Origin of the sequence: Nonomuraea sp. NPDC026600, assembly GCF_040638335.1 — a bacterium.
Lineage (GTDB): Bacteria > Actinomycetota > Actinomycetes > Streptosporangiales > Streptosporangiaceae > Nonomuraea.
On the sequence record NZ_JBEZYD010000019.1, the window covers coordinates 112,431 to 170,101 of the forward strand.

General features: G+C 67.4%; 46 protein-coding genes (2 of these 46 cut by a window edge). 18 read left to right on the top strand and 28 right to left on the bottom strand.

Annotation, left to right across the window (positions count from 1 at the left end):
• Both AB0F17_RS36095 and AB0F17_RS36100 read left to right on the top strand, forming a co-directional pair.
• Positions 1-1,130, top strand: partial view of a DUF4012 domain-containing protein gene (locus tag AB0F17_RS36095; RefSeq protein WP_358032047.1) — the 3' portion only. The gene continues 685 nt to the left of window position 1, outside the view; 1,130 of the gene's 1,815 nt are visible here — the last part of the coding sequence; the start codon falls outside the window, past its left edge; its stop codon occupies positions 1,128-1,130.
• Positions 1,131-1,183: 53 nt separating this feature from the next.
• Entirely contained in the window at positions 1,184-1,756 is a 573-nt protein-coding gene (locus AB0F17_RS36100) for a hypothetical protein (protein ID WP_358032050.1), read from the top strand.
• Here the strand turns inward: AB0F17_RS36100 and AB0F17_RS36105 are convergent.
• The 4 genes from AB0F17_RS36105 to AB0F17_RS36120 are packed head-to-tail and all read right to left on the bottom strand — an operon-like array spanning position 1,734 to position 6,534.
• Positions 1,734-3,116 carry a polysaccharide biosynthesis tyrosine autokinase gene (locus tag AB0F17_RS36105; RefSeq protein ID WP_358032053.1) on the bottom strand — a complete coding sequence of 461 codons (1,383 nt, stop codon included), beginning with the start codon at positions 3,114-3,116 and terminating at the stop codon, positions 1,734-1,736. The two genes, AB0F17_RS36100 and AB0F17_RS36105, sit on opposite strands and share 23 nt — an antisense overlap.
• A 4-nt stretch (positions 3,117-3,120) precedes the next feature.
• On the bottom strand, positions 3,121-4,164 hold the full coding sequence (locus AB0F17_RS36110) for an MraY family glycosyltransferase (protein ID WP_358032055.1): 1,044 nt from the start codon (positions 4,162-4,164) through the stop codon (positions 3,121-3,123).
• Positions 4,161-5,141: a GDP-mannose 4,6-dehydratase gene (locus AB0F17_RS36115; RefSeq protein ID WP_358032058.1), complete on the bottom strand. Its 981-nt coding sequence runs from the start codon at positions 5,139-5,141 to the stop codon at positions 4,161-4,163. The genes AB0F17_RS36110 and AB0F17_RS36115 overlap by 4 nt, the downstream gene beginning before the upstream one ends.
• 4 nt (positions 5,142-5,145) lie before the next feature.
• The gene (locus tag AB0F17_RS36120; protein ID WP_358032061.1) at positions 5,146-6,534 is read right to left on the bottom strand and encodes a glycosyltransferase; all 1,389 of its coding nucleotides are present in this window, start codon (positions 6,532-6,534) and stop codon (positions 5,146-5,148) included.
• 54 nt (positions 6,535-6,588) lie between these two features.
• Here AB0F17_RS36120 and AB0F17_RS36125 point away from each other — a divergent pair, with 54 nt between their 5' ends.
• Positions 6,589-7,821: a hypothetical protein gene (locus AB0F17_RS36125; RefSeq protein WP_358032064.1), complete on the top strand. Its 1,233-nt coding sequence runs from the start codon at positions 6,589-6,591 to the stop codon at positions 7,819-7,821.
• On the opposite strand, the gene AB0F17_RS36130 is transcribed toward AB0F17_RS36125, so the two are convergent.
• The 3 genes from AB0F17_RS36130 to asnB all read right to left on the bottom strand — a co-directional run bounded on the left by AB0F17_RS36130 (position 7,818) and on the right by asnB (position 12,455).
• Positions 7,818-9,107 (bottom strand): glycosyltransferase, encoded by a 1,290-nt coding sequence (locus tag AB0F17_RS36130; RefSeq protein WP_358032068.1) that lies wholly within the window; start codon positions 9,105-9,107, stop codon positions 7,818-7,820. The genes AB0F17_RS36125 and AB0F17_RS36130 overlap by 4 nt on opposite strands.
• A gap of 21 nt (positions 9,108-9,128) precedes the next feature.
• On the bottom strand, positions 9,129-10,262 hold the full coding sequence (locus tag AB0F17_RS36135) for a polysaccharide biosynthesis C-terminal domain-containing protein (protein WP_358032071.1): 1,134 nt from the start codon (positions 10,260-10,262) through the stop codon (positions 9,129-9,131).
• Between the two features lie 279 nt (positions 10,263-10,541).
• Positions 10,542-12,455 carry an asparagine synthase (glutamine-hydrolyzing) gene (gene asnB, locus AB0F17_RS36140; protein ID WP_358032074.1) on the bottom strand — a complete coding sequence of 638 codons (1,914 nt, stop codon included), beginning with the start codon at positions 12,453-12,455 and terminating at the stop codon, positions 10,542-10,544.
• A 489-nt stretch (positions 12,456-12,944) separates the two neighbouring features.
• Between asnB and AB0F17_RS36145 the strand changes: the two genes are divergently transcribed.
• Positions 12,945-13,934 (top strand): NAD-dependent epimerase/dehydratase family protein, encoded by a 990-nt coding sequence (locus tag AB0F17_RS36145; RefSeq protein WP_358032077.1) that lies wholly within the window; start codon positions 12,945-12,947, stop codon positions 13,932-13,934.
• Between the two features lie 49 nt (positions 13,935-13,983).
• Here the strand turns inward: AB0F17_RS36145 and AB0F17_RS36150 are convergent, their stop codons facing one another.
• The 4 genes from AB0F17_RS36150 to AB0F17_RS36165 form a co-directional block, all read right to left on the bottom strand.
• A complete protein-coding gene (locus tag AB0F17_RS36150; RefSeq protein ID WP_358032080.1) occupies positions 13,984-15,114 on the bottom strand; it encodes a glycosyltransferase in 1,131 nt (376 codons plus the stop codon).
• A gap of 215 nt (positions 15,115-15,329) precedes the next feature.
• On the bottom strand, positions 15,330-16,658 hold the full coding sequence (locus tag AB0F17_RS36155; RefSeq protein WP_358032082.1) for a UDP-glucose/GDP-mannose dehydrogenase family protein: 1,329 nt from the start codon (positions 16,656-16,658) through the stop codon (positions 15,330-15,332).
• A 627-nt stretch (positions 16,659-17,285) separates the two neighbouring features.
• Positions 17,286-19,655 (bottom strand): hypothetical protein, encoded by a 2,370-nt coding sequence (locus AB0F17_RS36160; protein WP_358032085.1) that lies wholly within the window; start codon positions 19,653-19,655, stop codon positions 17,286-17,288.
• Between the two features lie 159 nt (positions 19,656-19,814).
• Positions 19,815-22,919: a N,N-dimethylformamidase beta subunit family domain-containing protein gene (locus AB0F17_RS36165; protein ID WP_358032087.1), complete on the bottom strand. Its 3,105-nt coding sequence runs from the start codon at positions 22,917-22,919 to the stop codon at positions 19,815-19,817.
• A gap of 298 nt (positions 22,920-23,217) precedes the next feature.
• Here AB0F17_RS36165 and AB0F17_RS36170 point away from each other — a divergent pair, with 298 nt between their 5' ends.
• The 3 genes from AB0F17_RS36170 to AB0F17_RS36180 all read left to right on the top strand — a co-directional run bounded on the left by AB0F17_RS36170 (position 23,218) and on the right by AB0F17_RS36180 (position 27,590).
• Positions 23,218-25,557 (top strand): hypothetical protein, encoded by a 2,340-nt coding sequence (locus AB0F17_RS36170; protein ID WP_358032090.1) that lies wholly within the window; start codon positions 23,218-23,220, stop codon positions 25,555-25,557.
• Positions 25,558-25,644: 87 nt separating this feature from the next.
• Complete coding sequence (gene rffA, locus AB0F17_RS36175) at positions 25,645-26,799, top strand: dTDP-4-amino-4,6-dideoxygalactose transaminase (protein WP_358032092.1); 1,155 nt, start codon at positions 25,645-25,647, stop codon at positions 26,797-26,799.
• Positions 26,799-27,590, top strand: coding sequence for a GNAT family N-acetyltransferase (locus AB0F17_RS36180; RefSeq protein ID WP_358032095.1), 792 nt, complete (start codon positions 26,799-26,801; stop codon positions 27,588-27,590). The genes rffA and AB0F17_RS36180 overlap by 1 nt, the downstream gene beginning before the upstream one ends.
• On the opposite strand, the gene AB0F17_RS36185 is transcribed toward AB0F17_RS36180, so the two are convergent.
• A complete protein-coding gene (locus tag AB0F17_RS36185; protein ID WP_358032097.1) occupies positions 27,541-28,581 on the bottom strand; it encodes a glycosyltransferase family 2 protein in 1,041 nt (346 codons plus the stop codon). The two genes, AB0F17_RS36180 and AB0F17_RS36185, sit on opposite strands and share 50 nt — an antisense overlap.
• A 38-nt stretch (positions 28,582-28,619) precedes the next feature.
• On the opposite strand from AB0F17_RS36185, the gene AB0F17_RS36190 reads away from it, so the two are divergent.
• The 3 genes from AB0F17_RS36190 to rfbB all read left to right on the top strand — a co-directional run bounded on the left by AB0F17_RS36190 (position 28,620) and on the right by rfbB (position 31,282).
• On the top strand, positions 28,620-29,084 hold the full coding sequence (locus AB0F17_RS36190) for a GtrA family protein (RefSeq protein ID WP_358032099.1): 465 nt from the start codon (positions 28,620-28,622) through the stop codon (positions 29,082-29,084).
• A gap of 135 nt (positions 29,085-29,219) precedes the next feature.
• Complete coding sequence (locus AB0F17_RS36195) at positions 29,220-30,287, top strand: glucose-1-phosphate thymidylyltransferase (protein WP_358032101.1); 1,068 nt, start codon at positions 29,220-29,222, stop codon at positions 30,285-30,287.
• The gene (gene rfbB, locus AB0F17_RS36200; RefSeq protein WP_358032104.1) at positions 30,284-31,282 is read left to right on the top strand and encodes a dTDP-glucose 4,6-dehydratase; all 999 of its coding nucleotides are present in this window, start codon (positions 30,284-30,286) and stop codon (positions 31,280-31,282) included. Before AB0F17_RS36195 ends, rfbB begins: the two co-directional genes overlap by 4 nt.
• Positions 31,283-31,581: 299 nt before the next feature.
• Here rfbB and AB0F17_RS36205 read toward each other — a convergent pair whose 3' ends face one another.
• The gene (locus AB0F17_RS36205; protein ID WP_358032107.1) at positions 31,582-32,649 is read right to left on the bottom strand and encodes an ice-binding family protein; all 1,068 of its coding nucleotides are present in this window, start codon (positions 32,647-32,649) and stop codon (positions 31,582-31,584) included.
• A gap of 259 nt (positions 32,650-32,908) precedes the next feature.
• A complete protein-coding gene (locus AB0F17_RS36210; protein ID WP_358032110.1) occupies positions 32,909-34,996 on the bottom strand; it encodes a DUF4082 domain-containing protein in 2,088 nt (695 codons plus the stop codon).
• Positions 34,997-35,611: 615 nt separating this feature from the next.
• On the opposite strand from AB0F17_RS36210, the gene AB0F17_RS36215 reads away from it, so the two are divergent.
• Positions 35,612-36,871 (top strand): nucleotide sugar dehydrogenase, encoded by a 1,260-nt coding sequence (locus AB0F17_RS36215; protein WP_358032112.1) that lies wholly within the window; start codon positions 35,612-35,614, stop codon positions 36,869-36,871.
• Positions 36,872-36,920: 49 nt separating this feature from the next.
• Here the strand turns inward: AB0F17_RS36215 and AB0F17_RS36220 are convergent, their stop codons facing one another.
• Complete coding sequence (locus AB0F17_RS36220; protein ID WP_358032114.1) at positions 36,921-37,793, bottom strand: SDR family oxidoreductase; 873 nt, start codon at positions 37,791-37,793, stop codon at positions 36,921-36,923.
• A gap of 180 nt (positions 37,794-37,973) precedes the next feature.
• Between AB0F17_RS36220 and AB0F17_RS36225 the strand changes: the two genes are divergently transcribed.
• Positions 37,974-39,032, top strand: a complete 1,059-nt coding sequence (locus tag AB0F17_RS36225; protein ID WP_358032116.1) for a dihydrodipicolinate reductase — start codon at positions 37,974-37,976, stop codon at positions 39,030-39,032.
• 477 nt (positions 39,033-39,509) lie between these two features.
• Here AB0F17_RS36225 and AB0F17_RS36230 read toward each other — a convergent pair whose 3' ends face one another.
• The 9 genes from AB0F17_RS36230 to AB0F17_RS36270 form a co-directional block, all read right to left on the bottom strand.
• Positions 39,510-39,998 (bottom strand): flavin reductase family protein, encoded by a 489-nt coding sequence (locus AB0F17_RS36230; RefSeq protein ID WP_358032119.1) that lies wholly within the window; start codon positions 39,996-39,998, stop codon positions 39,510-39,512.
• Positions 39,995-40,519, bottom strand: coding sequence for an NAD(P)H-dependent oxidoreductase (locus tag AB0F17_RS36235; protein WP_358032122.1), 525 nt, complete (start codon positions 40,517-40,519; stop codon positions 39,995-39,997). Before AB0F17_RS36235 ends, AB0F17_RS36230 begins: the two co-directional genes overlap by 4 nt.
• Complete coding sequence (locus tag AB0F17_RS36240) at positions 40,516-41,823, bottom strand: LLM class flavin-dependent oxidoreductase (protein ID WP_358032329.1); 1,308 nt, start codon at positions 41,821-41,823, stop codon at positions 40,516-40,518. Before AB0F17_RS36240 ends, AB0F17_RS36235 begins: the two co-directional genes overlap by 4 nt.
• 2 nt (positions 41,824-41,825) lie before the next feature.
• A complete protein-coding gene (locus AB0F17_RS36245) occupies positions 41,826-42,614 on the bottom strand; it encodes an ABC transporter permease (protein ID WP_358032124.1) in 789 nt (262 codons plus the stop codon).
• Positions 42,615-42,669: 55 nt separating this feature from the next.
• The gene (locus tag AB0F17_RS36250; protein ID WP_358032127.1) at positions 42,670-43,482 is read right to left on the bottom strand and encodes an ABC transporter ATP-binding protein; all 813 of its coding nucleotides are present in this window, start codon (positions 43,480-43,482) and stop codon (positions 42,670-42,672) included.
• A complete protein-coding gene (locus AB0F17_RS36255; protein WP_358032130.1) occupies positions 43,479-44,483 on the bottom strand; it encodes an ABC transporter substrate-binding protein in 1,005 nt (334 codons plus the stop codon). Before AB0F17_RS36255 ends, AB0F17_RS36250 begins: the two co-directional genes overlap by 4 nt.
• A 186-nt stretch (positions 44,484-44,669) precedes the next feature.
• Entirely contained in the window at positions 44,670-45,734 is a 1,065-nt protein-coding gene (locus tag AB0F17_RS36260; RefSeq protein WP_358032132.1) for an MBL fold metallo-hydrolase, read from the bottom strand.
• Between the two features lie 37 nt (positions 45,735-45,771).
• Positions 45,772-46,521: a hypothetical protein gene (locus tag AB0F17_RS36265; protein WP_358032134.1), complete on the bottom strand. Its 750-nt coding sequence runs from the start codon at positions 46,519-46,521 to the stop codon at positions 45,772-45,774.
• Positions 46,508-47,023: a SigE family RNA polymerase sigma factor gene (locus AB0F17_RS36270; protein WP_358032137.1), complete on the bottom strand. Its 516-nt coding sequence runs from the start codon at positions 47,021-47,023 to the stop codon at positions 46,508-46,510. The genes AB0F17_RS36265 and AB0F17_RS36270 overlap by 14 nt, the downstream gene beginning before the upstream one ends.
• Positions 47,024-47,165: 142 nt before the next feature.
• Between AB0F17_RS36270 and AB0F17_RS36275 the strand changes: the two genes are divergently transcribed.
• Positions 47,166-48,098 carry a CU044_5270 family protein gene (locus AB0F17_RS36275; protein ID WP_358032139.1) on the top strand — a complete coding sequence of 311 codons (933 nt, stop codon included), beginning with the start codon at positions 47,166-47,168 and terminating at the stop codon, positions 48,096-48,098.
• A gap of 26 nt (positions 48,099-48,124) precedes the next feature.
• Here the strand turns inward: AB0F17_RS36275 and AB0F17_RS36280 are convergent, their stop codons facing one another.
• On the bottom strand, positions 48,125-49,552 hold the full coding sequence (locus tag AB0F17_RS36280; protein WP_358032142.1) for an MFS transporter: 1,428 nt from the start codon (positions 49,550-49,552) through the stop codon (positions 48,125-48,127).
• On the bottom strand, positions 49,549-50,124 hold the full coding sequence (locus tag AB0F17_RS36285) for a helix-turn-helix domain-containing protein (RefSeq protein WP_358032144.1): 576 nt from the start codon (positions 50,122-50,124) through the stop codon (positions 49,549-49,551). Before AB0F17_RS36285 ends, AB0F17_RS36280 begins: the two co-directional genes overlap by 4 nt.
• A gap of 75 nt (positions 50,125-50,199) precedes the next feature.
• On the opposite strand from AB0F17_RS36285, the gene AB0F17_RS36290 reads away from it, so the two are divergent.
• The 5 genes from AB0F17_RS36290 (at position 50,200) to AB0F17_RS36310 (ending at position 56,715) form a co-directional block, all read left to right on the top strand.
• On the top strand, positions 50,200-50,844 hold the full coding sequence (locus tag AB0F17_RS36290) for a phenylalanine--tRNA ligase beta subunit-related protein (RefSeq protein WP_358032147.1): 645 nt from the start codon (positions 50,200-50,202) through the stop codon (positions 50,842-50,844).
• 204 nt (positions 50,845-51,048) lie between these two features.
• Positions 51,049-54,699: a multifunctional oxoglutarate decarboxylase/oxoglutarate dehydrogenase thiamine pyrophosphate-binding subunit/dihydrolipoyllysine-residue succinyltransferase subunit gene (locus tag AB0F17_RS36295; protein WP_358032149.1), complete on the top strand. Its 3,651-nt coding sequence runs from the start codon at positions 51,049-51,051 to the stop codon at positions 54,697-54,699.
• A 200-nt stretch (positions 54,700-54,899) separates the two neighbouring features.
• Positions 54,900-55,076, top strand: coding sequence for a DUF6104 family protein (locus AB0F17_RS36300; protein ID WP_181308704.1), 177 nt, complete (start codon positions 54,900-54,902; stop codon positions 55,074-55,076).
• A gap of 71 nt (positions 55,077-55,147) precedes the next feature.
• On the top strand, positions 55,148-55,978 hold the full coding sequence (locus AB0F17_RS36305) for a DUF4097 family beta strand repeat-containing protein (RefSeq protein ID WP_358032152.1): 831 nt from the start codon (positions 55,148-55,150) through the stop codon (positions 55,976-55,978).
• Entirely contained in the window at positions 55,975-56,715 is a 741-nt protein-coding gene (locus AB0F17_RS36310; RefSeq protein WP_358032155.1) for a helix-turn-helix transcriptional regulator, read from the top strand. Before AB0F17_RS36305 ends, AB0F17_RS36310 begins: the two co-directional genes overlap by 4 nt.
• Before the next feature lie 17 nt (positions 56,716-56,732).
• On the opposite strand, the gene AB0F17_RS36315 is transcribed toward AB0F17_RS36310, so the two are convergent.
• Both AB0F17_RS36315 and AB0F17_RS36320 read right to left on the bottom strand, forming a co-directional pair.
• On the bottom strand, positions 56,733-57,590 hold the full coding sequence (locus tag AB0F17_RS36315) for an oxygenase MpaB family protein (RefSeq protein ID WP_358032157.1): 858 nt from the start codon (positions 57,588-57,590) through the stop codon (positions 56,733-56,735).
• Between the two features lie 76 nt (positions 57,591-57,666).
• Positions 57,667-57,671 carry the 3' portion of a zinc-binding dehydrogenase gene (locus AB0F17_RS36320; protein WP_358032160.1) on the bottom strand. The gene runs 952 nt beyond the window's last position, so 5 of the gene's 957 nt are visible here — the last part of the coding sequence; the start codon falls outside the window, past its right edge — the gene reads right to left on this strand; it ends in the stop codon at positions 57,667-57,669.

Sequence of the window (57,671 nt, forward strand, 5' to 3'; positions counted from 1 at the left end):
ATGCCGAAGCGCGGGGAACCGGCGGTCTGGTGGGCGCCTTCGGCATTCTGAAAGCCGGGCGCGGCGAGCTCGGCATAGAGCGGCTCTCCGCCAACAATCGCCTCTCCCCGAGTTCCACTCCGGTCGCCGGCTACGGGCCGGCATTTCGCGCGCGTTATGGGCCGAGTGCGCTTTCCCTGCTCTCCAATTCTAATCTTTCGCCACATTTCCCGTACGCCGCACATACCTGGACCGCGCTGTGGGAACGGCAGACCGGCCGGCAGTTGGACGGCGCCCTCGCGACCGACCCGGTCGGTCTCTCCTACCTGCTGCGGCTCATCGGGCCGGTCACGCTCCCGGGTGGCGAGACTGTGACCGCCCAGAACGTCATCGACCTCACCGAGCGGGAAGCCTATGTCCGGTACCCGAACCCGGACGAGCGTAAGAAGTTCCTCATCACGATCGCCGGCGCCGTCAGCGAGGCGCTGGCCCGATCCCGTCCGGATCCCCTCACCTTGATCTCCACCTTGTCGCAGTTGGTGGAGGAGCGGCGGATCCAGGTCTGGAGCCGCCGGGACACCGAGCAGCAACGTCTGGAGACGACGCCGCTGAGCGGCGTGCTGCCGGACAAGCCGGGACCGTTCGCCGGTCTGGTCATCAACAACTCCGGCGGCAACAAGCTCGACTACTACCTCAAGCGCTCGCTCCAGTACGACCTGGGCTCCTGCCGCGCCGACGGGCAGCGCGTCACGAAGGTGCGGGTCCGTCTCACCAACGATGTGCCGCACCGGAAACTGCCCGCGTATGTCACCAGCCGCCTCGACCACCCCGACCGCCCGCGTGCCGTCGGGTCCAACCTGCTCTGGGTGTCGCTGTACACCGGAGCCGGAGCGCAGAACGGTGGCGTACGGATCGCCGGCAAGCGGGTGAAGGTCATCAAAGAGGTCGAACGATCCCATCCCGTCTACTCCACCATGCTGGAGCTCGCTCCCGGACAGTCGAAGACGCTGGAGTTCCTCCTGCTGGAGCCCGCCTCGGCCGCGCCGCCACTGGTTCCGGTGCAGCCGCTGGCTCATCCCCAGCAGACCCGGATCACCCAGGACCGCACCGGCTGCGGTCCGGAGTCCCAAAGGATCGATAGCGCGGGTTAAAGACCGGCGAGCCGCCCACGGCTGCCTGACCAGGGCGGTCTACCGTCGCGCTCATGGAAGGTACGGGGGATTTCCACATCCTGTTCGTGTGTACGGGCAACATCTGCCGCTCTCCTCTGGCGGAGCGGCTGGCCCGTTCGGCCCTCGGACCGTCGTTCCAGGTGACCAGCGCGGGCACCCACGCCGAGCCGGGCTTGGAGATGCACGAACGCACGAGGCGGACGCTGCTCCGCCTCGGCGGTGATCCCAGCGGCTTCGTCTCCCGGGCGCTCACCACCGAGGTGCTGGCCGCGGCCGACCTCGTGCTGACGGCCGCCTCCGCACACCGCGCCGAATCGGTGTCGATGCACCTCCCGGCGGCCGGGCGTACCTTCACCATCGTCGAGTTCGGCACCCTGGCCCGAGCCGTCGCGCCCACGGCGATCACGTGTCACCACGATGCCGTACGGCGGGCTCACGCGCTGGTCGACGAGGTGCGGATGCTGCGCGGCCTGGTCCCCGTGGACCGGCCCGACATCCTCGATCCCATCGGTGGCTCCCTGTGGCACCACCGGGTGGCGGGACGGCGGATCGCCAGATCGCTCGCCGTCCCGCTTCAACTCCTCAAACAGCCGGCGATATCTTGACCTCTGCCTTGGCATCCGTCTCGTACCCGTAGCCATAGCCGTAGCCGTCGTATCGGCTGGCCTTGGCCGGGACGAAGTTCATGACCGTACCCACGATGCGTGCGTTGATCGACGACAGCAGTTCCGTGCCCCGCAGGATGTGCTCCTGCCGAGTCTTGCCGTACCGGGCGACGAGCAGCACTCCGTCGCAGATCGCCGAGAGTGTCGCGGCGTCGGTGACCGGCAGCAGCGGCGGCGCGTCGATGATCACGATGTCGTAGTCGGCCGTCACCTGGTCGAGCACATTGCGCATCCCCCGGGAGCCGAGCAGCTCACTCGGGTTCGGCGGGATCCGGCCGCTCGGCAACACGAACAGGCGCGGCTCTCCCCAAGGCTGGATCACCTGGTCCAGCCGCGCCTTGCCGATCAGCACGTCCGTCAGGCCGACCGCGCCCTCGATGCCGAGGTAGGTCGGGATACGCGGACGACGAAGGTCGCCGTCGACCAGGAGCACCCGCCAGCCTGCCTGGGCCAGGGTGATCGCCAGGTTGGAGGAGGTGGAGGACTTGCCCTCGTTCGGCAGGCAACTGGTGATCACCAGTGATTTGGGCTGCCGGTCCACGCCGATGAACTGCAGGTTCGTCCGCAGCGAGCGGAACGACTCCGACCTGCTCGATCGACCTCTGGGACGGACGATCAGCGGGTGACGCCGCGCGTCCCTCTCGTACCCGATGATGCCGAGAGTCGAGCTCTTCGAGGTCCGCTGCAGCGTGTCGGAGGACTTGATGGTCGTGTCCAGGCGGTCGCGGAGCACCAGCGTGGCGACGGCGATGAGCAGCGCGATCAGTACGCCGAGCGCCAGGTTGACCATCGGCTTGGGGCTGACCGGCGCCTGAGGGGTCTCCGCCTGGTCCACCACCGTGATCTTGATCGTGGGGCGGCTGCCAGGAGCGGGCCGTTCGATCTGGTCGATCAGCTGGGTGAACCGCGTTCCCAGGGCGTTGGCCAGCTGTGCGGCGCGGGAAGGGTCGTTGTCGGTGACGGTCGCACGGAGCAGGACCGTACCGGGGACCACTTCCGCCGCGATGTTCCCCTGCAGGCGCCGGATGTCATCGGGCGTGGTGATCTGGCTGACCACCCGGCGACTGGACAGCAGGGTGGCATAGGACTGCACCCGCTGCGCCGACAGCATTCCCGCCTGGTACGCGGTGGACAGGCTGCCTTCCCTGTCGTGGCCGGAGACCAGCATGGAGATCGTCGCGACATACTGCGGCGGCGTGTTCGCGGTGACCACCACCGCCGTGCCTACCCCGATCCCCACAGAGAGGAGGAGGAGCAGCCAGTTCCTGCGCAGGAGCCGCAGGTAGTAGAGCAGATCCACTGGATCAACGCCGCCTTTCACGGATTCTTGGAGGAGCATTCAGGTCTTCGATCGGCGCGTAGACGTGCACACCCTGCAGCAGGACGATGAGAACGACCGCGGTTCCGCCCACGACCATCGTCGTGACCAGGGGCGATATCAGGCGCAGGGCCATCATCAGACAGCAGCAGCCGGCCACGGCCGCGATCGCGCCGAGCGTCGCGGCGACCGCCCGGGTGGAGAGACCCATCCGGCGGAGCCGGTGTGACACATGGTCGGTACCACCCGTCAGCGGCGAGCGACCCGCCCGCATCCGCGAGATGAACACGACACCGGTGTCGACGGTGGCGACGAAGGTCGGGAGGAGCAACCCGGCGAGCACCCTGCCGGGGCTCTGCCCCATCACCAGGAGGACCGCCGAGCAGGTGAGCACGAACCCGATGAACAGGGATCCGGAGTCACCCATGAATATCCGCGCGGGCGCCCAGTTGTGCGGCAGGAATCCCAGGCTGGTGCCGGCGAGCGCGATCAGGAGCAGCCCCAACGCCGGCTGGCCGGTCACGAAGGCCGTTACACCGAGGAAGGCGGCCGTGACGGTGGTGACGGCGCCCAGCGCGCCGTCCATGTTGTCCAGCAGGTTGAAGGAGTTGAGCATCACGACGATCCACACGACCGTGAGCAGTCCGTCCAGCCATCCGTCGGCCGGCGTGGTGAAGTGGACCCCGGAGAGCACGACCCCGCTCGCCGCCCCGGCCTCCACGACCAGCCTGGTGACCGGGCGCAGCGGGCCGACGTCGTCGATCAGGCCGACCAGTGACACCGCGGTGCCCGCCAGGAGGATCGCCAGGATCCGGAGATCGGCGAAGCCGATCACCGCGATCACGGGCACGACCGTGCCGAACGTGATCGCGATGCCACCGAGGTAAGGCGTCGGGCGGGCGTGGGCCTTCTGCTCACTGGGGCGATCGGTCAGTTCCCAGGCCAGCGCCAGGCGCTTCAACGGCACGATCGCCATACAGCTGATCAGGAACGCGGCCACGCCTGTGGCAAGGGCGATCGTCTCGTTCACCGGATGGACGCCGGAAGCTCTTCGCGAACCTGCTTGACGACCTCGACGAGGATCTCGTCGAGAGTGCGCCGTGGAACCCAGCCGGTGAGCTCGCGAATCCTGGTGGTGTCGGGGACCCGGCGGGTCATGTCCTCGAAACCCTGCCGGTAGGCCTCGTGATACGGGATGAGGTCGATCCCGGACATGGACCCGGTGTGATCGATGATCAGCTTGGCCAGCTCCAGGATGCTCACCTCGTTCGCGGAGCCGATGTTGAAGGTCCGCCCGACCGCCGCCTCGAGGTCGAGGAGCCGGAGCAGCGCGTCGATGACGTCCGCGACGTGCGCGAAGCAGCGGGTCTGGCTTCCGTCACCGAAGACCGTGAGGGGCGCACCGCTGACCGCCTGGTGGACGAGGCGCGGGATGACCATTCCGTAGGCCGGGCTCTGCCGGGGCCCCACGGTGTTGAACAGCCTGACGACGATCGTCGGCAGGCCGCGTTCCTGGTGATAGGCGTTGGCGAGGATCTCGTCGACGGCCTTCGCCGTGCTGTAGGCCCATCTCACCACGGACGGGCTGCCGAGAATGCGGTCGGCGTCCTCCTTCAGCGGTCCGGCCGAATTCTTGCCGTAGATCTCGCTCGAACTGGTGATCAGGATCTTTTTCCGGTATCGATGCGCGGCCTCGATGACGACCTCCGAGCCGCGGATGTTGGTCGTCAGGCACCGAAGCGGCTGCTCGACTATCAGCTTGACGCCGACCGCGGCCGCGAGATGGATGACGACGTCGCACTGGTGAACCAGCTCGTCCACCATGAGTTCGTCCAGTACGGATCCCTGGACGAACTGCAGGTGGGGATGGTCGGCGGAGAGCGCGAGGTTCGCGAGTCGTCCCGTCGACAGGTTGTCCACGATCACGACGGAGTCGCCGCGGGCCAGCAGCGCGTCGGTGAGATGGGACCCGATGAACCCGGCCCCGCCCGTAATCAGAAATCGCATCTGGTCACCTCACGCTTCCCGCTGAAGCGCGGTTCGCCCGGCGCTCTTCATACAGCGATCGATACATGGCCTCGGTGTCGGCCACCAGGCGCTCCACCCCGAATGAGGAGGTGGTCCAGTGGCGGGCGGCCGCACCCATCTGGTGTCTGAGTTCGGGGTCGCGCAGCAGTCGTACGGTGTGTTCCACCAGCTCGCCGACGTCGGCGGAGCTCACGAAACCGGTGTGCTCATGCCGGATCACCTCGGCGACACTTCCCACCCGGGTGGAGACGGAGGGCCTTCCCGCCATCCCGGCCTCGATGAGCGCGACCGGCATCCCCTCATTGTCGGAGGTGAGCAGGACCATGTCGGCGGCCGAGTAGACCGTCGCCACGTCGTTTCTCCATCCGAGCAGATGGAAGGAATCGCGCATGGGAGCGATGGCCTGTTCCATCTCCTCACGGAGCTCGCCGTCCCCGCAGACGACGAAGCGGCAGCCGGGCACGCTCCGGAGCACGGCGGTCGCCGCGGCGACGAACCTGTCGGGCCGCTTCACCTGGGTGAGCCGGCCGACGAAGGCGACGACGGGCGCGTCCAGCGGGAGCCCCAGAGACAGGCGGGCATCTTCGCGGCTGGGGATCGCGCCGAGCCCGACGCCTGGTGGGGTGACGATGTACTGCTCCAGACGGCCGATTCCGGCCGCCAGCAATTCGTCGCGGACGCGGGCTCCGACCGTCACCAGACGATCGGACATCGACGCGAGAAGTCGCTCCGTCCGCACGTAGACAAATCGCTTGGGCGGGGAGAAGTGCCCATAAAGAAGATGCCCGTGAAACACGTGGGCCAGGGCCGGGTTGATGCCCGAAAGGCGGGCGGCCACGCGACCCAGCAATCCAGCCTTCGTGGTACGCGTGTGCACGATATGCGGCCGGAACGCGCGGATCGCCTTGATCAGGTGCATGACGGCCCGGACGTCGTCAGCAGGCTTGATCGAGCGGCCGAGCCCAGGAACCCGATGAACCGGCATCGCCGGGTTCCGGAGCAGGAAATGGTCCCCTTCGTCACCACCGACGTCACCCGTGTAGAGGCGATGGTCGAACTTGTCATGGTTCAACTGCGCGCACAACCCCGTCAGCTGAGTAGCCGGGCCGCCGATGTTCATCCGGGCGATGACATCCATGACTCTTATGCGGCCGTCCGGCTTCGCACAAGCTCCTGCGGAATGGGTCTTCATGCCGCAGAAGCTAGCTTGGGTCTTGACTCGCGCAATGGTCCGAGTCGCGGTGCCGACGGAATATTTGCATATCTTGTCCCCGCAGGTTATGGAATCGCATCGGATGAGGTGACAGGCCGACGTCTTTCCTACTGACTTGCAGCGGTTCGGAGTGCCATGTCGATCTCGGCGGCCGATCATCGTATTGTTCAGCGTGCCGTCCGGCCATCACCCGATGAGCGTTGAGGAGTTTGGGTGGAGTACCTTATAGTCGCCGCCACCGTGATCACACTGGTCGTTCTTGTTTCGGTAAGTTTTGACAAACAGACGGCGTGGCGGGTGCTCCCGGTGCTGCTCGCCGCCTTCGCCGTCCGGCTTGTCGTGCACCTCGCGGTGGTGCGGCCCGATGCCGTCGGGTACGGCGGTGACCACCTCGGATACGAGGCCATGTCGCTGGAGACCGCCGCGTTCTGGCAGCGCGAAGGCTTTCAGTTCGCCACCTCCGTGCCGGCCGAGCGCTTCGACTCCGTGGCTCTACCGTGTTATGTCTTCGCCATCGTCATATATCTGTGCGGCGGACCGGCCGCGCTCGCCTGTACGGCGGTCGTGGCGTTGATAGCGTGCGCGTTGTGCATCGTCATGTACAGGTTCGCGCGGGTGGTGGGCGCCGACGAACGGGCGGCATTCATCCTGCTCGTCGTCACCGCTTTTTCTCCCATGTTTCTCCTGTGCACGTCTGATATGTTCAAGGATGGATTCAACGCGTTCCTCGTTGTGAGCTGTCTTTACCTTGCCGTCTCGACTGCGCGACGATTCGACCTACGCAAACCGCTCATGACGCTGTCACTCCTCTGGGCTCTGTTGAACGTGCGTGCGTACATGGTGTTCATGTGCGGGGTCCCGGCGCTGCTCGGGGTCATGGGTTCAAGGGGCGCCGCGCTCACTCGTGTTCTGGTCGTCTCCGCCGGATTGCTGGCGTCGGGCCTGTTCTTCTTCGGCTACGTCGACGGCGGCGGGGCCATGGAGACGGCACTGGGCCAGTTGGAGTTCGGTCAGTCGGAGGCGGCTCGCCGCTCGTACGCCAGCCAAGGTTCGGGCGTGCTGTTCGACGACAGCGGCAGCGCGTGGGGCTCGCTGATCCCGAAGTTGCTCTACACGCTGCTGGCCCCCTTCCCCTGGGCCGAGGGCAGCGCGACGCTGCAACTGGGGAAGATCGAGATGCTGGTCTGGTACTACATGCTCTACAGCGCGGTGCGCGGGGCGCGCCTGCTATGGCGTCATGACCGGCGAGTGCTCTTGATCCTGCTGCTGTTCGTCGTGCCGAGCACGATCGCCTACGCGACGACGGTGGCCAACGTCGGACTGATCTTCCGGCAGCGCATTCCCATCGTCATGGTCACGAGTCTGCTGTCCGCTGTGGCCTGGAGCAGGATCCGGCCGTCGTCGGACACGGAAGAAGCCGCACCTCGGCCACTGACCCGCGCTTAGGACTTACTCGTCCAGTCCTTCTGGATCCGGGCGAGCCGCTGGTAGAGATCGACGTGCTGATCGATCATCACGTCCACGTCAAGATGCTCGCGGGCCCAGGCGCGGGCGGCGCGGCCGAGCGAAGCCGCGAGGTCCGGGTCGTCGAGCACCCGGACGATGCCGTCGGCCAAGGCTTCCGCGTCGGACACGGGGACCAGGACGCCCCGGCCCGCCAGCAATTCGGGTGTACCGCCTATCGCGGTGGCGACGATCGGCCGCCCCGCGGCCATCGCCTCCATGACCGCGTTGCTCAGGCCTTCCCACAGCGAGGGCAGAACCACCACATCGGCATTGGCCAGGAGCGCGTTGACGTCAGTGCGGTCACCGAGGAAACGAACATCCACCCCCAGCTCGCGGACCAGCTCTTCCAGACGGTGCCGTTCCCTGCCTTCGCCGGCGAGCAGGAACGTGCACGGCCGGCCTCGCCGGAGAAGCCGCGAAGCGGCGTCGAGCAGAATGGTGTGCCCTTTCTGCGGCGCCAGGCGGGCCACGCACAGCACAACAGGGAGTTCGGTGTCGATGCTCGCCGGTTCGGCCTGCTCGAACGCGGAAGCCCGTAGACCGTTGTAGATCACGGTCAGTTTGCGGGCCGGTATCTTGACGATGGTGCGGGCTTCCTCGGCCACGGCGATCGCGTTCGCGACGACGTGATCGGTGAGCCGGGTCATCGCTCGTTCGAGAACGAGCACCCGGCGGTGCCGCTGTTCCGGCTCACCCGCATTGCGCCGACCGGCCACCATGACGGGGACGCCCGCCAATCGCGCGGCGGGCGCTCCCAGCATGCGGCCCTCGAAAAGATAGGCGTGCAGCACGTCAGGCCGAATACGCCGCAACGAGGTGATGAGCCGTACGTAACCCCGCAGGCACCGCACCAGGTCAGGTGCTCCCGACGGTTTGCGGCCGAACCCGAGATGGTGCACCGCTATTCCAGCGTCTCGGAGAACCGCTTCGTGCGGCCCGCTTTTCGAGATCAGGAACATGTGAACCTCGATGCCCCTGTTGGACAGGCCCTGCGCGAGCAGAGATATCTGCGCCTCGGCGCCCCCCCGCCCCAGGTGCCCGATAAGAAATGCGACACGGCGGAGGGCGGACCGGTCTCTTTTCCGCATGGCAAAGCCTTTCGTCCTGTCGCGGCGAAAGTCCGGGCGCGGACATGGCATGCGAACGGCCGCACCTCGGACCCCGGAAATTACCGTCCATCCACGGTATTGCCGCCCGGTTGTGACCCGGCCGTGGCGCAGCGCCAAATGGCCGAAACAATACCTGCTCTACTTCGCTGAAGACGCGCGTGCCCGGAGGAACCACGTGACCCCGATGACCGCCAGCAGGCCGTAGGCGATCGAGGATGACAGCGCGGCTCCCACCGCCCCCATGCGGGGGATCAGCAGCAGGTCGAGCGCGATGTTCACCGCGAGTGCCCCGATGGTGATCCCGGACATCGAGAGGGGGCGGTCGAGCCGGATCAGGTACTGCCCCGTCAGGCGCACGACGGCGTACGCGGCGACCCCCGGGGCCAGGACGACCAGCGGTGGGACGCTTCCCTCATATGAGGGACCGAACACCCAGGGGATCAGCAGCGGGGAGGCGGCGGCGAGAAGGAGCGCGCAGCCCGATGAACAGAGCGACGAGAGCCGGAGCGCTCGCGCGGTCGCCGCCGCGGACTCGGTCATGTCACCGCCGGCCTGCTGTGGCAGGACGACCTGAACAACGGCCTCCGCGGGCACCCTGGCTATCGTGGTCACGACCACCGCCACGCTGTAGAGACCGGCCTCGGACGCGGACACCAGCGTGTTGAGCAGCATGATGTCCGCCACCGAATACAGCAGGAGATACTGGGCGATGTTGCCGACGTAGTAGCGCCCCGCGAGGCCGAGTTGGCGCACGGCGAGTTCCCGGGTGGCGTGGCCGAGGTTCGGGCGCAGCGCCCGCAGGTACAACGGGAGCGGCAGCGCGGCGGAGACGGCCCACATGATGATGACCGTGAAGATCGTGAAGTGGCCCAGCACCGCCAGCAGGACCAGGGACACGCAGTTGACCAGGCCGGAGATGAGGATACTGCGGTTGACCAGGTCCACCCTGGCCTGGAGCGTCAGGATGCCCCGCAGGTTGATGATCGCCGCCATGGCGGGCACCGCCGACAGAGCCACCGCCAGGATCAGGGCCGGCCGGTTCGGAAACACCAGCGGTGATACGGCGAAGGCGCCCAGGGCGGCCACCGCGCCCAGCCCCACCCCGAGCAGGAGACCGTTGGCGATCAGCGCACGGCTGAGAGCGCCGTCCTTCCAGAACGCGATCTGGGAATTGACGATGGTGAAATGCCCAAGAATGACCGACGCGCTGACCAAGCTGACGATCATCGCGTACAGACCCCTGCCCTCCGGCTGCAGGTAGCGTGCGATCAAGATGCTGGTGAATGTGGCCAGCAGAAGGCGGAGCCCCTGGCTCACCACCGTCTGTACGATCTTGGCCGTATTCGAGTTGCCGGAAAAGAGCAAGGCCCGAAGGAGCGGAACTCCAGAGGGGGGCCCATCGCTGACGGCGGTGCTCGACGCTCCGCGTCGCAAGGAGCTCGGCCTTCTTGCCTCGTGCTGGCTACGCATCACTCGAGTGATCTTCCTTGTCGTGGTGAGCGCGATCCCGTGGCCCGCGATCACAGGGACGGCGTTCGGCGAAGCACGCGCTCACGTCAAGGGGTCACAACCGGTCTCGGGCCTCGCGAGATCGTCGGCGGTTACGTGAGCTCGATACCAGAGTTCGAACTGCAGGAGAGCCCAGAGCTGGACACTGTGGTCGGCTCCTTCGACATGCCGCTGGAGGAGGTCCCGGACGGCCTGTGGCCGGAACATGCCCCGGCTGCGGGCGGTGGCGTCGGTGAGCAGGTCGAAGGCCGGCTCACGTAGCTCACCCCGGAGCCACGCCGCCAGCGGCACGTCGAATCCCTGCTTGGGGAAGCCCAGGATCTCCTTGGGCAGCCAAGGGGCGACGGCACGCTTGAGCAGGACCTTCGTCTCACCGTTGCGCACCTTCAGCGCGATGGGCAGGCCGGCCGCCCATTCCATCAGGTGGTGATCCAGGAGCGGGGAGCGGGCCTCCAGCGAGTTGGCCATGGTGGAGATATCCACCTTGACCAGGAGATCGTCCGGTAGATAGCTCGCGATGTCGACGTCCAGAATGCGGCCGAGACAGGTCGCCGCCGATGATCGCTCGAACGCCTCGTCGAGCAGCCGGTGACTGTCCACCCCCGCCAGCAGCTCGCGAAGCTCGTCACTGTAGAGGGCGAACTTCTGCCGGTGGGTGAACTGGGACATGAGGCGGGCGTAGCGGCGTGCCGGGGGCGCCGCGGCGATCTGCATCAGCCGGGCGAGCCGCCGTGGCCAAGATCCGCTGACGGTCCGATCCGCGATCAGGTCGCCGAGGCGGCCGGTCGGCATCGCCAGGGTGTGGGGCATGACCGGAATCCGCTCGGCCTGCCCCATCCGAACGTAGCGCTGATATCCCCCGAAACTCTCGTCGCCACCGTCACCGTTGAGCACCACGGTGACGTGCTTCCGGCTCAGCTGCGCGACGTAGAAACTGGGGATGGCCGAGGCGTCGGCGAACGGCTCATCGAAGTGCCAGGCAATGTGCGGCAGGACGTCCAGCAGGTTGGACGTGACGACGAGCTCATGATGCTCCGTGCCATATCGCTCCGCCACCATCCGGGCCTTGTGCCGCTCGTCATAATCGCTGTCCTCGAAACCGATGCAGAACGTACGCACCTGTTCGTGGCTCTGCATGGCCATGGCCGCCACCACCGCGGACGAGTCGACCCCGCCCGACAGGAACGCCCCGATAGGGCGCTCACTCACCATGCGGATGCGGGTGGCTTCCAGGAGCAGCTCACGCAGTCGCTCCTCTTCCGCCTCCTCATCCAGCACCGGCCGGGGCGAACTGTCCAGACTCCAGTAGCGGTCCACGGAGACGTTCCCTCGTTCCCAGACCAGGAGATGGCCGGGCGGGAGTTTGTGCACGTCCTGGTAGATGGACCACGGTGCCGGGACGTACTTGTAGGTCAGATAGTGATCCAATGCCACCGGATCGACTTCGCGGCGCAGGCGCGGATCCTGCGCCAGGGACTTCAGCTCCGACCCGAACACCAGCGAAGTGCCGTCCGAACGCCAGTAAAGGGGCTTCTTCCCCACGCGGTCACGCGCGAGGACCAATCGTTCGCGGGCACGATCCCAGATGGCGAAGGCGAACATTCCCCTGAGCCGGTGGACCATCTCGGTGCCGTGCTCCTCGTAGAGGTGGACCAGGCACTCGGAATCCCCTGTCCCGCGCAGCCGATGCCCTCGTCTGGACAGGTCCCGCCGCAGCTCGGCGAAGTTGTAGATCTCACCGTTGAAGACGGCCACGACCTCGCCGTCCTCGCTGTAGACGGGCTGGCCGCCCGAGGCCAGGTCGATGATCGCCAGTCGTCGCATGCCGAGCGCCGCGTGCTCGTCACTATAAAATCCGGCACCGTCCGGACCACGGTGCTCGATCACCTCGCACATGCGACGCACGAGCGCCGGGTCGGGACGTGTCGTCGATACGATCCCGGCTATCCCGCACATCAGTCCTCCATCAGTTGGCGCAAGAAATGGCGTTCCTCGGCCGGGCGATCAATAGCGCGCCAGCAGAACCGACAAATTCAGGAACGCGTCGACCCGGAAAGCCGTTACGCTCTCCCGATGCAATCTTTAGGGCGATTTTCCCGTTGAGCTGTTCGTAGTCCTGGCATCCTTGCTGGAAATGGATCCTAGACCACCATGGGCCACACACCACGACATCCCCACCAAGGTGGGCGTGGCTCCATGTGAAGGCGCGGACCTGCGGCATCTCGCGTTTCGCAACACGCCTTCCGGCGATAAGTGCTCGCCCGATCATTCTCGGTATCATGGCCCGCAGAACATATCGGCGGGACGGTCGAGACCGTCCCGGATTTCCTGTCCCGCACACCTCGATGCCGCCGGCGTGACGCCGAAGGGCAAGAGGATGCAAAGGGTTTCCATTTCTCGCGGTGCCATCAAATTCCGCAGTGCTCAGATAAGGAGAACCGATCGATGAAACCCATGGAGGCCGCCCCGGCAGGGCAGCGTATCGTCGTGACGGGAGTCGCCGGGTTCATCGGTTCCCACATCGCGAGGTCACTGCTCGACGACGGCCACGAGGTCGTCGGCATCGACCATTGCCTGGGCCATCCCCAGGAGGTCACCGAGCGGAACCTTCGGCTGAACGAGGTCAGCGACCGCTTCACACTGATTCGTGGCGATCTAGCCGAGATACCCCTCGAACCTCAGCTCGAAGGTGCGGACACGGTATTTCATATCGCCGCCCGGCCCGGCGTCCGCCCTTCATGGGGAGCCGAGTTCACCAGCTACGCGAGGAGCAACATCGTCGCCACCCATCTCCTGATGGAGGCGGCCGCCCATACCTCTGTCCGCCGTGTCGTGGTGTCATCCTCGTCCAGCGTGTACGGCGGCGCGCCGAACGGACCGGTAACCGAAGAAGACCTCCCCGCCCCGCTCTCGCCCTACGGGGTGACGAAGCTCGCCGCGGAGCAGTTGGCCCTCGCTCACGCGCGGCGCGCACGATCCCGGCCAACGGTCGTGGCGCTGCGCTACTTCACGGTCTACGGCCCGAGGCAACGCCGTGACATGCTGATCAGCAAGTTGATCGAATCGGCGCTGACCGGAAAGGCCGTCACGATTCTGGGCGACGGCAAGCAACGAAGGGACTTCACTTTCATCGCCGACGCCGTGCGGGCCAATCTGATGGCCATGACCGCGGAGGCCGAAGCGGAAGCCCTGAACATCGGCACCGGGGTCACGACCTCGGTGCTCGACGTGGCCGACCTCGTCGGCACCATCGTCGGGCGGCCGGTCGTCCTCGAATTCGGGCGAGGCCAGGCCGGCGATGTGCGGGATACGCATGCCGATGTCTCCCGGGCGAAAGACGTGATCGGCTTTCAGCCCACGATCGATCTGCGCACCGGATTGACGACGCAGGTGGAGTGGACCCTTCAGCACGAAGTCGTCCCCGCCTCGGAATAGCCGGCGATGGCCGGATCTCGTGTGCCGACAGCGAGATCCGGCCCGGCCGTCAAAGCCTGCCCGCCTTCCGCCGACGCGGCACCTCACCGCCATCGGTGACGACTTCGTCGTAGAGCCGTTCGAACCACTCCGCCGTCTGGCCTATGTCCACCGGGTCGGCGCCGTTCCGTATCCCGTCGCGAAGCTGTGCGTGAACGTCGGGCCGCATTGCCCGAAGAATGGCCTCAGCGAGCGCATCGGGGTCTCCAGGCCTGGTCAGGAGGCCGTTCCGGCCGTTGTCGATCAGGTCCGGCACCCCTCCGACGGCCGTGGACACCACCGGCACGCCGGCCGCCAGGGCCTCCATGATGACGACGGGCAGCCCTTCGTGCGCGGAGCTGAGCACGAGCAGATCGGCCGAAGCGATCAGCCGGGCGGCGTCCGGCACATGTCCGAGCAGCCGCACGCCGTCCGACTGGAGCTCGGCGACGCGGCGAGCCGTCTCGTCATGCAAGGGACCGGTGCCGGCCAGCAGGAAGACAGCCCGCGGATCGCGGTCGACCACCTTGGCCGCCGCCTCGATGAGCACACCGTGCTGCTTCTGCGGACGGAAGTTGCCGACGTGCGCGATGAGGAAGACGGACTCGGGAACATCCCACTCCTGTCTGGTCCGCGCGGCCTCCCCCGCCCGGCGGCGCTGCTCCGCGACGTTGATGCCGTGGATCCTGGTTGACAGGTTGCGCGCGCCCCGGCTGACGATGGCCCGCGCGACCTGCGGAGAGACGGCCACGGTCCGGTCGTCCAGCCATCCCGTCGCCCGGTCTAGCAGCATCGTCGGCAGGCGGTAGCGGACGTTGTGCACGGTCGAGACCAGCGCGGGCCTCGGCCTGGACAGCCGCGCCGTCAGCCGGAGCAGCGACGCGGGCACGGGCGAATGGAGGTTGAGCACGTGCGGGCGCAGGCGTCTGACCTCCACCGCCAGACGGGCCAGGCGGAGCGGCCGCGGCCAGGCGGCGAGATTGATCACCTCTATATCCGCCTGCCGCAATCGCTGGACGAGCTCGTCGGTCGCCGCGCTCTGGCAGAGGACCGTGTAGCGCATGCCCGTGGGTGGCGCGGCCAGCAATCGCTCGACGAGCAGCATCTCCGCGCCGCCGACCCCCAGGTCCTTGATGACTTCGCAGACGTGCAGTCTCCTCATGACGCGCCCCCCGATCGTTGCTCACGTGCCTAAAGGATCACTCTTCGCACAGGTGGGAGCGTCGGCGGCATCACCGTACGGCGTAAGAATTGGGAAGACATGTCCTGGACATTGCCGGACTGATCAGGCCATCAGAACTCGCGCCGCACGAGGTCGAACAAGGGGTGGACCTGCGCGAGTCGCACGTCCACCCCTTGTCGGAAACGAGAGTTCGGTCAAGCGCGGTAGGTCCAACCGGCCACGCGCCAGCGTTCCGGCGTCAGCGCGTTGCGCCCGTCCAGCACGTTCCGGCTTCGGACGACGCTGCTGAGCAGTGCGGGATCCATGTCCTGGAACTCGGTCCAGTCGGTCAGCAGCATGACGAGGTCGGCCTCCCGCGCGGCCGTGACAATCGTCTCGGCGTACTCGATCTCCGGATGGACCAGCCAGGCACTGTTCATCGCGACGGGATCGTGCATGGTGACCCGCGCGCCCGCGCGATGGGCGGCGACCGCCACCGCCAGCGCGGGGGAATCCCGGACGTCATCGGTGTTCGGCTTGAACGCGGCGCCGAGGACGCAGACCCGCTTTCCCTCGTACGTGCCTCCCAGGAGGTCCCGGCCGAGCGTGAGGGCGCGGTCCCTGCGACTCAGGTTGATGGTGTCGATCTGCCTGATGAACGTGGCGACCTCGTCCAGGCCGAGCTCCGTCGCGCAGGCGTACAGGGCACGAACGTCTTTGGGCAGGCAGCCGCCACCGAAGCCGAGTCCGGGGCCCAGGAAGCGCCGGCCGATTCTCTCGTCGTAGCCGAGTGCCTCGGCGAGCGGCAGCACGGCGCCGCCGGTGGCCTCACATATCTGCGCCACGGAGTTGATGAAGGAGATCTTCATCGCGAGAAACGCGTTGGCCGAGACCTTGACGAGCTCGGCAGTGGCGAAGTCGGTCACCACGAGAGGACAGCCGTCCTCGATGATCGGCTGGTAGACGGCCCGCAGCAGTTGCTCCGCCCACCGCGACTCCACCCCGAAAATGAGCCGATCGGGCTGGAGCGTGTCCTGAACCGCGTGTCCTTCGCGAAGGAACTCCGGATTCCACGCCACCTCCACCCGGCTGCCGCTGGTCTGGTGGCGGACGACATCGGCCATGCGCCGTGCGGTACCCACCGGCACCGTGGATTTCCCCACGATGATCGCCGGCCCGACCACCCGCCGCGCCAGCTCGGCGAAGGCCGTCTCGACCCACCGCAGATCCGCGTTGAAGGAGCCGGGCAGCTGTGGTGTGCCCACGCAGACGAAATGGACGTCCGCCTCGGCGACATCGTCGTACGCCGCGGTGAAGCGGAGCCGGCCCGCCTCCACACTCTTACGCAGCAACTCGCCGAGGCCGGGCTCGAAGAAGGGCAGCTCGCACGCGGACAGCCTCGCGATCTTCTCCTTGTCGATGTCCATGGCGATGACATCGTGGCCGAGCTGGGCCATGCCCACCGCGTGGGCGGTGCCCAGATATCCGGCGCCGATCACGCTTATTCGGAGGCGTTCGGACGACTCAATGGATTGCGGCTGCAAAAGTTTCTCCTTTGCTCGGTAATCGAATGTGCCGGTGCGACGATGTCGTCCCCGCCCACGTCGCCCGAGACCAACCAGATCACATTACTTTCTAACTCGGCGACGCCTGTGACGCGGCAGTCAACGACTGAAAGACATGGCAGAGCTTCCGTCAAATCTGGTTATATGCGGTGGACAGCGCGGCCGTTGGCGGAGTTGAAATCCTTGGAGGCTGCGGGCACGTCGATATACGTGCCACGCGTTGATGTCCTCGATCAGCCACGTCTTGTCGACGCCGTTACCCGGTCAGTCGAGAATGATTTCCCTGTTTTGCTGCTGATCCAGCGTCCGCGACGCGCTCCTCGGAACGACATGGCCGTGACGTCGCTGAAAGCGGCTCCCGGGGTCTCCGACCTCAGCGGGCGCACCTGGATGCGGGGAGCGGCCTGTTCTAGGCCGCGCACCGTTTGGGGGCAAAACTCGTTCGACTTCGATGCGAATTCCGTCGCGCATCAGCGAAACTAAGCAGCACGTTTGCGCCGAACGGACTCGCGGCGCCAGTTCATCCGCGCCTTCAGCGCATATTTCGGCGTTTCGGCGCCCTATCCGGCGGTCACGTGAAAGGGATCTCACGCCTCGGCGGCACCGTCACAGGCCCGTCGCGGGCAACCGGTAGACGGCGTAGTCGCCGGCACGGAGCTGAAGGTCCGCGAAGGCGCCGAGGTTGGCGCCGGGATTCATCCGGCGCTCGTCCACGAAGAGCCACCGAACCCCGTACTCATCCCGCAGACGCCGGACCGCCTCCGCCGAGGGGGCCAGGAACACCGTGTCGTTGGCCTGGAGCCGGTCGCGATCCCAGAACGGCCGGGTCTCCACCACCTCACCGGGGCGCCAGCTGTCCATGTTGGTCACCGTGTAGGCCCAGCCTTCGACCAGCATCCGCCGCTCGCTCAGCGCGGTCGCCCAGAACGCACGGCTGTCACAGGGGTTTTCGAAGCCCATACGGCAGTGCACGTTCGTCGCGACGAGATCGTCGACAGCCGAGTGGGCACGCAGCCACCGCCCGACGGTGAAGGCCCCCTCGGGAATCGCCTGCGGCGGCACGGCCGCGTTGTGGCCGGCGGCCACCCCGTACGGGTTCTGGACGGCGGTCACGGGGCTTCTGAACGTGCCGGGCATGACCCGGGCGAACCAGGCGGCGGGCGTGCCGGCGGCCGTGACCATGCAGATCACCAGGGCACAGGTACGCAGCCCGCTCTGCCGTGCGGCGCGCAGCACGACGACGGCCAGCAGGATCACACCCAGCAGCGCGAGGTACGGCAGGAACAGGATGATGTCGTCCTGGCCCGGGTCCAGCGGGATCCTGACGCCGCAGAGCGTCCGGATGGCGTAGACGGCCACCACCCCCACCCCGGCCGCGCCCGCCACCGCTCCGAACCGCACGCGCGCCTTCCGCACGATGAGCACGAGCCCGTAGACCGCGACCATCGCCAGGTAGGGATAGGACGCCTGGAGGAAATAGCTCTGGGACTGATGCGGATGGCCGAGTACGAGCGCCGCCGCGAGACCGGCCGCGCTCATGCTGAGCACCAGGACCACCACGGGCCGCACGAGCAGGTGCGGCCGGCCCACGAGCCCGAAGATCCCGCACCACGTGATGATCCCGCACAGGACGCACAGCAGGGCGGCGCCGATCGTGACGGCCGGCGAGAACTCGGCCCCGATCTCCAAGCCGGTCATGCTCCTCAAGGTCAGGCGCGTGATCGACAACGGATCGATCAGGATGCCCTGCCGCGCGCCGCCGAACAGCACGCACTGCGCGAAGAGCAGGCACGCCGCGGTGAGGCCGAGCGCGACGAGCGGTCGCCGGGGCAGGGCGAACCACCTGACCGCCTCGACCAGCGCGACCGCCATGAGCCCCGCCATGAGCAGCGGCAGATAGCTGGCCTTCGCCCCCATGACCGCCGCGAGCAAGATCCCCAGGAGGACCCACCTGCCCCGTGGCTGTGGCTTGCGGCCGAGCAGGTCGATGAGGAGCAGGACGATCGGGGCGAAGAACAGGGCGCCGAAGGTCTGGGTCGGGCTCGACCACGACTGCACGGTCTTCCAGGTGAACACCCCGGTGGCCTCGCCCAGGTACAGGCTCGGCGCCGTGATGAGGACCGTGCTCGCGAGGCCGGCCAGCGCTCCCGCGTACGAGTGCGTGATGCGACGGCCGACCATCCCGAGGACGACGATGAGGGCGGCGAGCATCGGCAGGATGGAGAGGCGGAAGAGCAGGACCAGCGGTTCCACCCCGGTGACCCAGCTCGCGGCCGCGACATGCGCGTAGACGAACCAGTGGTAGACGAGGGGTTCACCGGCGACCGTCGGCACCATGGGCGGCATGTGGTGCTTCAACTCACCGGCCAGGGCCAGGTGAAAGGGCATGTCGATGAACGACGTCCCGATCGCCGGCCAGGTGAGGGCCTGGGTCCTGAAGACGTTGACGGCGGACCACACGATCAGATAGATCATGATCAGCGCGGTGCACCATGACCACCACAGCGGCGTCCTGTCCGCGTCGGGGGCGCTCCTCCAGTGTCCGCGCAGCCGAGGGACGGCGAGAAAGAGCACATAGGTGCTGATCGGCCAGGCCAGCACCAGCAGCGGCACGCCGAGCGCGCGGGCCGGTATGTAGGTGAGGACTTCCAGCGCGTAGCCGAGCGTCACGCCGAGCGCGAGCCCCTCCATCAGCGTGGGCGTACCCCGGTACAGCGCTCGGACCCACAACAGGCCCGGCAGCGCGACACCCAGGGCGATGTAGAGGCTGAAGAAGGCCAAATCGGCGGCGGAGACGCCGTAGAACCCCAGCGCGACCCCGACACAGGCGACCACGGCCGTCGCCGGAAGCCAGGTCGAACAGCGCTTCAGCAGTGATGCGCGCTTTCCCCCGGGCGGTGATCCGGCCACGCCGGGCTCCGACGTGGGTGCGAAGGGAAGCAGCGCGGAGCGCAGAAAGGGCGGAGCGTCGGCCATGCACGCAAGCTTGACCACACCGGCGCCCCGGACAGGCGCCAACGCCCGAGCACGGCGATGTTCTTGCCAGCCCTTTGTGGGTTTTTAAGGATGGCGGAATGACCCGGCCCGAGGCTCAGCCTCGGGCCGGGTCATTTCCGTGTGACGGCGCGCAGCACGCTAACTCGCCGCGGCGTCGAACAGCACATCGACCCAGTAATTGGTGACCTGGTAGGTATTGTTGGGGAACGTGGTCGGCGTCCCGTACTTGTACACCCCGTTACTTCCCGCCACCTCGGTACCGGCCGGTGCGTAGAGCGGACCGCGGCCATATCCCGTCGTGAAGTACGGCCTGGTCATCGAGTAATTTCCCTGGGGCATGTAATAGGAAGCCACGTACGTGGTGTTCGCGGTAAGCGGGACCGGTGTCGCGAAGTTCACCTGCTGCCACCCGGATGGAGTCTCGTTGGTGAACGTCGCGCTCGCGAGCAACTGGCCGCCTTGCGTCCACAGCGTCCCGACGTGGGTTCCCGTGTTCTGCGGAGACTTGTAGAACCGGACTCCGGTGGCGACCCCGTTCGAGGTGGGGCTGAACTTCACCCCGACGACGACCGCCTTGGTGTCGCCGCTGGAATCGAGCGCCGGTTGCGCCGTCTCGTCCCACAGCGTGCTCGACGGCGAGAACACCACGTCCACCCAGTAGTTCGTGGACTGGTAGGTACTGGTGGGAAAGGTGGGCGTCGGACTGTACGCATAGACGCCGTTGCCCGGGGTGACGGCGCTGTTCGCCAGCCCGATGAGCAGCCCGGACGAATACTGCTGGGTGAAATACGGCCGGGTTACCGAATACCTCCCGGATGGCGCGTAATACGAGGCGACATAGGTGGTGTTGGCGCTCACCGGGACGGACGTCGAAAAGTTCACCTGCTGCCAGCCGGTCGCCGTTTCACTGGTGAACGTCGCTCTGGCCAGGAGCTGACCCGTGGAGGTCCAGAGGCTACCCGTGTGCGTTCCCGTGTTGAGCGCCCCCTTGTAAAATCTGATACCGCTGATGTGGCCCGGGCTGGTGGGCTGGAATTTCACGCCCACCTCCGTCCCGGCGGAATCATTTTGCGAAGCGGTGGCGGGCGTCGCGGACGGCGGCCACGTGGTGCAGGGGCATGGTGTGGTCACGGTGACGGGCCTCTGGGTCGGCGTCGTCTGGAGGTTTCCGCTGTCGTCGACCGCTCGCGCCAATATCGTCACCGGCCCGGCCGAGCCGGTCGTCCAGCTGAACTGCCAGTCCGCGAGCCCCTTCGCCTGGAACCACCTGTTGCCGCCGTCCGGGGAGACTTCGACGCCCCCCAGCTGTCCGCCCCCGAGGTCGATCGCCGTCCCCCGGATGGAGACCGTGGTGCCACTCGGCACGCTGGCGCCGCTGGACGGACTCGTGATCGTCGTCGTCGGAGGCAAGGTGTCCGGTGACGGGGCCGCCGGAACCAGGCCCGGCTGCAGGCTCGCCGGCTGCAGGCTCATGTCGGCGAAGAGATTGACGGTCGCCTGCTGCATCCGGACGTCCGTAGGTGTACCAGGCCGGTAGTGAACGGCGTCAAGCCCCCACGCCCACTGCACGGTGCCCGCGCCGAAGACGCGCGCACCGCTGGAGTGCCGGTAGAGGATCAGGTTGTGGGTCGCGACCCCGGCGCCGTATCCGCCGCCGAAGTTGAGCAGGATCTTGTCCATCCGGCCCATCGTCATGCTGGAGAACTTCACCGAGCCCGCGGGGGTCGTCAGGTTGTCAGGCGCGGAGTCCCATTCATAGCCCAGCACGCCGGCCGGAAAGATCGCCGTCTGTCCGGGCAGGAGATTCGCCACGGACGTGTTGCGCCACAGCCGCAGGCTCCGGTAGGCGAAAGGAACAGCCACCGAGTCGGAGACGGTGCCGTTGACCGCGAACATCGTGCCGGTCACGGCGTTCTCCGGCCGGCCGCCGTTCGACGGCGGCGAGAAACGCGGGTCACGCCAGGTGCCGGTCCATTGCGGGCTGGGGTCGATCTTGGCGTTCGCCAGCGTCTCCTTGTAGCAGACCATGGTCCGGAACGGCGTGACCGCGCCGTCGATGCTCGGCTCCCACCTGGTCTTCCAGAACATCTCGTTGCCTGAGAAGAAGGCCAGGTTGACGGCGCTGGCCCGGGCGGCCTCGACGTTGTCCCGCATGTCCAGGGACCAGTACTCGTCGTGGCCGGACGACAGGAATGCGCGATGTTCAAGCAGCTCTGCCCCCGACCTGGCGGTGTCGACGTTCGTGGCGTAGCTCACGTCATAGGCGTTCGCCTCAAGCCATCTGACCATCGGGTATTCGGAGTTGTAGAAGAAGGACTCCGCCGCGCCGCTGACTTCGCCGCTCCGGTTGTTGAACGGGCGGTTGTAGCTGACCTTGAAGGCACGCCCCGCCGGGCTTCCGGTGTACAGGCTGTTTCCGCCGTAGTTGTTGTACGCCGTCCACGTCGCGTCAGAGGTCTGGACCAGGAGGTCCGCGCCGCGCGTGTCATCTCGGACGACGAAGGTGATCTGGCTCTCGCCGAAGGTGCCGTCCTCGCGGACCAGCTTCGCGATATAGACGCCGGAGACGGCGGTGCCCGGCACCGCCCAGGACGCGGAGACCGTCCAGTTCCCGCAGTCGACCAGTCCGGTGGTCGTATCACTGACACACGTGGGCTGCACCTGAGGCAAGGTGGCGGACGGCTGCACCGTGGCGATCTTTCGCGCCCCCATGCCGCTGTAGTAGCCGATGCGATAGATGTCCAACCGGTAGTCGGTGGCGAATGTGTCCACCTTGAAATCTACGGTCGTCCCTTTGTTGATGCTGATATCCGTCGCAAATCCCTGGATATTGGCGCTGCCCGCCCCCACCACGTCCCACTCGCTCGGCGGATTGCCGGGAAGGGCGTTCTCCAGGCAGATGACCGAGGTCGGCGGGCAGGGATCCGCCGCCATCACGGCATGCCGCCTCCTGGGCGGTCCCGGCGGGCGACCGTGGGCGGCCTTGATCGCTGCCAGGCCCTTGCGCGCGGCCTCGCTGATACGAGGGACTGCGGCGCCGGGCTCCGACGTGAGGCTCACCGTCGCGCCCTGGCCCGGGTGGGAGATGGCATTCACGGTGACGCCGATCACACTGCTCTCACCGACCGGCACCTGGGCGGCGCCGAGGGCGCCCAGCGCGGCCACGATGCCCGCGCCCAGAACAACCGGCGGGCTGCGAAATATCCGCCACCACAAACCGGTCTTTTTCTCACTTACGGGCATGATGCACCCCCTAGATCACACTGATTTCAGTGAACTTCTCAGCCGTCACGGGGGGCCATGAGCAAATGAATACAACGATGCCCGGCTCTTGCGTTAATCGGGTGAGGGCAGGGCGATTTCCCGGCAGGACGGACTTGGGTGTTGATTCTCCGCTAACAACTCATTCGCCGCAGAGATCGGCATATCTCCGGAGAACCCAAGCCATAACCCTTTGGCCCGGACAAAGAACCGGAAAGAAACAACCGCGAGCAGGGGGCCCGGCCCGATCGAAGCCCTCGCCGCACTCAAGCTTGCGACCATGGACAAGATCTCGCCTGTCGACACTTCCGCGCTGAGCCGGCGGAGCACTCTGGAGGCAGAACGTCCGGTCCGCCCCGCACGCGGCGACCGGCGCCCGGCCCGCTGGTGGCCCACACTGTCAGGCTGGCTCGCGGCCGCCTTCGTGACGGCTTTCACCGCTGCCGTACTGATCCGCTATGGAGTGTCCGGCAGGGACCTGGCGCTGTTCGCCGTCTATGTCGTCTTGGGACTGGCGCTGCCCGGAGTCCTGGCGATCAGGGCCCTGTACCGCGATCCGCGCACATGGGCGGAGGAGATCGCACTGGGCCTGGCGTTCGGTTACGCCGTGGAGATCCTGGTCTACATTGGCGCTCGCGCCGTCGGGATGCCACTGCTTGTCGCGGTGTGGCCGTTGACCACGTACGCGCTCTTCCTCGCGGTCCCGTCCCTGCGCAGGCACTGGCGGGCCGGATCCCGCCCGCCGACTCCCCTGTGGTGGCCATGGGCCCTCGCCCTCGCCCTTACCTTCCTGGTCGGCTGCAGCGCCCTCAAGTTCTTCGGCACCCACGCCATCACCTGGCCCGGTCTCGGGGCGTCGGCTCCCGACATGCCGTTTCACCTGGCGCTGATCGGCGAGCTGAAGCACCATGTGCCGCCCTCGGTGCCGATGGTCGCGGGTGAGCCTCTGGCGTACCACTGGTTCGTCTACGCGCATCTCGCGGCGGCGAGCTGGCTGTCCGGAATAGAACCTCTTGTCCTGCTGTACCGCCTGGGGATGCTGCCCATGCTGGCCGCGTTCGTCGTCCTGGCCGACATGACCGGGCGCCGTGTCACGGGCTCATGGATCGGCGGGGTCGTCGCCCTCGTGGGCGCGGTCTTCGTGGGCGCGCCGAGCCTGTACCTGGGCACGAACGGGGTGTTCACCTGGGGAGGGGTTCCGGACACCGCGTGGATCAGCCCCACGCAGACGCTGGGCGCGCTGCTGTTCGCTCCCCTCGTCCTCATCCTCGTGGACCTTCTCGAGTACCGGTGGGGCGACGTCGGCACCTGGCTGCTGGCCGGGCTCTTCCTGGTGGTCCTGACCGGCGCCAAGGCGACCTATCTGCCCCTGCTCGGCGCTGGACTGCTGCTCGTGGCCGCGGTCGACGTGATAAGGCGACGCCGGCCGTACACGCCCGTACTCGTCCTGCTGGGAATGACCGCGGCATGCGTGCTCTTCGCGCAGTTCGTCCTGTTCGGCCGGGAGCGGCAAGGGCTGGTCATGGACCCGCTGTCCTTCATGCGCGGCACCTGGAGCAGACTCACCGGCCTGACCACGCCCTCGCCGGGCTCGACGCTGGGTATCACCTTGGTGTACCTGCTCTGCTGGGCCGTGACCTGGTCCGGCATCCTCGGGCTGCTGAGCATGCCACGACTGCTCATGCGGCCACGGGTGAGCCTCATGCTCGGCATGGGCGCGGCCGGGCTCGGCGCGGTGCTGCTGCTCGGGCACCCGGGCCAGAGCCAGCTCTTCTTTCTCTGGGGGGCCTACCCTTATCTGGCGGCCGTCGCAGCCTATGGGATCCTCATGCTCCTGCGGCTGGCACGGGTGTCGCCCAAGGCGGTGGTGTGCTCGACGGGCGCGGGACTCCTCGCCGCGTACCTGATCCCCATCCTCTGTGGCGTCAAGATTCCGCTGGGCCCCGGCCAGGAGGACGGGATCCTGTACCGGCCCTATCTCGCCTTGGTGGCCCTGACCGTACTGGCGGGCCTGCTCCTGGCTTTCCTGAAGGGACGCGCCTGCGCCTCGGCCCTCGTGCTCGTCGCGTTCGCGGCCATCGGCCTGCCCGCGTACTGGCACGCACGCGTTCTTTCCGCCATCGACAACGTCACCGGGGAGGATCCCCATCCCATGGTCAGACCGGTGGAGAACCGGGTGATCCCCCAGGGGGCTCTGACCGCCGGACGGTGGTTGCGCGACCATTCCGAACCGGACGATCTGGTGGCCACGAACACGCACTGCCGCCCGGGGTACGAGAATCCGTGCGACACCCGATACCCGTGGGTGGCCGCGTTGTCCGAACGGCACGTGCTGGTAGAGGGCTGGGCCTACACGGCCACGAACCTGAGCCACTGGCGTCCGGGACTGCTGCCGGAGGGCCTGCCGTTCTGGGACACCGAACTGATCAAGATGAACGACACGGCCTTCCAGTCGCCGAGCCGGACCGCCATGTCGCGCCTGCGCGAGCGTTACGGGGTGCGCTGGCTCTTCGTCGACGAGCTCCGGGCGAATCCCAGCCCGCGAATCGGCGATTTCGCGGAATTCCAGTTCCGGTCCGGCGATTACGCCGTCTATCGGCTGCGGGACAGCTTGATGTGAGGTGGTGAGGTAAGGCTTGCGTAATGCCTCATCCAGCCACAAGGCACCATGCGTGTCGGCCGGGCCGGCCCGTTGTTCACTGCGTTCGTGAACGCAACCGGCCTGACGGCGATCCCCTTCAACGTGCCGCACATCTCGGAGAACGAGCTCGACTACCTGGCGGAGGCCGTGCTCCGGCGGTTCACCCGCGGGGACGGCCCCTTCACCGAGCGGGCCACCCGTCTCCTCACGGAGATCACCGGGGCCCGCCGGGCGCTGCTGACCACCTCGTGCACGCACGCCCTGGAGATGTCGGCGCTCCTGCTCGATCTGCGGCCCGGCGACGAAGTGATCATGCCGTCGTTCACCTTCATGTCGACGGCCAACGCCTACGCGCTGCGCGGGGCCGTCCCGGTGTTCGCCGACTGCCGGCCGGACACGCTGAACCTGGATGAACGACAGCTCGAAGCCGCCATCACCGACCGCACCCGGGCCATCGTGGTCGTCCACTACGCGGGGGTCGGGTGCGCGATGGAGGAGATCGGCGAGCTCGCGCGACGGCACGGCCTCGCGGTCATCGAGGACAACGCCCATGGACTGGGCGGGTTCTACCAGGACCGTCCGCTCGGGTCGTTCGGCTGCATGACCGCCCAGAGCTTCCACGAGACGAAGAACGTGCAGTGCGGAGAGGGCGGCGCGCTGCTCCTGAACGACGCCGGCCTCGTCGAGCGCGCGGAGATCGTCAGGGAGAAGGGCACCGACCGGAGCCGGTTCTTCCGCGGCCAGGTGGACAAGTACCGGTGGGTCGACATCGGGTCCAGCTACCTGCCGTCGGACGTGCTCGCCGCGCAGCTCACCTCGCAGCTCGAATCGTTCGACAAGATCCAGTTCCGGCGCCAATCCGCGTGGCACAGGTATCACGAGGAACTGGCGGACTGGGCCGCGGAGAACGGGGTCGCCCAGCCGACGATCCCGGACGGGTGCACGCATCCGGCGCACCTGTACTACCTGCTGCTCCCCGACCTGGCGAACCGCCAGGCCTTCATCGGTCACCTCGCCGACCGTGGCGCGCAGGCGGCCTTCCACTACCAGCCGCTCCATGACTCACCGGCGGGTGAGCGGTACGGGCGGACGGCCCCGGGCGGCTGCCCGGTCACCGAGGAGGTCGCCGACCGTCTCGTACGGCTGCCGCTGTTCGCCGACCTGGACGACGCCGACCTGTCACGCGTGATCGACGCGGTCCGAGCCTACGAGGTGCGCTGATGGCCTGGCATGACGTGATCGAGGCGGAGGCCGTACAGGCGCGGGAGTCTCCGCTCGAGTCCGCGCGGTTCGGCTGCTCGGTGGAGCGGCTCACCGTCCCCACCGGGTCCGGATCGTCACTCTCGGCGGTCCGCGAGGCCGTCGTACGATCCGCCGCGGACGTGATCGTCCTTCGCTACCCGGCCGAGTGCATCGGCTGGTACGCCCAGTTGACCGCTCCGGGCCGGACGGCCATCTTCGCGGACTCCCTGGTGTACTGGCGGCTGCGCGCTGGAGCGGGCCGGGCGCCCGAGGCGTCGCCAGAGCTGCGCGCGACGGAGCTGACCGGAACGGCCGCGATCGAGGAGCTGGTGTCCGACATCTTCCTCGCGTACGGAAACCACTACCTGGCCAATCCCCTGTTCGACGCCGCCGACGTGATCGCCGGCTACCAGGACTGGGCACTGCGGTCGGCCGCCGAAGGCGGCTGCCTGGCGCTGCTGGACCGGCGCGCGGCCGGGACGGAATCGCCCGTCCTCGCGCTGGCCACCCTGGAGGAGGACGAAGCCCGGACGGAGATCCTGCTCGCCGGCGTGGTCTCCGCGCGGCAGGGGCGCGGCCTGTACGCTCACCTGCTCAAGGCGGTCGAGGACCGCACGCTGGCGCGCGGCGCGGGCGAGGTCGTCATCTCCACCCAGGGGCACAACACGCGCGTGCAGCGGGCATGGGCCCGATACGGGTTCGAGCCCGTGGGGACGGTTCTCACGGTTCATCTGGTCCGGAGCGCGCTCCTGCCTGGACGGGAACGCTAGAACCGCCGGGACGCGCCTCGGCGGAGGCGGTCGGTCCGACGCGCTCACGCACGACGTAGGTCGGCCGGCCCATGCCGCTGCCATGAATGCGGCCGATGTACTCCCCGAGGACCCCGATGGAGATGAGCTGCGCGGAGGAGAAGAGCGCGACCATCGAGGCGATGGTCGTGAAGCCGGCCACCGTGGTCTCTCCCGTGGCGAACCGCCACAGGACGGCCCCGCCCAGCAGCAGGCCGACGATGCCGACGAGAAATCCGAGATAGCTCGCCGCCCGCAGGGGCGCCGTGCTGTAGCCGAGCAGCATGTTCACCGCGTGCCGGATCAGCAGCCGCGCCGAGTAGTTGGAGCGCCCGTGATCGCGTTCGTTCATGCGCACACTGACCGACCCCACCTGGGAGGTGGCCCACGACAGGGCCACATCGACCGAGGCATGCGGCCCCGACAGCTCTTCGAACCCGTCGCGCAGACGCGTGCGAAAGGCGCGGAAGGCGCTGATCGCCCGGGCGGAGCGGATGCCCAGCGCGCTGGACATCCCGGCCTTCACCGATCGGGAGGCGAAGCTCCGGAGAACCCCGTGCTCCTCGCGGTAGGAGACGCCGTAGACCAGGTCGAGCCGATCGCCCTCAAGGGCGGCCAGCAGGAGCGGAATCTGCTCAGGCGGATGTTGCAGGTCGTCGTCCAACGTGACGACGACCTCGAAGGCCGCCTCCCTGATGCCGGCGATCAGCGCGTTGTGCTGGCCGTAGTTGCGGGACAGGTGGATCGCCCGTACGGCCTCGTTGCGACGGGCCAGGCCGGCGGCCGTCGCCCAGGTGTCGTCCGGACTGCCGTCGACGACGAGGATCACCTCGTGACGGACGGATGCCTCGCTCATGGTCGACAGGATCCTGGCCACCAGCGCTGGAAGAGTGCGCGCGGATCGGTAACACGGAATTACCACCGACACCGACATTGATCCCCCGATCATCCAGTGTGAGCCGGTTACAATCATGCTGCCCCCACCACGCGACGATCTGGAGTGCGGGCGACATGGTTGACGTGAAAAGCCACGCCAAAAGCGACAAGAAGCCGCATTTCTGGTGGCGGGCTCTGATCTGCGCTTTTGCTGGAAACCGCATCACATATCTAATGGCCGGCGCCATGACGGCAGTTGTCTATTACTGTCTCCTTGGCCTAGCATTGCTCGCCGCCGAGGATGCCGTTCCCTATCTTGTCCTGGTCGTGACCAGCCACTTCGTCACCGTGGTGATCGTGTACCCGTGGTATCGGCTGGTGGTGTTCCGGGTCTCCGGCGAGTCCTGGTTGCAGGGGTACCTGCGATTCTATGTGGTCGGCCTGAGCTTCCTCGGGGCGTCCCTCATCAGCCTGCCGATCCTCGTGAGCGTCATCGGAATTCCCATCATGATCGCGCAGGGCATGGTAATAGCCATAAGTCCACCACTGAGCTATCTGATACACCGAACATGGACTTTTCGCGATCGCGGAACCATCTAGTCTCGGCAACGTGCCGGGTTTTCTTCGACAAGAGCGCTGAACCGCGAAGTTCCCCTGGTCGCGGCTCGGCATAAACTCCAGCGGACAGGCGGCCGTTGCGGCCACGTCCTCTTCGCGGAAGGACTCAGGAAGCGGATGAAGGCGCTCGTTCTAGCGGGTGGCAAGGGGACGAGGCTGCGCCCGCTCACCCATACCTCGGCGAAACAACTGGTCCCCGTGGCCAACAAACCGGTCCTCTTCTACGGACTCGAAGCGCTGCGAGACGCGGGCATCACCAGCGTGGGCATCATCGTCGGCGACACGGCCCACGAGGTGCGCGAGGCCGTCGGGGACGGCTCCGCGTTCGGCCTCGACATCACCTACATCCCCCAGCAGGCCCCCTTGGGCCTGGCTCACTGCGTCCTGATCGCCAGAGAGTTCCTCGCCGACGAGCCCTTCGTGATGTACCTGGGCGACAACTTCCTGGTGGGCGGCATCACCACCCTGGTCGACGCGTTCCGCGGGGCCGACCATGACGCGCAGATCCTGCTCACCAAGGTCGCCGAACCACAGTTCTACGGCGTGGCCGAGCTCGGACCGGAAGGCGAGATCCTCGGGCTTGAGGAGAAGCCGGAGCACCCGCGCAGCGATCTCGCGATCGTCGGGGTCTACATCTTCTCCCCCGTCATCCACGAGGCCGTACGGAGCATCACACCGTCCGCGCGCGGCGAGCTGGAGATCACGGACGCCATCACCTGGCTGATCGACAGGGGCTACCGCGTCCACTCCCACTTCGTCAGCGGCTACTGGAAGGACACCGGGCGGCTCCAGGACATGCTGGAATGCAACCGGATCATCCTCGAACAGATCGAGCCCGACATCAGCGGCACCGTGGACGGCCGGAGTGAGATCACCGGGCGAGTCGTCGTCGAGCGGGGCGCGGTGGTGGAGAACTCCGTCCTGCGCGGGCCCGTCGTGATCGGCGCCGACTCCAAGATCATCTCTTCCTATGTCGGCCCCTTCACCTCGATCGGGGAGAGGTGCGAGCTGGCGAACACCGAGATCGAGTACTCCATCGTGCTCGACAGCTCATCCATCCGCGGCGTCTCGCGCATCGGACACTCCCTGATCGGCCGCAACGTCGAAGTGAACCGTGCGGAAGGCATGCCGAACACCCACGAGCTCATGGTGGGCGATCACAGCAAGATACAGGTGCGCTCATGAGGATTCTGGTCACCGGCGGTGCCGGGTTCATCGGCTCCCACTATGTACGTTCGCTGCTACTGGGCTCGTATCCGGGCTACGAGGCCGTGAACATCACCGTTCTCGACAAGCTCACCTATGCCGGAAATCTCGGCAATCTTGCGCCTGTCGACGGACATCCCGGCTACACATTCATTCGCGGAGACATCACCGACCTGCAGCTTCTCGCGGAGATCGTGCCCGAGTGCGAGGTGATCGTGAACTTCGCGGCCGAGACGCACGTCGACCGGTCCATCACGGGCGCCGGTGACTTCGTGACGACGAACGTGCTGGGCACCCAGCGACTGCTGCAGGCGGCGCTGGAGGCCGGCGTCCGGACGGTGGTGCACGTCTCCACCGACGAGGTGTACGGGTCGATCGCGGAAGGGTCCTGGTCCGAGGACGAGCCCCTGCTCCCGAACTCACCGTACTCGGCGGCCAAAGCCGGCAGTGACCTGCTCTGCCGGGCCTACCACCAGACGTACGGCCTCGATGTCCGGGTGACCCGCTGTTCCAACAACTACGGCCCTTACCAGCACCCGGAGAAGCTCATCCCGCTCTTCGTCACCAACCTCCTCGACCGCGAGCGGGTCCCCCTCTACGGCGACGGGCTGAACGTACGGGACTGGCTGCACGTCGACGACCACTGCCGGGGCATTCACCTGGTGCTGGAGAAGGGCTCGCCGGGAGAGACGTACAACATCGGCGGCGGCACCGAACTCACCAACCGGGAGCTCACCGGGTTGCTGCTGACCACGCTCGGGACGGGATGGGAGATGGTCAGGCAGGTGCCGGACCGGCTCGGGCACGACCGTCGCTATTCCGTCGACTACGGCAAGCTCCAAGCCCTGGGCTACGAACCGCTGACGGGGTTCGCGGACGGCCTGGCGGCGACGGTGCGCTGGTACGAGGACAACCAGCGATGGTGGCGACCCCTGAAAGCCGCCGCCACCGAGGCCACAGATCTGATCGGGTAAGCACACCGACGTTCGGCACCTCGACCCACCAACCCCGAACCGGAAAACCCGACCTCTGGGACCTCGGGGGCTCGGGGCCTTGGAATCCGCCGGGGCCCTGGGGCCTTGGGGGGAGGCTCCGGGTGATGGAGGGAACGTAGACGGTGACCGTGCGCACGTCGCGGTGGGGTGGCGGCGCGGCCGGTGAGCGTGACCCTGGAATGCCGGTGACCCAGGGCGGCGGGTGGGTCTTCCCGTGCTGTGCCGTACAGAATGAGCTGGGTTGTGCTTTTGACAGGGTGGGGGATGCCCCGTCAGACCTAGCCGTTGACGATCTGCAATATCGGGTCCGACTTGCTCGGGGCGTGGTGGATCTGCGCCTCGTGGTCGAAGGTGTCGCCACCCAGATAGACGGCGACGATCCGATGCTGCCCCCGGTCGAGGCTGGAGGTCGTGAACACCGCACGGCCGGTGCGGTTGAGGAACACCGACCCGAGAACGGTCGAGCCGTCCTTGAAGACCACTTCGCCGGCCGGGATCAGCTTGCCGCTGACCGCGACCACAGTGGCGGTGAACGTGACCGGCTGTCCCTTCATGGACGGGTTGCGGGAGCTGGTCAAAGTGGTGGCGGTGGGCGGGTCGTTCGGGATGGCGATGCGAGTGGCCGGGATGCTGTCGGTGCCGGTGGTGGTGACGGAGCCGTTCAGGGAGAAGATCCGGCCGTCGACGCTGGCGCCGAAGTTCACGGCGACGGCGTGCTGGGCCAGCACGTTGCCACGGAAGGTGCTGTAGATCCCCAGCGCCGCGGTGTCGCTGATCTGCCAGAAGACGTTGTCGGCCTGCGCGCCGCGCGCCAGGGCGATGTTGCTGACCCTGGCGGTGGTCAGGGTGTCCGCCCGGAAGGCGAAGACGGCGTCCGGGTCCCCCTGCGCGTCGAGGGTGAGCGTGCCGTTGATCGCGAAGCCGCCGCCGTCGGAGTCGTACAGGCCGGGCCCCTTGGTCGTACCGCCCAGTTGCGCCGCCACCGTGGCATCGGCGGTCCGCCCGGCGATGTCGTTGTAAGCGGCGACCACATCGGCCTTGACCGCCGCCGCGGTCGCGTTGCCCAGCTGCCGGTCACCGTTGATGGTGCCGGGCGGGAAGCCGGTCAGCGTCCTGGCGGGGCTGATCCCCAGATCTCCGGAGATCGTGGTCAGGTTCGTGTTGTTGACCGACACCCCGGCCACGACCCCGTACGGCTCCGCGGCGCCGATGTCCACCGACCGCGGCGCGCTCGCGCCCTCGGTCAGGGTCACCAGCACACCTACCACCAGCGCGACCGCCGCGATCACCCCCATCCACAACCGACCGGCATTCCCCCAAAAACGGGAAAAATCGATATTAGTCATTAGCCACTCCTTTTATCGGTGATCTGGGATAAATCCCCCGCCGGTCATATGACGCTGGATATTTGACATTAGCGGGCATCGATGCGGTTCCCGAGAAATGACATGCGGCGCGCGCCCGTGTCGTGTTCACGATAAGGACATGACACGGCCCCGCTGCGCAGGCAATGAACTGTCTGCACAACGGGGCCTTTGGCGGTAACCCAGACCTCACGGATCCGCTATGAACATCGGCGGTCGTAAGCTCGAAGACTCACGGCGGTCAGTCGAATACCGGATCGATCCAGTAGTTGGTGGACTGGTAGGAGCTCGTCGGGAAGGTGCTGGTCGCCCCGTAGGTGTACACCCCGTTCGGGTCCGTACCGTTCGCCAGAGCGGTGAGCGGCCCGTTCGTGTATGCCGAGGAGAAGTACGGGCGAGTTATCGAATAAAATCCCGACGTCGTGTGATACGACGCTATATAGGTGGTATTGGCACTGATCGCGACAGGCGTCAAGAAATTCACCTGCTGCCAGCCAGAGGCCGTCTCGCCGGTGAACGTCGCGCTCGCGAGCAGCTGACCACCACTGCTCCACAGGGCTCCGGTATGAGTCCCCGTATTCGAAGAACCCTTGAAGAACCTGAGGGCGACGATTTTCCCGCTTGTCGACGCCCGGAACTTCACGCCGACCGTAACAGCCTGCGAATCAGATTGAGACTGGACGGCCGGAGTGGCCGCTGTGTCCCACAGACTGTCCGACGGCTGGAACACGACATCGACCCAGTAGTTGGTCGATTGCACGGAGCTCGTCGGGAAGGTGCTGGTCGCCCCGTAGGTGTACACCCCATTCGGGTCCGTACCGTTCGCCAGAGCGGTGAGCGGCCCGTTCGTGAATGCCGAAGTGAAGTACGGGCGGTTCATCGAATAATATCCCGACGTCGTGTGATACGACGCTACATAGGTGGTATTGGCACTGATCGCGACAGGCGTCGAGAAATTCACCTGCTGCCAGCCAGAGGCGGTCTCGCTGGTGAACGTCGCGCTCGCGAGCAGCTGACCACTGCTGTTCCACAGGCTTCCGGTATGAGTCCCCGTGTTCAGAGCGCCCTTGAAGAACCGGACGGCGTGGACGGTCCCGCTCACTGAGGCCCGGAACTTCACGCCGACCGTGATCGCCTGCGTATCCGGTTGAGACTGGACGGCCGGAGTGACCGCCTTGTTCCACAGGCTGTCCGACACGTCCTGAACCACTTCCGGCGAAAAGCTCGGCGCGAAGTGGATCAGCGCCTCGTGGTCGAAGACGTCGCCGCCCAGGTAGACGGCGGTGAGGTGGTGTGCCCCGGCGCTGAGGTTCGGGATCGTGATCCTGGCCACGTCGTCGTCGTCCTGGTTGCTCGAGCCGAGTACGGTCGAGCCGTCCTTGAAGACCACTTCGCCGGCGGGGACCACAGTGCCGCTGACCTGCGCCACGACGGCGGTGAGGGTGACCGGCTGCCCTCTCCAGGAGGGGTCGTCCGAGGAGGTCAGGGTAGTGGTGGTGGGCGGGTCGTTGGGAACGGTGATCCGCGTGGCCGGGACGCTGTCGGTGCCGGTGATGTGGACGAAATCGTTGATTGCGAAGATCCGGCCGTTGACGCTGGCGCCGAAGTTCACCACGACGGAGTCCTGGGCCAGCACGTTGCCGCGGAAGGTGCTGTAGGTGCCCAGCGCCACGGTGTCGTTGAACTGCCAGAAGACGTTGTCGGCCTGCGCGCCGCGCGCCAGGGCGATGTTGGAGACGTTGGCGGTGGTCAGGGTGTTCGCCCGGAAGATGAAGACGGCGTTCGGATCCCCCTGCGCGTCGAGGGTGAGCGTGCCGCTGATCGTGAAGGCGCCGGTGGTGGAGGCGTACAGGCCGGGCCCCTTGGTCGTGCCGCCCAACTGCGCCGCCACCGTGAAATCGGCGGTCCGCCCGGCGATGTCGTTGTAGGCGGCCACCACATCGGCCTTGACGGTGGCCGCGGTCGCGTTGCCCAGATCCCTGTCACCGTTGATGGTGCCGGGCGGGAAGCCGGTCAGCGTATTGCCGGGACTGACCGCGACGTCTCCGGTGACCGTGGTGAGATCCGTGTTGGTGATCTCGTCTCCGGCCACGATCCCGTACGGCTCCGCGTCACCGATATCCACCGGCCCCGTCGCGCCGGCGCTCTGCGGCAGCCCTACCAGCGCGCCTGCCACCAGCACGACCGCTGCCGCCGCCCCCATCCACAACCGACCGGCATTGCCCGAAGAACGGGAACATCTGACTTTGATGGTCGCGTCGTGCTTGAGAGCTTCGGGGAAGGCTGTGCCGGCTGCTCGATCGGGCGCATCGCTATGTGATTTTGACATGCGCCACAACTCCTCACTGTATCTTGTGCTACTCAGGCAATCGGCTGGGCGCCGCAGCCCGCGGCTCGCCAAGGATCCATACGGCGGCGTTCCACACTCGCCTGGTTCATCGCGTTTGCCATTAAAAGCGGCTATAAGTCCAGCCGTAAGAGATACGACCCGAATGTCGTCGATCCCCTTTAAGACGCTACGACATTCGGCAGGAGCATGCCTTGAACGGCATCACACGAAAAACCTACATGTGATCAAGAAGAGCCCAGGCTAATGCCCGATTGGCCAGCTCTTTACCCGCGAATACCCTTCTCCGATACTTACCTGGAAGCTTTAAAGGGCTCTCTCACCTGCGGATCTCCTCTTCTCGAGGGCTCGGCCGTCATCCATTGACGAAATCCATCCAGCGGCCGAGCCGCCCACCGATTCTCTGGAAGACCGACTCCAGGAGCGGAAATATCCGCGCTAATACCCTTATGTGCCCCGAATCGCTGGCCATGCCGCGGAAAACACTGGAGCCTGCCATAAGACGACACGCCGGGGATCGCCATCGAATCGGCGATATGAGAACTCCGGGCTCCTACAGTCGGATCGTGTCTCATCCGATGTAACGGGGGTCCTGGCATGAGAGAGAAACTGGTGGTCGTCGGCCAAGGCTACGTCGGCCTGCCGCTGGCGATGCGGGCGGTCGGCGCGGGATTCGACGTCGTGGGCATCGACGTGGACGAGTGGCGGATCAAGCGGTTGAACGCCGGCGAGTCCTATGTCGAGGACATCAGCGACGACGAGCTGGCCGCCGCGCACCGCTGCGGTCGCTACTTCGCCACTACCGATTATGCCGACGCCAAGAGATTCGACATCTGTGTGATCACGGTGCCGACGCCATTGAGCGAGGGCGTTCCCGATCTCCGTCACATCGCCTCGGCCGCCCGATCCATCGCGCCGCTGCTACGGCCGGGCGCCACGGTGGTCCTGGAGTCCACCACCTACCCCGGAACCACCGAGGAGTACCTCCTGCCCCTGCTGAAGGAAGGCTCCGGACTGCAGGCACCCGAGGACTTCTTCCTCGGCTACAGCCCGGAACGCATCGATCCGGGAAACACCCGCTGGCGGCTCGAGAACACGCCGAAGATCGTGTCCGGCATCGACGAGTCCTCGCTGAAAAGGGTCCAGGCCTTCTACGAGCGGATCGTGCAGGAGGTCGTTCCCGTCTCCTCGCTCCAGGTGGCCGAGCTGTGCAAGCTCCTTGAGAACACCTTCCGGCACATCAACATCGCCCTGGTGAACGAGCTGGCCATCTTCGCGCGGCAGTTGGGGATCGACGTCTGGGAGGCCATCGACGCCGCTTCCACCAAACCGTTCGGCTACATGCGCTTCACCCCAGGCCCGGGCGTCGGCGGGCACTGCCTGCCGATCGACCCGTCCTACCTGTCGTGGAAGGTCAAGCGCAGCCTGGGGCACAACTTCCGGTTCGTGGAGCTGGCGAACGACATCAACGACCACATGCCGGATCACGTCATCCACCGGCTGGCCCTCGCGCTGAACCAGCGCTCCAGGTCGATCAAGGGCAGCCGGGTGGTCGTGCTCGGCCTCGCCTACAAGAAGAACGCGGGAGACTGCCGCGAGTCCCCGGCGATCGAGGTGGCCAGGACCCTGCGCAAGCTGGGCGCGGATGTGCGCGCCGCCGACCCGCACGTGGACCACTTCCTGCTGCCGCAGGGCATCGCGATCGTCGACGCCACCCGCCAGGAGCTCGCCAAGGCGGACGCGGTGATGATCCTCACCGACCACGACTGCTTCGACTACGAGATGGTCGAGCAGGCGAGCGCCTTCGTCTTCGACACGCGCAACCGCTGCCGGGGGCCCAACGTCGAGCGGCTGTGACGGACCCGCAGGGGGGCTACCCGCCGTCGAGCAGGTAGCCCCGGCGTCTCTAGAGCATGGCCTTCATCGAGTCGGCGGCCGACAGCACGTAGGGCTGCTCGACCATGACCGCGTCCCAGTTGTCCGCGAGCGACTCCGGCGTGAGGTCGTCGGACTTCCAGCCGGGCCCCTCGGCCACGAACACGCGCGCCACCCGGCCGCCGCCGACGCTGAACACCTCGCCGCTCGGCGCGCACGACTCGTGAACGAGGTAGGCCACCACCGCGCTGACCCGCTCAGGCGTGAACTTGGCCTCGAACTCGGCCGGCAGCAACGACTCGGTCATCCGCGTCCAGGCGATCGGCGCGATGGCGTTGGCCTTGATGCCGTTGCGGGCGCCCTCGATGCCGAGCGTCTTGGTCAGGCCGACCAGGCCCATCTTGGCCGTGGAGTAGTTGGCCTGGCCGAAGTTGCCGAACAGGCCCGCGGGGCTGGAGGTGTTGACGATGCGGCCGTAGCCGGCCTCCTTCATGTACGGGTAGGCGGCCTGGCTGACCAGGTAGGAGCCGCGCACGTGCACGGCCAGCACCCCGTCGAAGTCCTCCACCGCCATCTTCCCGAACGACCTGTCGCGCAGGATGCCCGCGTTGTTGACGACGATGTCGATCTTGCCGAACGCGTCGATCGCGGCCTGCGCGATCGCCCTGGCCCCTTCCGGCGTGGCCACGTTGTCGGCGTTGGCGATGGCCTGGCCACCGTTCTTGGTGATGAGCTCGACCACCTCGCCGGCGGGACCCGCGGAGGCGCCGGTGCCGTCGAGCGCGCCGCCCAGGTCGTTCACGACGACCTTGGCACCTCGCTCGGCCAGCAGGAGCGCGTGCGACCTGCCGAGACCGTGCCCGGCTCCCGTAATGATCGCGACCCTGTCATCGAACCGAAGCATCGAACCTCCAGCGCAGGAGAACAACGTTCTAGTAATGGCACAATAACCCGAGTCCGCTGCACTGTGACTGATCGTCGCGGATAGTGATCGAACGGTTCATTATCTGCTAGAGTTCTGGGCTCCGCACGGGCGGCGCCCCCCAGCACCCGTCCGCCCTCCACCGGGCCTGGGAGGCCGGACATGCCGGTAGACGCGCCCATTCGTGTGGTTCAGTGGGCCACCGGAGCCGTCGGCCGCTACGCGCTGCGCAGCGTGCTCAGCAGGCCGGGGCTGGAGCTCGCGGGGGTCCTGGTCTATGACCCCGACAAGATCGGCAAGGATGCCGGCGAACTGGTCGGCCTGCCCTACACGGGCGTGTGCTGCACGGGCGACCCCGAACGCGCCATGGCCATCGACGCCGACTGCGTCCTGCACATGCCGCTGCCGTCCTCCTTCTTCGGCCCGGACCGGACCCTCGACCTGGAGACCATCTGCGCGCTGCTCGCCTCGGGCAAGAACGTCATCACGACCACCGGCTTCGTCTACCCCAAGTCGTACGGGCCGCGGGTGGTGGAGCGCATCGAGGCCGCCTGCGCCAAGGGCGGCACCACGCTCCACGGCACCGGCATCAACCCGGGCTTCATGAGCGACTTCCTGCCGCTGGCGCTGACCGGACTGGCCGACCGGGTCGACCACATCTACGTGCGCGAATCATCGGACTTCCGCGGCCACCCGTCCCGCCAGGTCGTCGTGGACCTGATCGGGTTCACCCGCACGGCCAAGGACTACACGGCGGCGGTGCGGCCGTTCCGGACCTTCCAGCGCGCGCTCTTCGCCGAGAGCGTGCAACTCGTGGCCGACGCGCTCGACGTGCACCTCGACGAGGTGGAGGAGCGGGACGAGTTCGAGGTGGCCGGGCAGACGTTCGAGATCGCGGCCGGCCTGGTCGAGGAGGGCGCGGTGTGCGCGTCGCGCTGGGTGTTCTCGGGCCTGGTGCGGGGGCGGCCGTTCATGACCGTCGAGGTGATCTACAAGGCCGACGCCGGCAAGGTGGACCGCTGGCCGGACCCGGGCTTCGCGATCCACATCGAGGGGGTGCCGCACATGACGATGTCCATCGACGAGGTCTCCCACGGCCTCGCCGCCGCAGCCGCCCACGCCATCAACACCATCCCCTCCGTCTGCGCCGCCCCACCCGGCATATGCACCATCCTCGACCTGCCGCTTCCCACTGCCCGCGCCAGGGTCCGCACGAGATAGAAATAGAGATATTTTTCTTTCTCGCGCCCGATGCCACACGCGAGCTTTTTCTTTTTCTTCTTCTTGTACGGCCGGCAGTGGCCAGCCCCACCCACCGCCCATGGCTGGGCTCTGTCCAGGAGCACGCTCCTCCGGTGGAGCGGGCTGGCCGCCGTGACGCGCGCACTGTTGACCAGGGCTGCCGTCATTCGTGAGATGGCGTCTCCGGCCATGCGCGAGCAGGTGTCTCCGGCATGCGTGAGCAGGTGTCCCCGGCTCGACAAGCGGGAGGCAGTGAGCGTCTTGTCCGGAGGGGAGGTGGGTTTTGCTTGGGGGTGGCCGTGGTCTCACCGTCTCGTCACGGTGGCCGACCCCGCACACCTCAGGAGCGTATCCCTGGACAGAGCCCAGCCGCGGGCGCCGGGTGGGGCTGGCCACTGCCGGCCGTAAATAAAAGAAATGAATGTCGGCGTTAGACATTAATGTCGGTGTTGGAAATTAATTGTGCGGCAGGAATCTCCCATACTGGCCGCGGTGGTAGAGGAGCGGGCGGGCCGGGGTGGTGGTGGCGGCGGTGACGAGGCCGACCACCAGCGTGTGGTCGCCTATTTCCACGGTCGTGTGCGGAATGCAGATGAGGTGCGCCGAGACGTCCTCCAGCAACGGCGTCTCGTGCGGGCCGGGACGCCACCGCGTGGGTGCGGCGAAGCGGTCGATGCCTCGGCGGGCGAAGCGGGTGGCCAGGTCATGCTGGTGGCCGGCCAGGACGTTCACCGCGAAGTGGTCGGCCAGCCGGAGCCAGGGCCAGGTGGTGGACGACTGGTCGACATAGAAGGACACCAGCGGCGGGTCGAGGCTGACCGAGGAGAACGAGGTCGCCGTGAGGCCCACCGGGACGCCCTCCGGTCTGGCCGTCACGATCACCACTCCGGCGGCGTGCTGGGCCAGGGCCGTGCGGAACTGGTCGGTGTCCAGCGAAATGGTCATCTCAGGGCTCCTTCCCTGGCGGCTATCTGCGGCACGACCTGATCTGCCCACTGAGCCAAGGGCCCGTCATCCGCATCCAGCTCTGGGAGTTCTGACTCCAGCAGCGCCAGACCCGGGGTGGGGACGAAGGCGCCCAGTTCCACCAGGAGGGGGCGGAAGTGGACCTCCACCGCCAGCGCGTGCTTGGGGTGGCCCATGACGAGGATCGGCAGGGCCGCCGTGCCGGCCAGGGCGTTCGGGGACAGCCGGTCCAGGAAGGCCTTGAGCAGCCCCGTGTAGGTCGCCTTGTAGGTGGGGCTGGCCACGACGGCCACCGAGGCGCTGGTGAGGAGTTCGAGGGCGATCTTCAGGCTCGCGTCGGTCTCCGGCTGGAGCAGCGTCGGGGCGAGGGCCGACAGGTCGATGACCTCCCTCGCGCCCGGGTGGCCGAGCCGGGCGGCTATGGCGTCGGTGGCCGCGACCGCCGCCCCCAACGTGCGAGACCCGGGACGCGGGTTACCGACGACGGTGACGATGCTCACGAGGACGCTCCCGAAGCCACGATGTTCGAGGCGGCCGCCAATCCGTAGTGGTCGCGCAGGGTGCGGGCCTCGTAGTCCTTGCGGAACAGGCCGCGAATCTGCAGTTCGGGCACCACGTGGTCGACGAAGTCCGCGAGGCCGCCGGGCAGGTACGGGGGCATGATGTTGAAGCCGTCGGCCGCGCCGTTCTCGTACCACTCCTGGAGCTGGTCGGCGATCTGCTCGGGGGTGCCCGCGACGACCCGGTGGCCGCGGCCGCCGGCGAGCTTGTTGATGATCTCGCGGATCGACAGGTCGCCGCGGCCCGCCAGGTCCTTGATCAGCTTGATGCGGCTCTGCTGGCCGTCCGGGTTGGGGGGAATGTCGGGCAATGGACCGTCCAACGGGTAGGCGGTGAGGTCCACGCCGAGGATGTTCGAGAGCTGCTGCACCCCGTACGCCGGGACGATGAGATCCTCCAGCTCCTTCTCCAGCCGCAGCGCCTCACGCTCGGTCGAGCCGATGATGGGCGAGATGCCGGGCAGGATCTTGAGCTGGTACGGCAGCCGCCCGTGCGCGGGGAGCCTGCCCTTGAGGTCGGCGTAGAACTCCTGGGCGTCTTCGAGGGTCTGCTGCGCGGTGAACACCGCCTCCGCGAACCTCGCCGCGAACTCCTTGCCGTCCTCCGACGACCCGGCCTGGACGAGGAGAGGGCGGCCCTGCGGTGAGCGCTGGATGTTCAACGGGCCCTGCACCTTGAAGTGCGTGCCCACGTGGTCGATCGGCTTGATCCGGGAGACGTCGGCGTAGACGCCGGTTCGCCGGTCGCCGACGACCGCCCCCTCCGCCCAGCTCTCCCAGAGCCCGTTCACGACCTCCAGGAACTCCTCGGCCCGGTGGTAGCGCTCGCCGTGCGGCGGGCGTTCGATGCCGAAGTTGTGGGCCTCGGCCTCGCCGGCGGAGGTGACGATGTTCCAGCCCGCCCGGCCGCCACTGATGTGGTCCAGCGAGGCGAACTTGCGCGCCACGTGGAACGGCTCGTTGTACGTCGTGGACACGGTGGCGATCAGGCCGATGTGGTCGGTGACGGCGGCCAGGGCGGCGAGGAGGGTGAGGGGCTCCAGCCCGCCCAGCGCGTTGTGCCGGACATTTCCCCATAGGGCGAGGCCGTCGGCGAGGAACACCGAGTCCAGCTTGCCGCGTTCGGCGATCCGGGCCAGTTCCTGGTAGTGGCGGATGTCGGTGATGCGGCTCGGCTCGGTCAGCGGGTGCCGCCATGCGGCCTCGTGGTGTCCGACGCCCATCAGGAAGGCGTTCAGGTGCATGGTCACGTGGTCCTCCAGGTGGAGAAGCGGCGCTCCAGGCGTACGAGGAGCAGGTTGAACAGCAGGCCGAGCACCGAGATCGTGATGATCCCCGCATACATGTCGGGCACCCGGAAGTTGTACTGCGCGTAGTTGATGAGGTAGCCGAGCCCCGCCTTGGCGCCGACCATCTCGGCGGCGACCAGCACTAGGATCGAGTACGCCCCGGCCAGGCGGATGCCGGTGAAGATGGTGGGCACCGCCGCGGGCAGGATGACCTTCTGGAACAACCGGAACGGCCCGAGCCCCAGGGACCTCGCCGACTTGATCAGGAGCGGGTCGACCCCTTTGACGCCCGCGATGGTGTTGAGCAGGATCGGCCAGGCGCAGGCGTACAGGATGATCGAGATCTTGGACGTCTCCCCCAGCCCCAGGACCAGCACGAACACCGGCAGCAGGGCCAGGGCGGCGGTGTTGCGGAAGAGCTCCAGGACCGGGTTCAGGAACTCGGCCACCGGGCGATACCAGCCGATCAGCAGGCCCAGCGGGGTGGCGGTCAGGATGGCCAGCCCGAACCCCGTCAGCGACCTGACCAGGGAGGCCTGGATGTGCTCCACCAGCTCGCCCCCTCGGAGCAGGTCGTACCAGGCGGCCAGGACGTCGCTCAGCGGGGGCAGGAAGGTGGGGTCTACCACCTGGGCCCTGGGGAGGATCTCCCAGACCGCGGCCAGCACGATGATCGCGGCCGACGCGTTGAACACCCGGCGGGCGACGCCCCAGAGACTGCGGCGCCGACCCGTGACGGGACTCACGGGCTGAGGGACGGGTGGGAGAGTCGTGACGGCGGACGGGTGGAGGTGGTCGTCGTCAAGCGGGGAGGCCGAGAGGCCGGCCGTGCTGAGTGAGGGTCTGGCCAACGGAGGTCACCTCCTCGCGCAACAGCGTCCAGATCGCGTGCCGGTACTCGCCGAACACCGGATCCGCCCGCAGATCCCCTTCACGGGAGGCGAACGAGACCGGCACCACGGCCCGGATACGGCCGGGGCTGGGCGTCATGACGGCGACCCGCTGCCCCAGATAGACCGCCTCGTCGATGCCGTGGGTGATGAACACGATGGTCTTGCCGGTCTTGTTCCAGATGCGGAGCAGTTCTTCCTGCAGGGACTCGCGGGTCTGGGCGTCCAGGGCGGCGAAGGGCTCGTCCATGAGCAGGATGTCCGGGTCGTAGGCGAGGCTGCGGGCGATGGCGACCCGCTGCCTCATGCCGCCCGAGAGTTCGTGCGGGTAGCGCTCGTCGAAGCCGCGCAGCCCGACCAGGTCGAGGTAGCCGCGGGCGCGCTCACGGCGTTCGCGCCGCGGCACCCCCTTGGCCTCCAGCCCGAACTCCACGTTCGCCACCGCGGTACGCCATGGGAACAGCGCGTACTGCTGGAAGACGATGCCCCGGTCGAGTCCCGGCCCCGAGATGGGCACGCCGTTGATGCGGATCTCGCCGCGCGTGGGCAGGGTCAGGCCGGTGAGCAGGTCGAGGAGGGTGGACTTGCCGCAGCCGCTGGGGCCGACGAGTGTGAGGAACTCCCCTTCCGCCACGTCCAGCGAGATGTCGGACACGGCGGCGAAGGGCCGGTCGGAGCCGCGCACGGCGAACTCCTTGGTCACGGACACGAACTCGATCTTCATCGGGAGCCTCCCGAGGCGAACGGGTTGTAGGCGTTGGTGTAGACGTCCTGGGCCTTGATCTGGCCGGGCTTGATCTCGCCGGCGTCCTCCAGCCAGGTGATCCACCGCTGGAACTCCTGCGGCTCGATCACCCCGCCCTTACCGGCGACGCCGCTGCTCTTCCAGAAGCCGACGGCGGTGGCGTCCTCGTTCCTGCCGCGCTTGGCGATGATCTTCTTGAACTCGGCCACGACCTCCTCCCGGCTGTGCGTCTGGGTCCACTGGATGGCCTTGGCAGTGGCCTCGACGAACTTCTTGGTCGTGTTCGGGTTCTGCTTGATGAAGCGGTCGGTGAGCACGTACGTCCCGGCCGAGAAGTTGCCGAACAGGTCGACGTCCTTGAACAGGGCCTTGAGACCGCCGCGCTCCAGCGCCTTGTCACGCAGGATGCCGCCGAGCACGGCCACGTCGATCTGTTTCTGGCGCAGCGACTGCTCGGTGCTGACGGGCGGTACGACGACCAGTTCGACCTGCTTGACCTCGGCCGGAGTCAGGCCGCCGCGCTTGAGGTATTCCTTCAGCACGGCTTCGGCGTGGGCGCCCAGGGTGTTCATGCCGACCTTCTTGCCGATCAGGTCGCGGGCGGTGTGGATCGGGCTGTCCTGGAGGGTGAAGAAGCCCTGGTAGGCGTACTGGTCGCTGCCGTAGTAGCTGACCACGGCCTTGATCGGGGCCTTGGCGGCGACGAGCTTGACCACGGCGCCGTTGAAGGCGCCGCCGAAGTCGCTCTGTCCCGTGGCGGCCGTCTGGATGTCCTGTGGACCGCTGGTCGTGTTGCCGATCCACTTGAGCTTGACGGGTTTGAGATAGCCGAGCTCCTCGGCCAGCTCGGGGAAGGTGACGGTGCCGACGCTGCCCTGGTAACGCAGCTCCTGGGTTTCGGTGGAGCCCTGGGCGGTGCCGCACGCCGTGACGGCCGTGACAGCGAGGAGGAGAGGGATGAGGGAAAGAGGTCTAATCACGAGATGTCCTCAGATAAGGGGGAGGGGGACGAAGTCGTGATCAGTAACACTGTGCGCTGACGACGCGGCAGAAGTCGACATGCGCGCGCCGGGTCAGATCCGGGCTCATGCATACGACGCTACGCAGGCATGAGCTAGAAGTCAACATTTCCTACTGGGTTTACATGAAATAACTGAGACCGCAGGTCAGGCGCCCGCGAACCACAGGTCCGGCTCGCCCGGAACGTGCCGCGCCCGCCCCCGCGACTCCAGCCACACCAGGTGCGCCAGCGTCTCGTTGTTGGCCGCCCGCCGCATGAACGGCGGGATCGTCTCCCAGGGCCGCGCCCAGGTCAGGCCGGTCGCGATGTCCCAGCAGCAGACCCCGCCGGAGGCGGCCCCGATCGCCCGCTCGATCTCCCCCAGCCGCTCCTCGTGATGCGCGATCACGTAGTCGACCCGTTCGGCCAGTTCCAGGAACCGGTACTCGTGCGCGGGCAGCACCTCCTCCACGTCCAGCTTCCGTACGGCGGCCAGCGCGTCGAGGTAGTCGGCCAGCGGGTTGGGCGCGGACTGCGGGTGCACGGCCACCATCGGCGTGATCTTGGCCAGCACGTGATCGCCGGAGAACAGCAGCTTCCTGGACGGCGACACGAAGCAGAGATGGCCGGGCGAGTGCCCGGGAGTCCAGATCGCCCGCAGGTCCCAGCCGGGCAGGTCCAGCCGGTCCCCGTCCTCGACCAGCCGGTCGGGCTTGGCCATCGACACCATGTGCCTGATCATCATCGAGGCGCCGGCCAGCTCGTCCAGGGTCAGCTCGGGCACCCCCGACCGGACGAGCAGCGCCCGTTCGCGCTGGACCAGCGAGTCGATGGCGCTGTCGTCATACCGCTCGTGGACGAGGCTCGCGTCGGCGGGGTGCAGGGCGATCCACGCGCCCGACATCTCCCGGACCCGTCCCGCCAGGCCGTAGTGATCGGGATGGATGTGGGTGACCAGGACGCCCTTGACATCGGTGATCGCGTACCCGGCGACCCGCAATCCCGCGACGAGCGCCTCGTAGGCCTCGTCGGTGTTCCATCCGGCATCGACGATGGCGACCCCGTCCGGCAGTTCCAGAACGTAGACCAGCACGTAACGCAGGGGGTTCACCGGGATCGGCACCGGAACCGACCACAGTCCGGGCCGCACCCGCTCGACCTCGGGAATCGTTCCGCCGAGCCACGCCGCGCGCTGGGTCTCGCTGGATGGAGTCACCACGAACTTCGCCATGCACAGCATTGTGCCCGAACCATGTTCTAGCCTGACCTCAGTCAGCCGTGAGCCCTTCGGCGATCTTCAACAGCTCGCGGTTCGTCTTGGTGACGCCGAGCTCCTTGGCGTACACCGGGCTGAACATCACCTCGGCCCGCCGCCCTTCGCCCATGTTCAGGAAGAGAGTCGGGGTGCCCTTCCCACCGTCCTCGCCGACCCATTGCACGATCAGGTAGCCGGTCCGGTCGCCGACGGCCACCTCTTCGCCCTTCCCCTCGTCGTGGTATGCCTGTGTCCGTTCATCGGCCTCCCGGACGGCCTGGCCTTCGTACACGAAGATCTGGACGCAGTAGAAACCGTGCTCGTCGCCGTCGTAGTTCCATGAGGTCGTGTAGCTGTCACCGTGGTCCAGAGACCAGTGGCCCCACTGCAGCCCATCGGGCAGGTAGCCCACTTTGACGCTCCCGAAGGCCCTTCCGTCGCCCAGGTCCCCGAGATCGGGGGTCGGGGACGGGAGGGGTGGGGTGTCGTCGATGGCGGGGACGTCCGGCTGCGACGTCTCGGCGGTCACGACCGGCTCGCCGGGCCCGGGTACCGGTCCCTGCCCGGCCGAGGGGCCGAGGACCAGGTAGGCGGGCACCACGGCGGCGGCGACGGCCGCCGACGTGACCAGGGCGGCGAACCTGACCCGCTGCTTCTTCCTCCTCGTGGACCGGAGCACCCGGTCCACGAGATCGGGCGCGGCACGCAACTCCGCTGTCTCGTCCGCCATGATCTGGCGAAGGCGTCCCTCAAGCGTGGACATTCCTGATCACTCCTTCCAGTGTTCCGTCGCCGAGCGCCGTACGGAGCTTGGCCATCGCCTTCGACGCCTGACTTTTCACCGTGCCCACCGAGCAGCCGAGGATCTCGGCGGTCTGCGTCTCGCCGAGGTCCTCCCAGTACCGCAGGACGATCACCGCGCGCTGCCGGGGCGGCAGGGCGCGCAGGGCGTCCATGAGCACGCGGCGCAGGTCGACGTCGGTCTCCGACGCCGCCTGATCCGGAGGGGTGCGCATCGGGATGATGTGCAGGACCGCCCGGCGCCGGGCCCGGCTGATGGCGGTGTTGACGATGACGCGGCGGATGTAGGGCTCGGGGTTGGCGTACCGCACCCGGTCCCAGTTTCGGTATGTACGCTCCAGCGCCGTCTGCAGCAGGTCTTCCGCCTCAGTCTCATTGCCGCAGGCGAGGTAGGCGACCCGTAGCAGGCTCGTGCCGCGTGCGGCCACGAACGCGGCGAATTCCTGTTCCTCGGCGCCGCTCACGCCTGTCCGTCCGATTTCACGCCTCCTAATACGCCCGGGCCGCGCCGGGCGTTGCCTCGGGCCAGAGGGCTGTCCCCCAGGCAACCCCGCGGCTCGCTCGCGCGTATAGGGAGTCGTGAACTCGGACGCCTGGAGGAAACAGATGAAACTCGTGACCACCCCGATCCGGCCGATGCTCGCCATCGGGATCGGCCTGGCCGCGGTGAGCGCCATAGCTCTGCTGGGCCTGCCGAGCGCGCCCGGCCTCCTGGACGCGCCGAACCTGCGGCTCGCCGCCGCGGTGACGACTCCTGCGGAAGGCGCTTACTGGCATACCAGGACGCTGTGGAAGACCACCCATCCCCGGCAGCTCGGGAGCGGCTCGAACCGCTACTGGGTGGAGGAGCAGCGGCTCCGGGAGTTGTGGACCTCGCCCGAGGGAAAGGCCTGGTTCGGGTTCCGGACGCTGGCGACACGTCCGAAGAGCGCGGCCGACGAGAAGGCCTGGCGCCGCGACGGCTCGCCGACCAAGTGGAACCGCACGGCTGATGGCAGGACCGTGTCCCTGTCCGCCAAGGCGGACAAGGGCCGCGTCACCGCCGTGAAGGGTACGGGCACGTTCTTCCTGGACGGGCAGCAGCTGACCTTCGAGGAGGTCCAGAAGCTGCCCGCGGACCCGAACGGGCTGAAGGCCTGGCTCGCGAAGGCCGCGCGAGTCTTAAGGATTCCGGAGGATCGGGTCGACGGCAACGTGAGAGGGGCGCTGCCCACTCTGCTGCGCGACCTTCCCGCGCCGAAGGAAGTTCGGGCCGCGGCTTACCAGGCGTTGCTGACGATGCCCGGCGTCCGCTCCCTGGGGAAGGTCAAGGACAGCCTGGGCAGGACCGGCGTGCGGCTCTCCATCGACCAGGAGCAGGCCCGTAAGGAGGACATGGTCAGGACCGAGCTGATCGTCGACACGGACGAGATGGTGCTGCTGGCCCAAAACCAGACGACCAAGCTCAACGGCAAGCCCTTCCCGAACAAGACCTACACCGAGACCGTGTTCCAGGTCGGCTGGACCGACGCCGAACCGGCTGTGCCCGCTCTCCCGTAAAAGCATGTTCCTTTACGGCCTCTGTTTTACGGTCGGCATGGGCCGGCCCCATCCTCTGTGCGGGGCTGGTCCCCCTCCAGGGGCACGCTCCTCCGGTTCACCGGGCTGGGCGCCGTGACGTGCGCATTCTTGGCCGGAGCGCCCCCATTCGCGAGCCGGTGGGGTCGGGCCAACGGGGGCATGCGCACGAACAACAGCGCCGAGGCCAGCACCACCGCGGCGGCGAGCGACCAGGTGGCCGGGAGACCGGCGTGGACGGCGAGTGTGCCGAACATCACATTGGACAGTGCCGCCCCTGCCTGCAGCGACAAGGAGCTCGTCGAGGTCACCGTCGTGCGCTGAGCGGCCGTGACGGCATTGTGCGTCATCTCCAAGCACAGCAGCCCCGCCGTCGACAGCCCCGAGAACATGACGACATAGGCCAGCCCGGTGGCCGCGAAACCGGCCGGCCCGTCCCAACCGGCCGTGGCCGCCAGGGCGGCGATGGCCAGCGCGGTCAGGACGGTGCCCGCGACCGCGCCACGCACCGAACCGCCCGCCAACCCGGCCACCCGGGGCGCGATCGCACTGCCCACCGCGCTGCCCGCGAACCCGAGCGCCGCCACGATGGCATAGCCGGTGCTGCCCAGCTCCGCCGTACCGGCCAGCGCGGCCAGCCGGCCGGGGGTGAGCAGTTCGACGGCGACCAGCGCGACGCCCGACGCCGCGGCGGTCAGCATCAGGCGGCGCAGCACAGCGGCACGTGCCACCAGCCGCACCCCGCCCGCGACGGTCGCGGGCACGTCCCGGAGAACCCGCCCTAATGACCACCGAACCCGCGAGTGGTGCGCGTGCGATGGCTCGGGGAGTGCGAAGAGCACCGCGACCAGGAGCACGAGCCCGGCCGTCGCGCCCAGGAGCGGCGGCACGGCAAGAGGCGTCATCACCCCCGGCGGCACCGCGAGCGGCGCGAACCCGCCCACCAGCACGCCCAGGCACAGCGCCACCGACTCCATCGCGCCGCCGCGGGCCAACCCCGGCTTGAGGTCGGCGTCCGGGCCTTCGAGGTCGTGCAGCGTGTCGACGTACCAGGCGGTGGCGGGGCCGCTGGACAGGGCGCGGGCGATGCCCTTGAACACGCAGGTGGCCAGGAACATCCAGAACGTGGTCGACACCGCCATCAGCACGAGCGCGACGACGGTGAACGCGGCCGAGAGCGCCAGGACCGTCCGGCGGCCGATCACGTCGGCCAGGCCGCCGGTGGGCAGTTCGAGGCCGATGGTGACGCTCGAGAACACCATGACGGCCAGCCCGACCTGGGCCAGGCTGAGACCCCTGTCGGTCATCAGCAGCACCATGACGGCCATCATCAGGCCAGGTGGCAGCCAGGTCAGGAAGCTGACCAGCTGATAACGGCGCAGCGCGGACCGGGGCGTCATCGGCTTTCCCACTCCTGTCGCGGATCGGGGGGTCATCGGCTCTCCTGGCCTTCCTGCGGCCCGCGTGGAAAGGCCGCCGACCAGACGCTCATCAGCACTGCGTCGGGGTCGTCCGCGTAACGGTCATTGAGCTCTCGCACCAGCTCGTCGACGCGCTCGCTGAGCTCACGAACACCCGCCGGGGGCAGCCGCACGAAATGGTCACTCATCCCGGAGACCTCGACCAGCTCAGCGGGCCACTCGCCCGCCTCGAACACCTCGAACGCCCGCCCCAGCGCCTCCAGTTGGCGCAGGTGCATGATCCGGACGGCCTCCTGCCCCTCGGGCGTGGCCGCCATCTCCAGGTTGTCCCAGGAGGTGTAGCGGTGGCGGGCCCGCCAGCGGCGTTCCCGGCCGTCGCGGCGCTCCGGGTCCTCCTCGATGAAGCCGTACTTGGCCAGCTCGCGCAGGTGATAGCTGGTCGAGCCGGAGCTCTCCCCCACCTCACGCCCCAGCTCGCTGGCCGTCGCGGGCCCGTGGGCGCGCAGCAGGCCGAGCAGCCGCACCCGCAGGGGGTGCGCCACCACCTTGAGCACCTGAGGATCGCTGATCTTGAACCTTTCTTCCACACCTGGAGAGTAAACCGCAAAGACAATTTTGCAAAGTGAATTTTGCGATCTCTTCTGGCGAATAGGCTGGGACGCATGCTTGACGACATCTGGGTGGACGAGGCGGTCTTCGCCCTGCGTCCCGACTTCGCGGTGCTGCTCATGACGGCGCACGGGCTGCGCAACGGGCCGACCGACGACCGTTCCCGCACCTGGCTCGCGGAGGCCGCGGAGCAGCCCGTACAGGCCGAGAAGATCGACGCGTGGAAGGACGCCTACCGGGCGTTCGGCGCCAAACCGCAGAAGACCAGGTCCTCCGTCGACGCCCTGACCCGCAGGCTTCCGCTGCCGGAGATCAACCAGGCCGTGGACGCGTACAACTCGATCAGCGTGAAGCACGCGCTGCCCATCGGCGGCGAGGACCTCGACCGCTACGTGGGCCCGGCGCGGCTGGTCCGGGCCGGCGGCGGCGAGGAGTCGGACGAGGTGCTCGGGCCGCCGGAGCCCGGCGAGGTGATCTGGCGTGACGACCTCGGCGTCACCTGCCGCAGGTGGAACTGGCGTCAGGGAGCGCGCACCCGGCTCACCGAGGAGACCACCAACGCGATCTTCATCCTGGAGCGGCTGGAGCCGATGTCCCTGGAGGAGCTCAAGGAGGCGGGCGAGGAGCTGGCGGACCTGCTGACCGAGCTGTCCCCTGAGGTGCGGATCAGCACCAGAGTGGCGTCTGGAGGGAAATAAACCTGCTGCCCCGCCGTTGATACCAAACGGTAATAATTGCGGGACCACCTGGATTGACTAGGGGGTCGTGACCTCTTGGGACTCTCCTGAGAGGATCGGACGAGGCAGCATGGCCTCTCCTGCACGCGCCGCCGAGCAAGACGAGTAACCTTGGACAGGTTCTCTAACATCAACGCCGATCTGCGGAAGAGGGCGATTTCCGCCGTGTCGTCTGAGTCGTCGCGGACAAACCCGCTGGCAAGCTTTGGACAGAACGAGTGGCTTGTCGACGAGCTGTACCAGAAGTATCTCCAAGATCCAGAGTCTGTTGACAAGGCTTGGTGGAACTTCTTCGCTGACTACAACCCTGACTACGGACCGGGCAGGATGCCCGCCAAGGAGGCGGCGAACGGCACTGTGACCGCTTCCGCTCCGGCGGCGGCTCCAGCGAAGGCTGCGCCGACAGCTCCGGTCCCCGTTGCCAAGCCGAAGCAGCCCGCGGCCCCGGTGCCCGCGGGTGCCGAGGAGGTCAAACTGCGCGGTGCCGCCGCACGCACCGCCGCCAACATGGACGCCTCGCTCGTCATCCCGAGTGCGACCAGCGTCCGGGCCATCCCGGCCAAGCTGCTCATCGACAACCGCATCGTGATCAACAATCACCTCAAGCGGGGTCGCGGCGGCAAGGTCTCCTTCACGCACCTGATCGGCTATGCCGTCGTCAAGGCGCTGCGGGCCATGCCGGAGATGAACTTCTCCTACACCGAGGTCGACGGTAAGCCGACCCTGGTCAAGCCGCAGCACGTCGGTCTCGGCCTGGCCATCGACGTCCAGAAGAGCAACGGCGAGCGACAGCTCCTGGTGCCTTCCATCAAGGGCGCCGAGGACATGGACTTCCGGCAGTTCTGGATGGCCTATGAGGAGGTCGTCCGCAAGGCTCGCTCCGGCAAGCTCGGGGTCGACGACTTCGCGGGCACCACGATCTCGCTGACCAACCCCGGCACCATCGGCACCGTCCACTCGGTGCCGCGACTGATGCCCGGCCAGGGCACGATCATCGGCGTCGGCGCGATGGAATACCCGGCCGAATACCAGGGCGCCGCACCCGACACGCTCTCACGCCTGGCCGTCTCCAAGGTCATGACGCTGACCAGCACCTATGACCACCGGATCATCCAGGGCGCCCAGTCGGGCGACTTCCTGCGCACGATCCACCGGCAGCTGCTCGGCGAGGACGGCTTCTACGACGAGATCTTCGAGGCGCTGCGGATCCCCTACGAGCCGGTCCGCTGGGTCCAGGACATCTCGGCCTCGCACGACGACGACGTGGCCAAGTCCGCGCGGGTGATCGAGCTGATCCACGCCTACCGGGTACGCGGCCACCTCATGGCCGAGACCGACCCGCTGGAGTACAAACAGCGTAAGCACCCCGACCTCGACATCCAGTCACACGGCCTGACGCTGTGGGACCTGGAGCGCGAGTTCGCCACCGGCGGCTTCGGCGGCCGGCCGCTGATGAAGCTCCGCGAGATCCTGGGCGTGCTACGCGACTCTTACTGCCGCACGGTCGGCATCGAGTACATGCACATCCAGAACCCCGAGGAGCGCTCCTGGATCCAGGCGCGCGTCGAGAAGCCGCACGCCTCCCCGGCACGTGACGAGCAGCTCAACATCCTGAGCAGGCTCAACACGGCCGAGGCCTTCGAGACGTTCCTGCAGACGAAGTTCGTCGGGCAGAAGCGCTTCTCGCTGGAGGGCGGCGAGTCCCTGATCCCGCTGCTCGACTCGGTGATCAGCGACGCGGCCGACGAGGACCTCGACGAGGTCGTCATGGGCATGGCCCACCGCGGCCGGCTCAACGTGCTCGCCAACATCGTCGGCAAGTCCTACGGGCAGATCTTCGGCGAGTTCGAGGGCAACATCGACCCGCGCACCGCGCACGGCTCGGGTGACGTGAAGTACCACCTGGGCGCGTCGGGCACGTTCACCGCTCCCAGCGGCAAGACGATCGCCGCCTCCGTGGTGGCCAACCCGTCCCACCTGGAAGCGGTCGACCCGGTGCTCGAAGGCGTCGTCCGCGCCAAGCAGGACCTGCTGGAGCGCGGTGAGGAGGGCTTCACGGTCCTGCCGATCCTCATCCACGGCGACGCGGCCTTCGCCGGCCAGGGCGTCGTGGCCGAGACGCTCAACCTGTCGCAGCTGCGCGGCTACCGCACCGGTGGCACCGTGCACGTCGTGGTCAACAACCAGGTCGGCTTCACGACATCTCCTGCTTCGTCCCGGTCGAGCGTCTACGCGACCGACGTGGCCCGGATGATCCAGGCGCCGATCTTCCACGTCAACGGCGACGACCCCGAGGCCGTGGTCCGCGTGGGCGAGCTGGCCTACGAATACCGCCAGACGTTCCGCAAGGACGTCGTCATCGACCTCATCTGCTACCGCCGCCGCGGCCACAACGAGGGCGACAACCCCGCCTTCACCCAGCCGCTGATGTACGACCTGATCGACGCCAAGCGCTCCACTCGCAAGCTTTACACCGAGGCGCTGATCGGCCGGGGCGACATCACGGTGGAGGAGGCCGAGCAGGCGCTGCGCGACTACCAGGCCAAGCTGGAGCAGGCGTTCACCGAGACCCGTGAGGCGGCGAAGAAGCCGCTGGAGGCGGGTGCGATGCGGGTGCCGCCCGCTGAGGTGATCAAGTGGTCGCACGACGAAACGCCGACCGCGATCAGCGACGAGACGCTCAAGCGGATCGTCGACACCCAGCTCAACCTGCCTGAGGGCTTCACGCCGCACCCGCGCCTGGCGCCGGTGCTGCAGCGTCGCGGTCAGGCGGTCGAGCAGGACGCGATCGACTGGAGCATGGGTGAGACGCTGGCCTTCGGCTCGCTGCTCATCGATGGCCACCCGGTCCGCGTGGTCGGCCAGGACACCCGGCGGGGCACGTTCACCCAGCGCCACGCGGTGCTGGTCGACCGGGTGACCGGCGAGGACCACACCCCGCTCAAGGTCTTCAACCAGGGCACCACGAAGTTCTACATCTACGACTCGCTGCTCAGCGAGTTCGCGGCGTTGGGCTTCGAGTACGGCTACAGCGTCGTGCGCCCCGATGCCCTGGTGGCCTGGGAGGCCCAGTTCGGCGACTTCGTCAACGGCGCCCAGACGATCATCGACGAGTTCATCTCGTCCGGTGAGCAGAAGTGGGGCCAGAAGTCGGGTGTCGTACTGCTGCTGCCGCACGGCATGGAGGGTCAGGGCCCTGATCACTCCTCGGGCCGCATCGAACGGTTCCTGCAGGTCTGCGCGCTCGATAACATGACGGTCGCGCAGCCCTCCACCCCGGCCAACTACTTCCACCTGCTGAGGTGGCAGGTCGAGTCGGGCAGGTGCAAGCCGATGGTCGTCTTCACCCCGAAGTCGCTGCTGCGGCACAAGCGGGCCACCTCGAAGGCGTCCGACTTCACCACGGGCACCTTCCAGCCGGTCCTCGGCGACACCGTGGTGGACCCGGGCCAGGTCACCAAGATCGTGCTCTCTTCGGGCAAGATCTACTACGACCTGCTCGACCGGCGCGAGAAGTCGGGCCGTAACGACGTCGCACTGGTCCGTCTGGAGCGGCTCTACCCGTTCCCGGTGGAGGAGCTCGCCGCCGAGCTCTCCCGCTACGGCTCGCAGGCCGAGCTGGTGTGGGCACAGGACGAGCCGGTCAACATGGGGCCGTGGCCATACCTCACGCTCAAGCTGGCCGAGGACCCCGGCCTGCTGAGCGGCCGCTCCCTGCGCCGCGTCTCGCGGACCCCCAACAGCTCACCCGCGACCGGCTCACACGCCAGCCACGACAATGAGCTCGAGGAGATCTTGAGCGAGCTGTTCGGCTAGATCAGGCATCACCCAGTGAGCCCCCGCCTTTGGTGGGGGCTCACTGCTGAATGGGCACCTTCGCCGGCCACGCGGCCGGCCACCCTGCGCGATCTCGAGCAGCGCGGACTCCTGACTAAAGTCAGACGTGGGCGTGCCGACGCCTGGATCGCAGCCGACGACCTGACCTCGCGGCTGCGTCATCAATGAAGGGGAGCACGATGTACTTCACCGACCGGGGGATCGAGGAGCTGGTCGAACGGCGTGGCGAGGAAGAGGTCAGCCTGCTGTGGCTGGGTGAGCGGCTGCGTGAGTTCGTCGATCTGAACCCCGAGTTCGAGACCCCGATCGAGCGCCTGGCCACCTGGCTGGCCCGGCTCGACGACGAGGACGACTGACGCGAAATACTCATCGCCACCAGACGCGATACATCTTGAGTTTTCGATAGACGCGACATATCGTGTCTTATGTGGATGTGTCGTCAGGAGGGGCGGGGATCATGCAGCAGTGGACGATCGAGGGGCCGGAGCAGCTGACGTTCGGTTCGGTGACCGCGCTCGACGTGCGGATCGTCGCCGGGCGGGTGGCCGTGCTGGCCAGCGACGGGCCACCGACGCTGGAGGTGGCCGAGATCGACTCCGCGCCGCTGATCGTGACCTACGACGAGGAGAGCGGGGAGTTGAGCGTCGCCTACAAGGACCTCACCTGGGACGGGTTACTCGGCTGGCTGCGGCGTGACCGGCGCCAGAGCATCCTGACGCTCGCCGTGCCCAAGAGGTGCACGATCAACGCGGGAGTCGTCTCCGCCTCGGCGGTCGTGGCCGGGTTCGAGAAGACGACCCAGGTCAGGAGCGTCTCCGGGGACATCGTGCTCGACGGTGTGAGCGGCAACGTCAGCGCCACCACCGTCTCCGGCGATGTCGAGTGCCGGACGATGGACGGCGACCTGACGTTCACCAGCGTCTCGGGCGAGCTCACCGTCGCCGACGGGACGCCGCGCCGGCTCAGGGCCAACACCGTGTCCGGACGGATCACCGCCGACTTGGAGCTGCGTCCGACCGGATATGTGACCTTCCACAGCATGTCCGGTGACATCCTGGTCAGGCTGCCCGAGAACGTGGAAGCGGACGTCAGCATGAGGTCCACTTCCGGCAGGCTGGTCAGCACATTCGAAAACCTGTCAGACGCGAGCGGTCCGGGCACCAAGTCGATGTCCGGGCGGCTGGGTGGCGGCATGGCCTCGGTGTCGGCGACGACGGTCTCCGGCGAGGTCACGCTGCTCAAAGGGGAGAAGCGATGAGCCCTGTCTTCGGTCACGGCCGGCTCCGGCTGTATCTGCTGAAGCTGCTGGAGGAGAGCCCGCGGCACGGGTACGAGGTCATCCGCCTGCTGCAGGACCGCTTCCTCGGCGTCTACTCGCCCTCCCCCGGCACGATCTACCCGCGCCTGGCCCGCCTGGAGGAGGAGGGGCTGGTGACGCACGAGGTGGTCGAGGGCAAGAAGGTGTTCTCGATCACCGACAGGGGCCGCGACGAGCTCAACGCCCGCCTCGACGAGCTCGACGACCTGGAGCAGGAGATCTCCGCCTCGGTGCGCGACATCGCGCGCGAGGTGAAGGAGGACGTCCGCGACACGGTCAAGTCGCTGCGCGACGAGCTCACCCGGATGGCCAAGGACGTCCGCACCGGCGCCGTCGACGACCCCAAGCGCCTGCGCGACCAGCAGAAGGCCAACATCCAGCGGCTCAAGGAGCAGCAGAAGCGCCAGTGGATGGAGCACGCCACACACTGGCAGGACCACGGCGAACGGCTCGGCGGCGAGTGGCGCAGGATCTGGTCCGAGGTCTGGAGCACGCTGGGCGGCGCACCGCCCAGCCGCGCCGAGCTGGACGCCGAGCTGGGCGAGCGCCTGGCCGACTTCGTCGCCCAGGTACGCCGCGAGGCGTCGGCCACCCTGCTCACCCGCAAGGCCATCGACGAGGTACGCGCCACGCTCGACGAGGCCGCCCGGCAGATCCGCGACTCCCTGAAGCCATGATCAGGCGGGGCCGGCCGCTACGCCGAGCGAAGAGCCCGCTCCAGGCCCCGCAGCCTCCGGGCGGCCTTCCGCGCGTGAAAGGGCATCGGCATATACCTCAACCGCTCCGGCAGGCGCGGGATGAGCATCGCCACCGCCCGCCCGAGGTGCCGCAGCCGCCGCTCGTCCCGCGCCGACCAGGGTAGATCCAGCTTCTCCCGTACGGCGGGCGGCAGCGTCCCCACGGTCACGAAGTAGTTGATCTCCCCCGATCCGGCACCCACCGGCGCCCAGAGCCGCCGCAGCGGCCGGGGCAGCCCGGGCGGCATCGGGGTCCCCCGCATGACGGCGAGCACGTCGAGCGCCGTCGGATGCGGTTCCAGCCGTTCGGCCACCATCTCGTCGAAGTAGGACCAGAACTCCTCGACGGTCGGCGGCATCTCCCGCTCCGGCACCCGCAGGATCGCGCCAAGCTGCCGCGTCTCCGCGTAGAGCCGGCGTTCGCCGTCTTCGGTGTAGGGGGTGCCGAAGTAGCGGTTGAGGGTGACGAAGCGCTCGAACAGCGACAGGTGCACCCAGGCCCAGGCCGCACCGTTCAGCGCGTGGTAGCACCTGCCCTGCTCGTCCACCCCGCTGATCGGCTTGTGCAGCTCCCGCAGCCGCTCACCCTCGGCAAGGCCGCCCGCTCCGCCGTACACCCATGTGTGGATCGAGGCGAGCGTGCGGTTGAGCCGACCCCACGGATCCTCCTTGTACGTGGAGTACTGGGCGACGGCCGCGCCCACCGCGGGGTGCATGGTCTGGAGGACCAGCGCGCTACCCGCCACGAGCAGGTTGCGGTATTCACCAGCGGTTTCCCAGTGCAACGAGCCTGGGCCGAACGGCTCGACGTCCACGACGGCGCCTCCCGGGGTGATACAACCTCACCTTCTTTGTATCATCCCGGATGCGCAGAAGTAACCCTTCACTTATTCAGC

What these genes read in the sequence shown, in the direction of transcription:
- AB0F17_RS36250 (WP_358032127.1), bottom strand. Translation starts at nt 43,482, where the DNA reads ATGAAGATCGAGTTCGTGTCCGTGACCAAGGAGTTCGCCGTGCGCGGC.
- AB0F17_RS36195 (WP_358032101.1), top strand. Translation starts at nt 29,220, where the DNA reads ATGAAGGCGCTCGTTCTAGCGGGTGGCAAGGGGACGAGGCTGCGCCCG.
- AB0F17_RS36160 (WP_358032085.1), bottom strand. Translation starts at nt 19,655, where the DNA reads ATGGCCGACGCTCCGCCCTTTCTGCGCTCCGCGCTGCTTCCCTTCGCA.
- AB0F17_RS36220 (WP_358032114.1), bottom strand. Translation starts at nt 37,793, where the DNA reads ATGCTTCGGTTCGATGACAGGGTCGCGATCATTACGGGAGCCGGGCAC.
- AB0F17_RS36170 (WP_358032090.1), top strand. Translation starts at nt 23,218, where the DNA reads ATGGACAAGATCTCGCCTGTCGACACTTCCGCGCTGAGCCGGCGGAGC.
- AB0F17_RS36210 (WP_358032110.1), bottom strand. Translation starts at nt 34,996, where the DNA reads ATGTCAAAATCACATAGCGATGCGCCCGATCGAGCAGCCGGCACAGCC.
- AB0F17_RS36165 (WP_358032087.1), bottom strand. Translation starts at nt 22,919, where the DNA reads ATGCCCGTAAGTGAGAAAAAGACCGGTTTGTGGTGGCGGATATTTCGC.
- AB0F17_RS36310 (WP_358032155.1), top strand. Translation starts at nt 55,975, where the DNA reads ATGAGCCCTGTCTTCGGTCACGGCCGGCTCCGGCTGTATCTGCTGAAG.
- AB0F17_RS36120 (WP_358032061.1), bottom strand. Translation starts at nt 6,534, where the DNA reads ATGATCGGCCGCCGAGATCGACATGGCACTCCGAACCGCTGCAAGTCA.
- AB0F17_RS36300 (WP_181308704.1), top strand. Translation starts at nt 54,900, where the DNA reads ATGTACTTCACCGACCGGGGGATCGAGGAGCTGGTCGAACGGCGTGGC.
- asnB (WP_358032074.1), bottom strand. Translation starts at nt 12,455, where the DNA reads ATGTGCGGGATAGCCGGGATCGTATCGACGACACGTCCCGACCCGGCG.
- AB0F17_RS36145 (WP_358032077.1), top strand. Translation starts at nt 12,945, where the DNA reads ATGAAACCCATGGAGGCCGCCCCGGCAGGGCAGCGTATCGTCGTGACG.
- AB0F17_RS36190 (WP_358032099.1), top strand. Translation starts at nt 28,620, where the DNA reads ATGGTTGACGTGAAAAGCCACGCCAAAAGCGACAAGAAGCCGCATTTC.
- AB0F17_RS36265 (WP_358032134.1), bottom strand. Translation starts at nt 46,521, where the DNA reads ATGTCCACGCTTGAGGGACGCCTTCGCCAGATCATGGCGGACGAGACA.
- AB0F17_RS36260 (WP_358032132.1), bottom strand. Translation starts at nt 45,734, where the DNA reads ATGGCGAAGTTCGTGGTGACTCCATCCAGCGAGACCCAGCGCGCGGCG.
- AB0F17_RS36115 (WP_358032058.1), bottom strand. Translation starts at nt 5,141, where the DNA reads ATGCGATTTCTGATTACGGGCGGGGCCGGGTTCATCGGGTCCCATCTC.
- AB0F17_RS36215 (WP_358032112.1), top strand. Translation starts at nt 35,612, where the DNA reads ATGAGAGAGAAACTGGTGGTCGTCGGCCAAGGCTACGTCGGCCTGCCG.
- rfbB (WP_358032104.1), top strand. Translation starts at nt 30,284, where the DNA reads ATGAGGATTCTGGTCACCGGCGGTGCCGGGTTCATCGGCTCCCACTAT.
- AB0F17_RS36150 (WP_358032080.1), bottom strand. Translation starts at nt 15,114, where the DNA reads ATGAGGAGACTGCACGTCTGCGAAGTCATCAAGGACCTGGGGGTCGGC.
- AB0F17_RS36185 (WP_358032097.1), bottom strand. Translation starts at nt 28,581, where the DNA reads ATGATTGTAACCGGCTCACACTGGATGATCGGGGGATCAATGTCGGTG.
- AB0F17_RS36225 (WP_358032116.1), top strand. Translation starts at nt 37,974, where the DNA reads ATGCCGGTAGACGCGCCCATTCGTGTGGTTCAGTGGGCCACCGGAGCC.
- AB0F17_RS36275 (WP_358032139.1), top strand. Translation starts at nt 47,166, where the DNA reads ATGAAACTCGTGACCACCCCGATCCGGCCGATGCTCGCCATCGGGATC.
- AB0F17_RS36230 (WP_358032119.1), bottom strand. Translation starts at nt 39,998, where the DNA reads ATGACCATTTCGCTGGACACCGACCAGTTCCGCACGGCCCTGGCCCAG.
- AB0F17_RS36205 (WP_358032107.1), bottom strand. Translation starts at nt 32,649, where the DNA reads ATGACTAATATCGATTTTTCCCGTTTTTGGGGGAATGCCGGTCGGTTG.
- AB0F17_RS36290 (WP_358032147.1), top strand. Translation starts at nt 50,200, where the DNA reads ATGCTTGACGACATCTGGGTGGACGAGGCGGTCTTCGCCCTGCGTCCC.
- AB0F17_RS36280 (WP_358032142.1), bottom strand. Translation starts at nt 49,552, where the DNA reads ATGACCCCCCGATCCGCGACAGGAGTGGGAAAGCCGATGACGCCCCGG.
- AB0F17_RS36240 (WP_358032329.1), bottom strand. Translation starts at nt 41,823, where the DNA reads ATGCACCTGAACGCCTTCCTGATGGGCGTCGGACACCACGAGGCCGCA.
- AB0F17_RS36180 (WP_358032095.1), top strand. Translation starts at nt 26,799, where the DNA reads ATGGCCTGGCATGACGTGATCGAGGCGGAGGCCGTACAGGCGCGGGAG.
- AB0F17_RS36100 (WP_358032050.1), top strand. Translation starts at nt 1,184, where the DNA reads ATGGAAGGTACGGGGGATTTCCACATCCTGTTCGTGTGTACGGGCAAC.